Here is a 57,671-nt window from a genome sequence, read left to right on the forward strand (position 1 = left end):
TTTGTCCCTTTATCGGTCCGTGGAACATCTGCAGCATTTACTGCAATACAGCTTATTGAACGAACCGCAAAAGCACGCTGTATCCAGAATCCACAGAAACCACTTTCGTAGGCACATTCATAACGAGCTTTAGGATAGTTGGTTAAAAGAAAATTCCACAGTCCATCAACTGATGGAGGAGACTGGACAAAGCTTTTGAGATACTGTCTCCCCAGATACAGTGAAACTGTCCAGCTTTTAAGGTGCACATCGATGCCACAGCTTATCGTATGACCGCTAAAATCTAATTTTTCTGCTAAATTTGTCATGATCTTAGTTCTATTCTTTGTTTAAATTTAACATTTGTGGCTTGCTTAAGACCACTTGAACTAAGATCACTTTATTACATAGATACTGATGGAAGCGGCAGCCCCGAAGTATGAGGGCTACAGCGCACAGCAGGACTACAGCAAGCGAAACGCACTAAACGTCCATTTCCAAAAACCTTAATTGATGAACCAACATCACGACATTTAAGTATTAACTCAACTTCTTTATAACAAACTAATCAACCACCCGCCCTACGGGCTCCCCTACTGAATCAGGAGCGGAGTGAACCGACGCCAGAAAGGCAGAACTTAATTATCCAAAATCATAATGGCGCCAAATCTTACAGTAACCCACATGCTAAAACCGTCTATAAAACGTTATTTTAGGATATACAGGTTTTGGAAACCTGTAAGGTTTGACTAACTTAGCGGCCTAACCAAAAATTCATAAAATTTACTATACATGAAAGAAGTTGTAATTGTATCAGCTGTACGTACACCTATTGGCAGTTTTGGAGGCTCATTGGCTCAATTCTCTGCTACCCAGCTCGGAGGCTTCGCTATTAAGGCTGCTATTGAAAAAGCCGGCTTAAAACCCGAACAGATTCAGGAAATATACATGGGCAACGTTTTGTCGGCCAATTTAGGACAGGCACCTGCTACACAAGCCGCAAAATTTGCCGGCTTACCAGATTTACCTTCCACCACTATCAATAAAGTATGTGCTTCCGGCACCAAAGCCATTATGCTGGCCGCACAAAATATTGCAAACGGCGACAATGAAATTATTGTAGCAGGTGGCATGGAAAGCATGAGTAATGTTCCCTATTATCTGAACAAGGCAAGAAATGGCTATCGCCTGGGCCACGGACAGATTACAGATGGTTTGGTAAAAGATGGCCTTTGGGATGTATACAATGACTACCACATGGGCTCTGCAGCCGAACTTTGTGCTACTGAATGCCAAATCAGTCGCGAAGCGCAGGATAATTTTGCCATCGAATCGTACAAAAGGGCGCAAGCCGCACAGCGTTCGGGTAAATTTACAGATGAAATTGTGGCCATTGAGGTTAAAGACCGTAAAGGAGAAATTACCCTGGTGGATACAGACGATGAACCTACAGCGGTTAAATTTGATAAAATACCTTCACTGAAACCTGTTTTCAAAAAAGATGGAACAGTAACTGCTGCAAATGCCTCTACTTTAAACGATGGTGCAGCAGCATTGGTTTTGATGAGCGCGGACAAAGCAAAGGAACTGGGCTTAAATCCGTTAGCTAAAATTTTAGGTTATGCTGATGCACAACAAGCACCAGAATGGTTTACAACGGCGCCTTCAAAAGCAATTCCCTTAGCTTTACACAAAGCCAATGTAAATGTAAAAGATGTAGATTATTTTGAAATCAATGAAGCTTTCTCAGTAGTTTCCATTGCGAATAACCAACTATTAGAATTGAACGATAACCAGGTTAATGTTAATGGAGGTGCGGTTTCATTGGGTCATCCGCTGGGTGCATCGGGCGCCCGGATTGTAGTTACCTTACTTTCGGTATTGGCACAAAATAAAGGCAAAATCGGTGTGGCAGGAATCTGTAACGGTGGTGGGGGCGCAAGCGCAATCGTTATTGAGAAACTATAATTTTTGCAGCGTTTTTATGCATTTAATGATATGAAAGTGATCAGGTTTTGTATTCTTTTCATCTGCGGAACGCTAAGCCTGGGCTTAAATGCGCAGCAAACCCCGGGCGCATTAAACGTGTTTCAGGATAGCCTGATTAAAATATCGGCAAGGGTTACTGCTGCGCAAAGCGATGCCCAAAAACTAGAGACAAATGGCAGTTTTGTAAAAACACTGGTAGAGGCTTTAAAAATGCCTCATTCTTTTTCTTATCCTTTCGACTCACTTAAAAATGTATCGGTAATTCAATCACCCGATCAGGCTTTTAGGATTTTAAGTTGGTATGTGCTGCTCGAAAACGGTACGTACCGCTATTATGGTGCTGTGCAGATGAACACCAGGAGCGGACCGTTGAAACTTTATCCTTTGATTGATCAAACCGATAATATTAACGACCCTAATGGCGTTACCAACAACCAGAAATGGTTCGGCGCCAGGTATTATGAAATTATTCCGGTAACCAGCGGGAGCCGTTTGCCTTATTATGTGCTTTTGGGATGGAAAGGCAATACGCAGATGACTACAAAGAAAGTAATCGAAATTCTTGCTTTTGACAAAGACAAGCTCAGCTTTGGGGCGCCTGTTTTCGATGGCAAAGCGCTTAAAGGAAAAAACAGGGTCATATTTGAGTATGCCAAATCTAACGCCATGACCTTAAAAACAGATATGAAAGCCGGACTGATTGTTTTTGATCATCTGGCTTCATTTGATCCGGAAATTAAGGGAAAATTTGAGTATTATGGGTCGGATGGTACTTTTGATGGTTTCAAAATTATAGGCGGAAGACTAAAGCTGCAGGAGGATATCATGCTCAATAATGATCCGGATGAGAATGATGCACTTTATGCAGACCCAAAGAAAAATATTAAACCGATCAGGAAGTTTTGATTTTTAACAAATCATTTACCTTACTCCTCGTTCAAAAACTTGTGAGTTTGCCAATCGCTCACTATATTGCGCCCTGCTAAACTAACTTAAACAACACACAAATTCTGAATTCATAAACTAAAACCAACAAATGTTTTATGCAAGCATCTAATGAAACCATTAGTATAGACCATGATAAGGAACTCGACCTTCATTTAGAAAGTCAGGGCGTATCCAAAGAAAAACTATTTAGCCACCCTGTTGGCCTTTTTGTGCTCTTTTTCACCGAGATGTGGGAAAGATTTAGCTATTACGGCATGCGGGCCATATTGGTTCTTTTCCTGATTAGCGACCTGAGTAAAAACGGTTGGGGCTGGCCACGGCCAGAAGCTTTACAGCTTTATGCCATTTACACAGGTTTAGTATATTTTACTCCAATATTGGGTGGTTTAATTGCCGATAGATTTACAGGTTATAGAAAAGCTGTTATCATCGGCGCTTTTGTTATGACGCTCGGCCACGCAGCTATGGCACTTGAAGGTTTCAGCAATAACTTTTTCTATGCCGGCTTGCTATTATTGATTATAGGAAACGGATTTTTTAAACCAAATATCTCTTCCATTGTAGGGAAGCTTTATCCCCCTATCAGCGATAAAAAAGACAGTGCCTATGCCATTTTCTACATGGGTATTAACTCTGGAGCTTTCATCGGGATGTTAATGTGTGGTTACATTGGCGAAAAAGTTGGCTGGCACTACGGTTTCGGTCTTGCCGGTATTTTTATGCTCTTCGGTATGTTGCAATTTTACTTTGGACAAAAAATTTTCGGCGTAATAGGCGCTTCGGTAGATAGAGCAAAAGAAGTTGAAAAAGCAGACCCAACAGTAGAAGAAATTCCGAAAAAGGTAAGGAGCCAGCGTTTATGGGTTATTGCCATCTTATCTGTCTTTACCATTTTCTTCTGGATGGTATTCGAACAGGCCGGTGGTTCGATGACTATTTTCGCTAAAGATTATACGCTTAGAAATTTAACCGGCGGTGCAGCAACTACTTTTAAATGGGTAGACAGCGTTCTTACGATATTCCCATTGGTAGCCGTAACTTTTGTATTATTCTCATTAGCCAGAAAAATATTTAAAAAATATCCGGCAACCATTTTATTTACCTTATTAAGCTTTGCCATTATCTGGGTATTAGCCATCTGGAAAGTAAGTCGGGAACTGGGTTCGGTAAGCACCGAAGTACCTGCGTCATGGTTCAGCGTTCTTAACTCATTCTTTATTGTTTCTTTAGCGCCAATTGTTTCTAAAATCTGGGAAACTAAATTTAACCCAAGCGGTCCTGTAAAATTTGGTTTTGGTCTTATATTCGTAGGTATTGGTTTCGCAGGATTGGCTTACGGAGGTTCTGCTATCCCACAGGGAGCTACATCGGCGCAAGTAAGTCTGTTCTGGCTTGTATTCGCTTATTTCTTTCATACCGTTGGCGAACTTTGCATTTCTCCGGTTGGTTTATCTTACGTAAGTAAGCTTGCACCGTCTAATTTAGTAGGTTTAATGTTTGGTGTATTTTTCACCTGTACCGCCATCGGTAATTACCTTGCGGGTGCCACCGGATCGCTGATTGATAAAATCAGTTCGGCTTATTCCATCTCAACCTTCTTTTTAATCTTCACCATCATTCCTATTGTAGCAGGCTTTATTATGTTCGCCATAAGTCCATTGTTGCGTAAATGGATGCATGGAGTTCACTAATTTAAAAAACACTTTTACTCAAAAGCCCGATATTTGTCGGGCTTTTCATTTTTAAACCTATTTAATGGAAAAAATAGTTTCAATAGAAGAAATTCAAAATTTTAAAGGCAAATACCCAAAACAGCTCTGGCATTTATCATTAGTTGAAATGTGGGAGCGTTTCTGCTTTTATGGAATGCGTGGCGTATTGGCTTTCTTCATGGTAGAGCAACTGGGGTTAAGCGATCAGAAATCTAACCTGCAGTATGGAGCTATACAGGCTTTTGTTTATGCATTTACCTTTATAGGTGGGATTTTCGCCGATAAGATTTTAGGCTTTAAAAAATCATTGTTTTGGGGCGGTACTTTAATGATTATCGGGAACCTGATCCTGGCTTTCTCTCCACACGATCTGTTTTATGCAGGCATTACCTTATCTATTATAGGAACCGGTTTTTTCAAGCCCAACGTTTCATCAATGGTTGGCGAATTGTACCATGAGACAGACAATCGAAGAGATGCGGGCTATGGGCTTTTTTATGCCGGTATTAATGTTGGTGGCTTACTGGGCGGCGCCATGTGTATCTACCTTGGTAAATATTACAACTGGCATTTGTGTTTCTTATCGGCCGCATTGGTGATGATGTTTGGTTTAGGCACATTCATTTTTACTAAAAAACACCTCGGACCAATCGGTAGCTCTCCATTGCTGCACCTTAAAAAATCAAAACAGCAACTGTATGAAACAGCCGTTTATGTAGGTTCGGTATTGTGTATTCCATTGATTTACATCATGGTGAAAAATACCGATTTTACTGATTATTTTATGTACACGATCGGCATTATTGCCCTGGTATATTTCTTATACGAAACCCTTAAAATAAAAGATAAAAAAGCCCAGTATAAATTGTTGGCCGCTTTTGTATTCATCTTCTGTTACTTCATTTTTATGGCCATATCTGAGCAGAGCGGTGGTTCGCTTTCGTTATTTGCAAAGGATAACCTGGATCATAAAATCCTCTTCTTTAATATTGATCCTAATGTGGTAAACAATAGCGTTAACTCATTTTTTGTGATCGTTTTCAGTCCGGTTGTAGGTATTTTATGGCTCGGTCTGTATAAGCGTAAAATTGAACCCAATACGGTAGTGAAATTTGGATTGGGCTTCCTCCTGTTGGCTTTAAGTTTTTATGTCTTTTACGCCACCAGATTCTTTGCAAATACCCAGGGAATTAGCTCCCTAAACGTATTTACCTTCGCTTATTTATTATTGACACTAGGCGAACTCTGTTTGGGACCGATAGGGATGTCGATCATTACCAAATTATCGCCAAAGAAGATGTTCGGCATGATGATGGGACTTTGGTTTTTATCAAGTGCTTTCGGGCAGTTGGCTGCCGGTAAACTCGGTGCAGAAATGTCGAGTATTGAGAATGCAACATTAACCACTAAATTGATGGCTTATACAGAAGGTTATAAAACGCTGGCATTATATTCTTTAATCGCGGGTTTGGCATTGATTATTTTTTCGCAACTGGTTAAAAAGTTAATGCAGGAGGTGAGGTAAGAAGGACATCATTTCGAGCAGAGTGGAGAAATTTATTTGATAAATGATTGTCTATTGAGATATGTGGAGATTTGAAAATGAAGGGACAGTATTTCCTGGAGGACTGATGCCCCGCTCTTTGTTTTAAGTCCTCATACTTCGGCCTCCGGGCTTTACACGCCGATCGGGTTTAGAAACAATGGCTTAGCGAATAAAATCTAATCTGTGCCAGAGCGCTGAAATTAGCGGGAAACCATAGAGGCTAAAATATACGGGAAATAATGGTATTAAAATAAATCCTGAGACAAGTTCAGAATAACGATCGAGAGGTACAAATCACCTGAATTCATGAAAATTCATGATGATTTCATATTAAATATTTACTTTCGCACGTTAAAAGCTAAGAAACGGTAAACCAAACAAAGGCCAAAGCTTATTTTATTTAAAAACCACAACACACGTGTCAGATAGTTTAGTCATCATTCCCACCTACAACGAAAAGGAAAACATCGAAAAAATCATTAGAAAGGTTTTTTCTTTAACACAGCCTTTTCATGTTTTAATTATTGATGACGGTTCTCCTGATGGAACTGCTGAAATTGTAAAATCATTACAAAGGGAATACGAGGGGCACTTATTTATTGAAGAACGGGCAGGCAAACAAGGTTTAGGCACCGCATATATTTATGGCTTCAATTGGGCATTGCAACATGATTATGCCTATATTTTTGAAATGGACGCCGATTTTTCTCATAACCCTGAAGATTTACCGCGTTTACGCGAAGCCTGTGTAAACGGCGCAGATGTAGCCATTGGCTCGAGGTATGTTAAAGGTGTAAATGTAGTTAACTGGCCAATGGGCAGGGTTTTAATGTCGTATTTTGCTTCCATGTACGTACGTATCGTTACCCGGATCAACATTCAGGATGCTACTGCCGGTTTTAAATGTTACCGCAGGATTGTGCTCGAAACTATCCCGCTAAACAAGATTAAGTTTGTAGGTTACGCCTTCCAGATTGAAATGAAATTCACCGCCATTAAATTTGGCTTTAAGGTAGTTGAAGTTCCGATCATCTTTACCGATCGTACTGAAGGAACATCAAAAATGAGTACCCGCATTTTTAGGGAGGCTTTTTTAGGTGTAATCCAGATGAAAGTTTCGAGTTGGTTCAGGAACTATAGCAGGAAAGCTTAAGTTTGAAGCTGGAAGTTTGGAGTTTAGCACTAAATTCAGGACTTTCCTTTAGACTCCCGTATCATTGTCCCAAAATCCTGTCCTTTATCCATTGCCTTAACAGTCATTACTATTCTTTTGGTACGCGTAGCTTCTGTTTTAGCCTGGTTAATCCAATTGATATAATAGTTTTGGTGCGATTTAGGCTGTTTTAAAAAGTTTTGAATTAAATGTGCTTCTTCTGAAAGGCAGATTTCAAGATCTTCAGGCATTTCAATTTTAAAATCTTTATCTTCTTCCAAAGATAATTCTACAACTGCCCCGGCTTCTTTTTTAAGTTTTTTTCGTACATCGCTTTTTAAAGCTATAACAAAATCGCCCTCTCCCATTGGCAGAACTGCCATACCGTTAATCTCCAACTGATCTATTTTTCCCTTCACCCTGAAGCTCTTTTTACAGTTGGGTTTAATTCCGTTGGCTAAAGCAGCGGGGATAAATACATAACTCCAGCCCGTTTTTTCGCCCATGGTTTCGAAACGTTCTATTTCTGCTTTGAAATGGATCATGAGTCTAAATATAGAAATTCTATTGAAGAAAAACCATTAACGATACAATCGTTTACTATTACGCACGCGTTTGGAAACGCGCGCAAATAAAAAGATTCATTAGACTCCGCTTATCAGAATGAAAAGAAAATAAACAACCCAGTGAAATTGCTTTACTAAAAAGTCGGGACAAGCTTTCGTTCCTGCCCCGACAATGATCTCAATTAATAGTTTCCTGTAACACCAATCTCTAATCCCCTGAGTTCAGCCAGACCTCTTAATCGCCCTATGGCAGAATAACCCGGATTGCTTACTTTGGCCAGGTCATCCAACATCTGGTGCCCATGGTCTGGGCGGAAAGGGATGGCCTGATCGCGTATTGCGTTTTCTGCGGTGAGCGCTTTCATGATCTCGTACATATTTACATCGCCACCTAAATGATCGGCTTCGTAAAAACTGCCGTCTTCATCTTTTTTAACGTTACGCAAATGTGCAAAATATACCCTTTCTTTAACCGCATTGAAAATTTCCAAGGTATTATTCCCCATACCGGCACCTAAGGAACCTGTACAAAAACAAACACCATTAAAAGCCTGGTCCACTTCTTTAATAATGTAATTAAAATCTTCGAGTGTACTTGCTATTCTTGGTAAGCCTAAAATGGCATAAGGTGGATCATCCGGATGGATGGTCATTTTGATGCCTTCTTCGGTACAAACCCCGGCAATAGATGATAAGAAAAACTTCAGATTCTCTTTCAAACCCTGTGTTCCAATCGCTTTATACTCATTAATGCTGTTGCGCAGGGTTTCCAGTTCAATTTCTTTTTCGTTCGGGATGCCCATTAACACATTAATGCGGAGATCAACCAGCTCCTGTTCGGTCAAGCTGGCAAATTTAGCGGCAGCCCGATCTAAAACAGATTTTGAATAATCTGCCTCCGCCCCTTCGCGCTTTAAGATATAGAGATCAAAAATGGCCAGATCGATCCAGTTAAAATAAAGTGCCTTTGATCCATCGGTCATTTCGAGATCCAGCTGTGTACGTGTCCAATCTAATACCGGCATAAAATTATAACAAACGATCTTAATACCGCAGGCCGACAGGTTGCGCAAAGAACTTTTATAATTTTCGATATACTGCCCGGCATCGGCCCTTCGGGTTTTAATGGCTTCGTGTACGGGAACGCTTTCTACTACCGACCAGGTTAAACCTGCAGCCTCAATAATAGCTTTTCTTTCCCGGATATCTTCCAAAGGCCAAACTTCGCCATGCGGAATATGATGTAATGCTGTTACAATTCCTGTAGCACCTGCCTGTTTAACATCTTGCAGGCTAACCGGATCATTAGGGCCATACCAACGCCAGGTTTGTTCTAATTTTTTCATGATATATGATTACACTGATTTATATAATTGCACTGATGAGCTGATTTTAAAAATTTTTACGGTTAAATCCATCCTTAAACGCCGGAGAATGCGGTAAATCCACCATCTACTTTAATATTTTCACCGTTTACAAATTTAGCGGCGTCACTCAGCAGGTATACCAATGCTCCGATTAACTCTTCGGGTGCACCAAAGCGTTTAAATGGGGTTTTTGCAATAATGGCCTGCCCCCTTGCGGTTAAAGAACCATCATTATTGGTTAATAATGCCCTGTTCTGGTTGGTGATAAAAAAGCCAGGCACAATGGAATTTATCCTGATTTTATCCTGGTAACGGTTGGCCAGCTCAACAGCCATCCATTTGGTAAAACAGTCTATTGAAGTTTTGGCCAGTGAGTAACCCAATACGCGTGTAACGGCCTGATTAGCAGAAACCGATGAAATATTGACAATACTTCCTCCATTTTTTGCGATTTCTCTTCCGAAAATCTGCGTAGGCAAAATGGTTCCGAATAAATTGAGGTCAAATGCCTGTTTCAGGGCTGAAATATTAATATCAAAAATATCGCTTCCGGGCTGGATTACTGCCTCGGCAATATTACCACCTGCTGCATTCACCAATGCATCTATCCGCCCGTATGTTTTGATGATTGTTGTATTTGCATCTACCAGTTGCTGTTCATCCAGTACATCGGCAATAATATAAATCGCTTTACCGCCTGTATCAATTACCTCTGCTACCCTTTGTTTAGCCACCTCTTCGTTTCTCCCGATCACCACGATGGTGGCTCCGGCTGCGCACAAACCATTAACAAATGCTTCGCCCAAAATACCTGTAGCCCCGGTAACAACTACTACCTTATTTTCCAGTGAGAACAGGCCTCCAATTTCTTTTATCATCTTTAATGTCTTATAATCTTATATTCAATTCTGATCTATCTCTTCAATAATGCACAAGCATATATCAATCTTTCAAACAACCACCGCCGTGACTGGACTTTATTTTTTACTTCTAAGCAAAGCTTCCAGATAATAATAATCGGCATAATTGATCGGTACATCTATTTCGGATTTGGCCGGACGATGCCCCGTACTATGGGTTAAAATGAAACCATAATTTGAACCAATTTTACCCGTATATTTTGTTGTGAGTGAGTTTAAGATCTTATCGGCTGCCGCTTTATATTTTTTAGCGTGGACACTGTACGTTGCCAGCTCATAAAGTGCAGAAGCGGTAATGGAAGCAGCAGATGCATCTCTTGATGTTTCAGGGATTTTCGGATCATTGTAATCCCAATAAGGAATTCCGTCAACAGGGGTAATTTTATTGTTCAGGATAAAATCTGCAATCCCATCGGCCTGAGTTAAATAAACCCTATTTTTGGTTTCGCGATAACACATGGTATAACCATATAACGCCCATGCCTGTCCCCTGGCCCAGGCGGATTCGTTTGCATAACCCTGTGCCGTTACTTTCTGAAGCACTTTACCTGTCAGGGTATCGTAATCGATAACGTGGTAAGAACTAAAATTAGGTCTGAAATGGTTTTTTAAAGTGGTATTGGCATGCGTTACCGCAATTTTGTAAAAAGATGGATCGCCCGTTAACCTGGTGGCTTCGAACAAAAGTTCAAGGTTCATCATATTATCGATAATTACCGGATATTTCCATTTATCGCCATTATGATCCCAGGATTTGATCACGCCTGCGGTAGCATTAAACCTGGTTGATAAGGATTTTGCGGCCTGGATAATTACCGCCCTGTAAGCCGGATCGCCTGTTAAGCGGTAGCCATTACCAAACGGGCAATAGATCATGAAACCCAGATCGTGTGTTCCTTTGTTAAACTGCTCCGGCTTGATGTCTTCAGTATATTTTTTGGCCAATTGCAGCCATCTTTTATCCTTTGTATATTGATAGAAATACCAGAGTTCAGCCGGGAAAAATCCGCTGGTCCAGTCTCCGGATCCAACCATCTTAAACTGTCCGTTTTCTACCGTACGTGGCGAAACGAGATCAGGCCTGATGCGGCGTGCTGAATCTACATTTTTGATCAATACATTGGTTTGTTCTGCCGCCGATGCAAAGGCCTTGGCTACATTTAATTGCTGAGCCTTTACTACACTGAAAGACAGCATACTTAATGCGATTGTTATTAATTTCATCTTCATGTTACAACCAGATTAATAACTTAAGGATAGTAAAGGGCTGCCTACTGCTTCCATCGGTGTGCTTTGATCTCATTTTACCCTCCATGACTTTTTAAAACAGCCTGACACAATTTATTTATGTTACTATTTGTATTTAACCTGCATCTGATCATAAAAATCCTTCAGCACAAAAAATGCTTTCTTTTTCTGACCTGTTTCACTGATCAACCCTTTACGGTTCCAAAAATTCTGATAGATCGGGTGCTGTCTCCGTGGCGACCTGAAATCGGTTAAGATCCATGGCGTCATGCCGCGCAAGGCACCGATTTTGCTCAACATCGTTATCTGGTTTTTATATAAGGCCTCCTGGTATTCTTCACTCCAGCGGGTATTTTCATCGGCATGGAAACCAGCCAACGCGCCACCACCGAATTCTGAAATCACAACCGGCTTTTTATATTTGATATCGAAATTGTATTTGACAATTTCGGACGGGTTACCGCCAGAGTACCAGCCAGCATATTCATTAAAACTAACCAGATCTATTTTTTCGCCCAGAGGATCATTTAATACCATATTATTTCCTTCGCGGTGCACCTCTAAAGCAGCGGCAATCAAACGGGTATCATCCAATGCCCGGGCAGCTTCAGCCAAATTGCTCATAAAACTCAAACGGGCGTCGCTTAGCGGCGTTTCATTCCCGATCGACCAGACAATTACACTTGCCCTGTTTTTATCGCGTACAATTAAATCAGTCAGTTGCTTTTTGGCGTTAGCATAGGTTGCGGGGTTGGTCCAGCTGATGGTCCAGTAAACAGGCACTTCTGCCCAAACCAGTAAGCCCATTTCATCAGCAAGGCGGATCATCTCTTCATTATGCGGATAATGCGCCAATCGCACATAATTACAATTCAGGTCTTTAGCCCATTGCAACATCATACGCATATCTCCCTCTGAGCGCAAACGCCCGGCTAAAAGCGGATTCTCATCATGGAGTGATATCCCTCTTAAAAAAACAGATTTACCGTTCAGCAGGATGCTATCGCCGTTGACCTGAATGGTTCTGAAACCAATTTTATCATTGATATTTTCTTTATCACTTTTAATATTTACCTCATATAATTTCGGCGTTTCCGGCGACCATAAACTTAAATTGTTCCAGATAAATTCGTCAGCTATTTTACCTTCGCTATCCGTTTTATATTTCCTTTCAAGCTTAAGTTCGGGGATGGACAGCGTAATTTCCTGACCGGCGGTTGCATCAGCCAGTTTTGCCGAGAAATTTAACAGGTTATTATTTCCCTTTACCAACTGCAGTTTGTAGTCACTGATAAAATGCTCCGGAAATTCAGCTAAAAAAACATCGCGGGTAATGCCACCATAATTCCACCAATCGGTATTTACCGTTGGGATTTCATCCTGCCTGCGGATGTTATCGACCTTAAGTACAATGGAGTTTTCGCCAGTTTTTAAAGTATTGGTCACATCAAACTGGAACGGCGTAAAACCGCCTTTGTGCACGCCAAGTTTTTTCCCGTTAAGGTAAACATGTGCTTCGTAGTTTACCGCACCAAAGTAGACGAAATATTTTTTTCCTTTTTCAGGTTTTGCCTCAAACTTTCTGCGCAGCCAGATATTACCTTCGTAAAGTTCTAATTTTTCTGACTGCGAATTCCAATCGCCGGGAACGTTCATTTGTGGCGAATGGTCAAAATCATATTCAATCAGTTCTGATTTGTCTTTCTGCACTTTATCATCATAAAAACCTCCTGATCCACTTTTAGACTGATCAAAAGGATCATGACGATAATCGTAATAACCATTTTCGTAGGGATCTATAATATAATTCCATTTCCCATTAAGACTCTGTATTTTACGGCCCTTAATGTTCTGTATAGCCGTAACCTGACCGTAACTGAATGATGAAAGAAGCGAAAAGCAGATTAAAAATACGCTATAGGTTGTTTTTAGCATAACTTAAATTTTAATATGATTAATTGATCGTTTCAAAACTAACAATTAATTGCGGACGGTTTCGCTTCCGCTGGCCTAAATTTGAGCATTATTATGTTTTTGCCTGGTTGTATTGCGCTAACGAATTTAGAAAAGCTAAAGAGATTAATTGATTTCAAGTGAACCAAAACAGACTAAAAACAGATTGAAACCCTATTTCAAACGTTTGAAATAATGGCATTTTTTCTTAATTATGCATAGCGATCGGAAAAGATGATGAACAATACACCCATAACCCTGAAATTCTTGGCTGAAAAGTTAAAGATGTCAGTTTCTACAGTATCAAAAGCCCTTAATAATTACCCTACCATAAATGCATACACGAAGCAGCGTGTTCAGGAAATGGCCCGCGAGCTAAATTTTACGCCCAATAAATCTGCCATCAACTTAAAGGAAAAGAAATCACGTATTATTGGAGTAGTCCTGCCCAACCTTTTAGACCACTTTTTCACCAGAAGTATTGATGGCATAGAGCAAGTAGCAACACAAAATGGATACAATGTGATCATCAGTCAATCGCATGATGAGCTGGCAAAGGAGATACAATCGGCAAATATGCTGTTAAGGAGTCGTGTTGACGGTTTGATTGTAGCCATTTCGAAACAAACACAGGATTTTGCACACCTTAATCAGTTTGAACATATGGGCATTCCGGTAGTTTATTACACACGCAACCCGAGTTTTAATTTAAGCTGCCACAAGGTTTTGGGCAACACTTTTCAGGGTTGCTATGAGGCCACTAAATTTTTGATCGAGAGGGGGCATACCAAAATTGCTTACCTGGGCGGCCCAAAAATGACCAATTTTACACACGACCGTTTTAATGGCTATATTCACGCCTTAAAAGATAATGATGTCCCTTTTTCAGCAAAATTTGTTGCTTATACTGATTTTGACAAGGAAAATACCATTGCTGCAATTAAGAATTTATTTGCCGATCCAGACCATACGCCCACTGCACTTGTGGCTTTTAAAGAGCCTATTCTTTTTGATGCCATAAAATACCTGAAATCATCAAACCATCCTAACTTTGATAAAATCGAAAGCATAGGTTTTGGAAACAATGCATTTATCAATTACCTCGATTCGCCCCCTATCGCCTCGATTGAAGAGAACCCCGAATCGGTAGGTGAAAATGCAATTAAACTCCTGCTCCGGTTAATCACCAAGGAAATCGATATGAAAAACCATCAGAAGGTAATGGTGGACTGTAAGTTAGTGGTGCACGGGTAAGCGTTTGGTAAAAGGCATTCGGCGTTTTGTTCGCAGCTTCTGTGCTTTCTGTGCTGTCAGATGTTACCATCTGACTGGTGTTTTTGCTTTCTTTTACGCCTGATCTATTTATACAGTGTAAGATGGAAACATCTTACACCACTTAACCATACTAATTCAACGAAACTGCACTGCTATTCACTTGACTTCTGTGCCGCTCGTTATACACAAATGCTGCAACAATTAATAGCCCTGCAATTCCTTCAAAAGCAACCACCACCTGCGTACCGAAAAGATGAGCCAGATAACCCATCAACAAACTGCCAATTGGCAACACGCCCTGATATGCCATTATATAGTAACTCATTGTCCTTCCCCTCATGGTATCATCGGCATGGGTTTGCAAATAAGTGTTAATAGATGAATTTTGAGCCATCAAACCCAGAGCAGCTAAACTGGTACAAACTAATGCGAGAATAAGTGATGGTGATATGGCGAGTGCCACAACGGAAACAGCCAGCAAAACACCCGACAACATGACGATTTTCTGCAGATTCTGACCTGCTTTTAATGTAGCCATATAAATGGCCCCGAAGAACGCCCCAAATCCGGCAGCACTTTCGAACCAGCCAAATGTTGTAGCATTTCCGCTGAAAATATCTTTTGCAAAAACGGGTAACAAAGTAGTAAAAGGGATAACCAGTAAACTTGATGCAGCCATTGTTAATACCATGGCAGCCAGGTCTGGCGATGATTTAAGGTAATCATATCCTTTTTTAAGGTCAACCCAGATATTTTCCGTTGACTTTTGATGCTCGGTAAGTTTAAGCTTCATCATCACCATGCAAGCTAATACCGCGATAAAACTGATAAAATTGATTATAAAACAGATATCCTCTCCTAAGGTACTTAAAATCACTCCTGCCAGCGCCGGACCAATTAGCCTGGCCGCATTAAACATTGAAGAGTTGAGCGCAATGGCATTAGGCAAATCTTCTTTATCATCAATTAAATTTACCATTAACGATTGGCGTGCCGTCACATCAAAAGCATTTACCAGGCCCTGAACCAGTGAAAGTGCTGCAATCCAGAACATATCGTACACTTTAAACCAGATCATTAACGCCAGGGCGCCAGCCTGCAACATCAGAATTACCTGGGTAATCACCAATATTTTATATTTATTGTGCCTGTCTACATAACTTCCTGCATAGGGCGCCAACACCAGAGAAGGAATTAAACTTAAAAAAGTAATCAATCCCAATAAAAAAGCTGACCCTGTTAAACGGTAAACCAGCCAGCTAATGGCAACACGCTGCATCCATGTACCAATTAATGAAATGGCCTGACCTGTAAAAAACAGCCTGTAATTATAATGCCTTAACGAACGAAAAATACTCATGATTAAAATAGTAAAGTAACTTTACAAAAATACAAAACATGAAAACAATACTGAAGCCAAAAAATACAATTTTTATCATTTTAAAATCAAAAATTGAGCATTATAAAAAGCCACTACCATTTATGATTAAAAATAAAGCGCTATCTTTGTAAAGTATATTTACCAATAGAATGCCAACTCAAACACAAGAAATTGCTGCAAAGTTAAGAAGCACGGTTACCCGCTTAACCAGGGCGTTGCGCAAACAGAACGTAAGTTCAGAATTTAGCAATGCAGAAATATTAACCATGTCGCTATTGGAGCAACATGGCAAATTGCTTTCTACGGAGCTGGCTGACATGGAAAGGGTATCTAAACAGGCCGTTTCTCAGATCATCAACCGACTTTTCGATGCCAAATGTGTAGCACGATTCCCCAGCGAGGAAGATAAGCGAAAAGTTTTTATCGGATTAACCGAACTTGGTGAAAAACATCTTATTGCCACCCGAAAGATAAAAGAAGAGTGGCTGGTTCAGACCATGGAAAAAATCTTTTCTTCAGAAGAAATCAATTTGATACAGGCTTTCTTGCCATTACTTTCGCGACTGGTAGAACACAATGATGCAAAGGCATAGTTTTTCTTTTCCCGTTCGCTAAATAAGCCTTATCTTGCAACCTTAAATGGCACTGTATTTCACCTCAATTAATTCGGGCAGCAATGGCAATTGTTACTACATTGGTAATGATCATGAGGCTGTTTTGGTTGATATTGGCCTGACCTGCAAAGAGGTTGAAATCCGCATGAACCGTTTAGGGCTGTCTATAAGTAAAGTAAAAGCAATTTTTATCTCGCACGAGCATAGCGATCACATCAGGGGCTTAGCCGTTTTTGCTAAAAAATACAAACTCCCCGTTTACATTAGTACACTAACATTAAGAAACAGCAGGCTTCTGCTCGACGCGAACAACACCTTTTCCCTTAGTCACCAGCAACATATTCAGATCGGCAGTTTAAAGGTTGCTGCTTTTTCTAAATTCCACGATGCAGCCGATCCCTACAGCTTTACGGTTGAATGTAACGAAGTACGTGTTGGTGTTTTTACAGATATAGGCTCAGTATGCGATCGCCTGATTGCACATTTTAAAAATTGCCATGCCGCTTTTTTAGAGGCTAATTATGATGCACAAATGCTGGAAAACGGCAGTTATCCTTATTTTTTGAAGAGAAGGATTACAAACGGCCACGGCCACCTCAGCAATACGCAGGCTTTAGAACTGTTCATCAATCATAAAGCGCCGTACATGAGCCACTTATTATTGAGCCATTTATCAAAAGACAATAATGATGCAGCCCTTGTGGAAAAACTTTTCAAAAATGTAGCAGGCGATACTTTTATTAAGGTAGCTTCAAGACATGAAGAAACGGAGCTTTATTACGTTAGCAATAGCCAAAACACGCCGGAACCTTATTCTTTCGATCCAAGTCTGTACCAACCGGCACAGCTCAACCTGTTTTAGCATCTCAAGTCAAAAACAACTGCACTTTTTTATAAATGATTAGACGGCTTCGACTATCTGAGATAGTTAACCACTATTCAATAATAAGACACTAATAAATCGTCGATAAATTTATTTTTTTCAAAAACTTTTTATCCGGGCAGGCGTTATATATATACTTCATAAATAGTTTGTTTGGTTTATTTGGGGCTTATGGATTTAAGCCCCTTTCTTTTTTTAACCGGTCACATTCCGGACTAGCCATGGTTTCATGCTGAGTTTATTTTACAACTATAAATAGTGTTTTCAATTGCCTTGTAGCTACCTCGCGGTCAGCATTTTAATTGCAGCTAGGACCCTGAAATAAATCTGACAGTTATCGAATCAGGGTGACCATCAGCTTAAGCAAATATTCACCTAGAAGCTGCAAATACTAATTGAACTTAGGTTAATAAACAAAAAAAGGCAAAATGGCTATTTACCACTTTACCTTTTAATTATTTGTTGAGCGAAAGATCAAATCAATCTTTCACTTTTACATCATCCATTTTCCATCCTCTACAGATATTTGGTAATGGCTTCATCAGTAGGTTTTGTTTTTGAACGGAAACGGTGTACCAACTCACCTTTTTCGTTGATTAAGAACTTCTCAAAATTCCATTTGATATCGCCCTGCTCTTCGGTATTGGTCTGAGATGTTAAATATTTGAATAATGGACTGATATCATTGCCTTTAACGCTGCTTTTTTCGGCCAGCAAAAAGGAAACATTGTACTTTCCGGTACAAAATTCTTTAATTTCTGCATTGGTAGAAAATTCCTGACCGCCAAAGTTACCTGCAGGGAAACCGATTAGTACTACTTTTTTACCATATTGTTTCTGAAGTTTTTCTAAATCTTCATACTGCGGTGTGAAACCACATTTAGATGCAGTATTAACAATCAAGATTTTTTTGCCTTTAAATTTAGAAAGTTTAATTTCCTTGCCATCAATGGTTTTGAAGCTGAAATCGTAAACATTTTTTGGTGGCGACACCAATAAGTTTAATAGGATTAGAATAGTGCTGATCATCGTTTTTTTTAATTTAATATACGAATATAGCCACAAATAGTTTTTACAAGTGTGATTTGCATGTAAATTAATGTATCCGCTACCAATTATGTCGAATTCCTGTCACTATTGAGCTATTTTATTATCGAACATTATTAATAGTGTAGAAATGAAAGTGCGGGTGTTCTGTGTGGTAATTGGTCTTGCTACCGTTTATTTTCCCGCTGCGCAGAGGGCTGTTCCGCTATTATCAGACTAGCTAATAACAGGCTATTGATCTTTTGTAATCCAGTTCGGCACAAAGCTGATAAAACTGCAATATTAGTAAAGGCCATGCCACCTAAACCCCAGTGAAGCGGAAAACCTGGAGACAGGGGAATGGCGGTTGCGGATTTGAAGCAACAGGCGGGAGCAAGCCTTAGCTAACCACCACCAAAACTGCTTTTCAAAAAGAATTAAAATCAGATTAAAACCGACTGATAATCCTATATATTTTACCAACATTTAAGATTTTTTTTGTATTAAATTCTCATCGGGTTTGGATTTGTGCCCTAATTATAGCTTTATTTGCACAAAAACGTATTTCATGGCCAAAAATTTATTAATCGTCGAGTCACCCGCAAAAGCTAAAACTATTGAAGGCTATCTAGGTAAAGATTTCCTGGTGAAATCTAGCTATGGCCATATCCGTGATTTAGTTAAAGGTGATATGGCGATTGATATCAAGAATAATTTTGCCCAAACCTACGAGGTGCCTGCCGATAAGAAAAACGTGGTTTCTGAATTAAAAAAGCTAGCTAAAGAAGCCGAAATGGTATGGCTAGCATCCGATGAGGACCGCGAGGGAGAGGCCATTTCGTGGCACTTATTCGAAACTTTAGGCCTGAAAGTAGAGAAAACAAAACGTATCGTTTTTCATGAAATTACCAAACCGGCCATTTTAAAAGCAATTGATAGTCCGAGAGGAATTGATTATAACCTGGTAAACGCTCAACAGGCACGCCGTGTGTTAGATCGTTTAGTGGGTTTCGAACTTTCTCCTGTTCTATGGAAAAAAGTAAAACCATCACTTTCTGCAGGCCGTGTACAATCGGTAGCGGTACGTTTAATAGTAGATAGAGAGCGTGAAGTTTTAAACTTTAATGCTACGGCTGCCTATAAAATTACCGCTCAGTTCTCAACCGGAAAAGGAAAAGAAATGGTAAAGGCAGAACTTTCACAGCGTTTTGAAAATGAGGCTGAGGCAGAAAAGTTTCTTCAGGACTGTGTAAATGCTAAATTCGATATCACCAGTTTGGAAACAAGGCCTGCCAAACGCAATCCTGCAGCTCCATTTACCACTTCTACCCTACAGCAAGAGGCCTCCAGAAAATTAGGTTTTTCGGTAGCACGAACCATGCAGGTAGCGCAAAGATTATATGAGGCCGGTAAGATTACCTACATGAGAACAGATTCGGTCAACTTATCAGAAACTGCTGTTAATGCCGCTGCCGCCGAAATTAAATCAGCTTATGGCGAAAAATATCATCAGCCAAGGGTATATAAAACCAAATCTGCAGGTGCACAGGAAGCACACGAAGCCATCCGCCCTACTTATTTCGACAGACATACAGTAGATGGTGATATTTCAGAAAAGCGTTTGTACGATCTGATCTGGAAACGTTCTATTGCATCGCAGATGAGCGAAGCATTATTCGAAAAAACCACAGCCCAGATTACTGCATCAACCAGAAAAGAACACCTGGTAGCTGAGGGTGAAGTATTAAAGTTCGACGGCTTTTTAAAAGTTTACCTGGAATCTACGGACGATGATGAAAACGAAGAAAAAGAAGGTGGTGCCATTTTACCTCCTTTAGCAAAAGGGCAGGAATTATTTTTAAAAGAAATGCAGGCTACGGAGCGTTATTCCCGGCCGCCAGCCAGATATACTGAGGCCAGCTTGGTTAAAAAACTGGAAGAACTGGGCATTGGCCGTCCATCTACCTACGCTCCAACTATTTCTACGGTACAAAACCGTGGCTATGTAGTAAAAGAAGATAGAGATGGCAAAAAGCGCAATTTTACGGCTATTGTTTTAGCAGATGGAAAAGTAAAAAAAGAAATTAAATCAGAAATTACCGGCGCTGAGAAATCAAAACTCTTCCCAACTGATATTGGTGAAGTAGTAAACGATTTTTTAGTGGAGCATTTTAAAGGAATCGTCGACTTCAACTTCACCGCAAAGGTGGAGAAAGAATTTGATGAGATTGCACAGGGGTTACAGGAATGGACCAAAATGTTGCACTCATTTTACAACCCCTTTCATACCGAGGTAGAAACAACACTCGAAACTGCAGAACGTGCCACCGGCGAGCGATTGCTGGGGGTAGATCCGGCAAGTGGTAAAAATGTATATACCAAGGTTGGAAAATTTGGCCCTCTGGTTCAGATCGGCGAATTGGATGACGAGGAAAAGCCGCGATATGCCAGCTTAATGCGCACACAGTCTGTCGCAACCATTACTTTAGAGGAAGCCCTGGAACTGTTTAAACTTCCTTTCCAGCTCCCTGATTTTGAAGGCAAAGAGGTAATGGTTGGGGTTGGCCGTTTTGGTCCATACGTTAAATGGGGCGAAAGCTTTATTTCTCTTCCTAAAAACGAAGAACCCTTATCGGTAACTTATGAACGCGCGGTTGAAATTATCAAAGAAAAAATGGATGCCGATGCACCTATTGCTTTTTACGAAGGTTTAGGCGTAACAAAAGGAAAAGGCCGCTTTGGTCCCTTTATTAAATGGAACGATCTCTTTATCAATATCCCTGCAAAAGGATATGATTTCGATAATTTAAGCCAGGAGGATATCAATACCTTGATTAGCAAAAAAGTAGAAAAAGAGGCCAATAGGTACATCAAAACCTGGGATGCCGAAAAAATTTCTATTGAAAATGGCCGTTGGGGACCATTTATCCGTTTTGGTAAACAGATGCTTAAATTACGGAATAATGAGGCCACCAAGCAAAAATATACGCCGGAAGAACTGGCCGACATCGATTTGGAAACCGTTAAGAAAATGATTGTGGAGCAGGTGCCAAACGCTTTCGAAACGAAGAAAAAAGCACCGGCAAAGAAAAAAGCGGCACCGGCAAAAAAGGCAGTTGCAAAGAAAAAATAGGCCAGAATTAAATGATTTTAGGATGGTAGGATTCTCTCATCCAAAATAAATTATACAATTAAACAGTTAACCCAGTTGAAAGCAGATTTACCTGAAAATATAGTTGAAGATATTGCCATGGCCGTTGTTTTGATGGGTGAAACACCCGAAGTAAAAAACTGGACGGTTTATCTTGTTAATCTTAAAAACGAGCCCTTAACCAATGTATTGATCAGCTCTAAAGGTTATGGTGAAAAAGATGGCAAGCAGGTAAAAACCTCCGTGTTAAGACACTTTATTGGCGATATGGAAGCCAATTCTTTTGCAGGAGTAGAAGCCATTGATCCGGAAGTTTTTGGCTTAACCAACGAATATTGGTTAAGTTATTACATCGGCAGTACCATTTACGATAAAAAATTTATATTTCTGCCTGAAAGCATTATTGATTCTAATCTGATCAAAATACCTTTAGTGAATAAACCTGGAGTGATGATAAAATAGTTGAGAGTTTGGAGTTGAGAATTTGGAGTCCCTCTAAATAGTTTTAAAATAAAGTTGCCATTTCGGAGCTATTATCCACTTTATGGTATGGGGATGAAATTGGATACATCGAAATTTCAACAAAAACTAGAAGCTCACCACTGCAAACATTAAACAAAAAGGAATTTAACTATCTAAAAGGTTCTGCGCCTAAAACTAACAACTCCCAACTGAAAACTGCAAACTATCCTAAGGCATTTTAAATATCTAAGTCGTTCTGCGCCCAGAACTGAAAACTCCCAACTGACAACTGCAAACTATTTTAAGGTACCTTAACCGCCTGCCTTCCAAGCAGCTTCCATCCAGCCTTTTCCTTGCTCCAGATAAGGAGGATGTACAAATTTACGTTCCCTCTTATGCCCTTATCATTGGTTTGAGCCATTAATTTATGTCTTACCAATGCTGTATTTCCCTGGATAATTGTTTTAGGATCGCCCAGAACAATATCATCTAAAAAATCAGATTCACCGGAAAGCAGCGAATGCATAAACTCTTGCTTAGTTTGTACTTTTCCGCTTGAATGACCATAACTTAAATTATTAAGTAATAACTTATCTAAGCCTAAGCTATCCGGATGAATCATTAAGTCTATAAGTTGATCTACCGCTTTGTTAACTTCCTTTTCTGCATTTGTCTTCTGCGCAAAACAAAAAGTTGTAGAAATTAGTAAACACGAAAAAATAAAGAGTTTTTTGATCATACCTGGTCATTTAAAGTTGAAGTTGTAAACATATCCAAAAGCCTTTACACGAGCAACATATTCGTTATAATTTTCCACATTATTCTGTTTAACGTTGAATTTAGTTAATTTTCTGATGAAATATGGTTTTAACGGTCAAAATAGATTAATTACGGCATAGCAATTGCTCCAACCGCAAGATTATATCTCATGTATCTTAACGAATTTCATTTATGGAACAACCATCTACCTACCAATCGTCCTCAAAAAAGAAATTTATTTTTATTGGCTTGCTTGCTGTTTCGATAGCGTCAATTGTATTTATTTATTTCAATAAAAAAAAGAAAAGCAACGAAGAAAACCAGGCTTACGCAAAATACATCGAAGCCTACACTTCTGGTACCATCTCTAAAAAGAGTTTCATCCGCGTACACCTGGCAAATGCTGCAACGGGTATGCAGGATCTGGGAAAAGCAGACACAAGGGAGCTTTTCGACTTCTCACCATCCATCTCTGGAAAGACCTATTGGATAGACCCTCAAACCGTTGAGTTCAGACCTGATGAAAACCTTAAACCAGGCAAAAACTACGAAGCTACCTTTAAACTTTCAGAAGTTTCTGATACAGAAAAAGGTCTGGAAGATTTCGATTTCGAATTCAAAGTCATTACTCCAGGGCTAATCCTTTCTCAAAACGGATTGGTTTCTCAGAATAATACTTCTCTGGATTACATGAAACTCACCGGTGAAGTGGCCACTGCTGATGTGGAAGAAACCAGTAAAATAGAAAAAACACTCTCACTGGATTTTGATCAGAAATTAAAAATTAAATGGCAACATGATCCAGCTAAAAATAGTTCGAAATTCACCATTGATAGCATTAAAAAGATAGGTAACGACCAAACATTAAAAATAGAATGGGATGGTGATGCCATTGATGCAGATCAAAAAGGTGAAGTAGAAGTTCGCGTTCCGGCAATCAACAAATTCGAAATCCTGGACATGAAGGCTATCCAGGGTGAAGAGGATTATGCCCTGGTTCAGTTTTCTGAACCAATTGGGGTTGGTCAGGATTTAACCGGTATGATTACCCTGGGCAATTTGGGTGATTTGAGGTATACCATTGATGCGAGTCAGGTTAAAGTCTATGCTGCAGAAGAGCTGAAAGGCAATTATGCACTTAACGTAAACGCCGGGATTGAAAACATCAACGGGAAAAAATTGTCTGATGGCAAAATGGCGAGTCTTGTTTTTGAAGATAAATTGCCAGCGGTGACCATTGCGGGTGCCGGTACCATTTTGCCGAACTCCGGAAAGCTGGTTTTACCTTTTGAAGCGATTAATCTAAAAGCCGTTGATGTTACGGTGATTAAGATTTATGAAAATAATATCCCCCAGTTTTTCCAGACCAATAGTTATAAGGATGGTAACGAATTGCGACGGGTGGCTAAACCCATCCTGCAGAAAACGGTGCGTTTAGATGAAGACAAGGCACTTAACCTTCATAAAAAGAACCGTTTTACACTTGATCTGGATAAAATGATCCGTACGGAGCCCGGAGCTATGTACAGGGTTACCATTGCGTTCAGACAGGAGTATAATGCCTACAATTGTAAAGCCGGGGAAGATAAATCCGATGGTAGCGATGAAGAAAGCGAATACGGTGATTATGAAGGCTACGGTGAAAAAATTGATGAGGATGATGATTTCTGGCAGCGTTACAACAATTATTACCCGTCTGATTACCGGTGGAATGATAAAGATAATCCATGTACACCATCATTTTATACCAGCCAGCGCTGGGCGAGCAGAAACTTAATTGCTTCAAATATAGGTTTGGTGGCCAAACGTGGTAATGATAACAGCATGCTGATTGTAGCAACCGATTTATTAACAGCCAAACCATTAAGTGGTGTAAATCTTGAATTAATGGACTACCAGAAACAGATTATTTTCACCACCAAAACCGATGGTGATGGTTTTGCCAGGTTTGACCTGAAACGCCAGCCTTTTTTATTGATTGCCAAAAATGGTTCGGAACGTGGCTACCTTAAATTAGACGATGGCAGTTCGCTGCCTCTAAGCAGATTCGATGTGGGTGGTGATGTTGTTCAAAGCGGATTAAAGGGTTTCATTTATGGAGAACGCGGAGTCTGGCGACCAGGCGATAGTTTATTTATCTCCTTTGTTCTGGAAGATAAACTCAAAAAACTTCCCGCTAATTATCCGGTGACCATGGAATTTTACAACCCTAAAGGTCAGCTTTACAAAAGGTTGATTAATGGCAAGCCATTAAACGGGTTTTATACCTTTAAAACTGCTACAGAAAGTACTGCACCAACAGGAAACTGGATGGCCAAGGTAAAAGCGGGCGGCGCTACATTCACCAAAACTTTAAAAATTGAAACCATAATGCCAAACCGCTTGAAAATTGATTTCAATATTGGCAACAGAACATATTTAAGTGCAGGAACGTCAGCCGCTACCCTATCGGCCAAGTGGCTTTTTGGTGCTGTTGCACAAAACTTAAGAGCAAAGGTTGATGTAAACTTAAATACTACCGAAACCAAATTTAAAGGTTTTGATGGTTTTAGCTTTGATAATCCAACGGTTAACTTCGAATCGCAGGTAAAAACCATTTTCGAAGGCACTTTGAATCAAAACGGTACTGCTCAGGTCAACACCAACCTGAATGAGAATAACACCGCGCCTGGTGTGTTAAGGGCAAATTTTACCACAAAAATTTTCGAACCCGGCGGTAATTTCAGCATCGATAATTTTAGCATTCCTTATCATGTGTACAACAGTTACTTAGGTATCCGTACCGAAAAAGGCGACCGCCTAAGTGGTATGTTGGTTACAGGTAAAGATCATAAAGTGGAAATTGTTAATGTAAATACCGATGGAAAATTATTGACCGGAACCAAAACAGTTACCGTAGAATTATATAAAACCCAATGGCGCTGGTGGTGGGAACAGGATGACCAGTATACTTACGCCAACTTTACCCAAAATCAATACAATAAATTAGTTGAAAGTCACCAGGTAAACCTGTTTAACGGCAGGGGAAGCTGGAATTTACGCGTTGATGAACCGGAATGGGGCCGTTATCTGATTCTGGTACGCGATGTAAACGGCGGACATGTTACCGGAAAATCAGTTTATATTGATTGGCCGGGTTGGGCACAGCGAGAACAAGGCAGTAATCCAACAGAAGCCTCCATGTTATCGTTCACCGCTGATAAAGAAAAATTCACCGTTGGAGAGGATATTACTTTAACCATACCAACAGGTAAAAATGGAAAAGCGCTCATTTCAATTGAAAATGGAAGCCATGTGTTAAAAACGTTCTGGGTAGATACCAAAGCTGGCCAAACACAATTTAAATTTAAGGCAGAAAAAGAAATGGCACCTAACGTTTTTGCCAACATTACTTTATTGCAACCGCACGCACAAACGGTTAACGATTTACCGATCAGAATGTATGGCGCTATTCCAATTGCTATAGAAGATCCGCAAACGATTTTAAAACCGACCATTAAAATGGCCGATAAGATTAAACCGGAAACCGAAAATACCATTACTGTGGGCGAACAGAATGGCAAAGCCATGACCTATACCATTGCGCTGGTTGATGAAGGTTTGCTTGACTTAACCCGGTTTAAAACGCCTGATCCACATGGTGTGTTTTATGCCCGCGAAGGTTTAGGCGTTAAAACATGGGATTTATTCGACTATGTGCTTGGCGCCTGGGGTGGGAATTTAGAACGAATTTTAAGTATTGGCGGTGATGGAAGCATCAACAAAAATTTAAACCCGGCAAAAGCCAACCGTTTTAAAGCGGTGGTTAAATTTATGGGTCCATTTACGATTGGAAAAGGCGAAAGTAAAACCCACAAGTTTAAATTGCCACAATATATTGGCGCCGTAAGGGCTATGGTAGTTGCCGGACAGGATGCGGCATATGGTTTTGCAGAAAAATCAGTTCAGGTTAAAAAACCTTTAATGGTTTTGGCCACCCTGCCAAGGGTTATTGGCCCTGGAGAAAGTTTCACTTTACCGGTAACCGTATTTGCCACAGAGAAAAACCTCAAAAATGTATCGGTACAACTGCAGGCCAATAATTTAATTGTTCAGGGCAGTAACAAGCAACAACTTTACTACAAACAAACAGGTGAACAAATGGCCTATTTTGAGGTAAAAGCACCAAATACCGTGGGTATTGCCAAAGTGAAAGTAATCGCACAAAGCGGAGCCGAAAAAACAGTTTATGATGTGGAAATTGATATCAGAAATCCAAACCCATATGTAACCAATGTGGTTTCTGCAACCGTTCAGCCACATACCAAATGGGCAGTAAATTATTTACCAATAGGAATGACGGGTACCAATTCAGGTTCGCTGGAAGTATCCTCTATCCCGGCAATTAACCTGGGCAAAAGATTGAGTTACCTCATTCAATATCCACATGGCTGTATCGAGCAGACAACTTCGGGTATATTCCCTCAGTTATTCTTAGATCGATTAAGCCCATTGAACCAACAGCAGAAAGCTAAAACGGAAAAAAACATCAAAGCTGGAATAAATAGGCTTAAAGGTTTCCAAACGACTGACGGCGGTTTATCTTACTGGCCTGGCGAAGGTACATCGGATGAATGGGGAAGTAATTATGCCGGTCATTTTTTAATTGAAGCACAAAATGCCGGTTATACCCTACCCGTTGGTCTTTTAGATGAGTTATTGCGCTTTCAAAAATCAAAGGCTACAAACTGGGCGCCAAACAGCAATAATTTTTATGGTGGCGATTTATCGCAAGCATATCGTTTATATGTGCTGGCACTGGCTAAAAGACCAGAGATGGCAGCTATGAACCGTTTGAAAGCTTTCCAATATTTATCTGTAGCTGCGAAGTGGCGTTTGGCAGCGGCCTATAAACTAGCCGGGCAAAATGAGGTGGCTCAAAATATGATCAAAGGCCTGGATACATCCATTCAGCCCTATAAACAATTGGGAGGAACTTATGGCTCTGATGTGCGTGACGAAGCTATGATTTTAGAAACGTTGACGCTACTTAGTCAGAAAGCAAAAGCAGCAGGTTTATTGCAACCTTTAGCAGCCAAACTGGGTGAAAACACATGGTATAGCACACAAACAACTGCTTATAGTTTATTGGCTATCGCTAAATTCTGCGGATCCAACCAGTCGGCTAATAAGCTGCAATATCAATATGTATTGGATGGTAAGTCTGCACCTGTCAACGCTACGCAATATATCAATAGTACACCGGTAAGCTTTAAAGGAAATACGGCTTCGGTTACCAATAATGGAAATAATGTACTATTTGTACGTTTGGTTTTAGAAGGACAACCAGTTGCTGGTCAGAATAACTTTTTACCTAACCGTCCTGATGTTTTAGACATGAGCGTGAACTACAAACGTTTAAATGGAAAAGTTTTAGATCCCACTACCCTGAAACAAGGAACAGATTTTTATGCCGAAGTAACCATCAAAAATCCTGGCAGAATGGGTTATTACGAACAGATGGCATTAACACAGATTTTCCCTTCTGGATGGGAAATCATCAATACCCGTGTAAATGATAACCAAAGTATCCTGGCATCATCTCCTTTCACCTATCAGGACATTAGAGATGATCGTGTTTTCACTTATTTCAATGTAAGGGAAGGCGAAAGTTTGGTTTATAAGGTACTGCTTAATGCTTCTTACCTGGGTAAATACTATCTATCGGCCGTTCAATGTGAAGCGATGTATAACAATGATATTTCGGCTACTGAACCTGGCAAATGGGTGCAGGTGGTAAAATAGGCTTATTTTAAAAAGCCTCGGTTCGTGTCACCACGAACCGAAACTTTATCTATTTATTGCTTACATTTTTTCCTAAATAGAAATTTAACATCAATGGATAAATTATTTGAAGCAAGAAGAAAGAATTATATTGAAATCGGAAAAATTTATTTTTGGACGGCAACCATCAACAAATGGCAAAAACTATTAGAGAAGGATATCTTTAAACAGATTATATTAAATTCATTTGAATATTTAAGCAAATTGAATAAACTTGACATTTTCGCTTTCGTCATTATGCCTAATCATATACATGTAATTCTGCGGACTAAAGAGCTAAATGGAAAAGAAACCGTTCAAGGTTCTTTTTTAAAATATACAGCTCATGAGTTTAAAAAATTATTAAGTCCTAGTGAACTTGTTCATTATTACAGAAATGCGATTAATAAGAATTATGAATTTTGGCAGAGAGATTCGTTGGCTATACACCTATACACTCCAAAAGTTGCGTATCAAAAGCTAACTTATCTGCACAATAATCCTTGTACATCGCATTGGCAGTTGGCAACGGAGCCTGAAGAGTATTTATATTCCTCGGCATCTTTTTACGAAAAGAGTGAATTAAAGTATACTTTTTTGAAAGACTTGAGATTAGAATTTTAAAATTGAAAATGGTTCGTGATGACACGAACCATGGCAAAAAAACAAGCCTCGGTCCGTGTCTTCACGGACGGAAATTTATAAAAATTAAATGAACAAAATCCCAAAAGCTTTCCTCATTTCCGATCTCATCTGCTTTATACTGCTTTTGGCTTTCCTTTTTTCCTTGCCGTCAAAACTTTTCAAAACGCCTACCTCCTATGTTATCGAGGCCAGCAATGGGCATTTATTAAGTGCTGCAATCGCCAGCGACGGGCAGTGGCGTTTCCCTGTAGCAAATCGTGTTCCTGTAAAATTTAAGGATTGCATTATTGCTTTTGAAGATAAACGATTTTATAGCCATTTTGGGGTAGATGTATTGGCCATGAGCAGGGCCATGCGGCAAAACCTGCGGGCAAAAAGTGTGGTAAGTGGCGGCAGTACGCTAACCATGCAGGTTATCCGGTTATCGCGTAAACAAGACCGGACCATTTGGCAAAAATTATTGGAGGTCATTTTAGCTTTCCGTTTGGAAATGAGATATTCAAAAGAAGAAATTATAGGCCTGTATGCCGCTAACGCCCCTTTCGGGAGTAATGTTGTAGGTTTAGAAGCTGCCAGCTGGCGGTATTACGGCCGCGATGCCAAAACACTTTCATGGGGTGAGATGGCCACCTTGGCCGTTCTTCCCAACAGTCCCTCATTGGTTCATCCCGGTAAAAACTCAACCAGACTTGTCAAAAAAAGGAATGATCTGCTGGATAAGCTTGCCCGGTTAAAATATATCGATCAGGCTACCGCTAATTTATCTAAATTAGAGCCAGTGCCGGGCAAACCTATGCCCCTGCCCCAAAATGCGCCGCACCTATTAAACCGCTTTAAAGCAGAACGTGTTAACCTTAACATCCCAAATACCAGAATTACTTCTACCCTGGATGAAAACATACAGCTAAAAGTTAATGCCATATTAAAACGATATAACAACCGCTATAGGGCAAACGATATCAATAATATTTCTGCCTTGGTACTTGACGCCAAAACCGGCCAGGTGGTGAGTTATGTAGGTAATATATATCAACCAGAAAATACCGAGTTACAAAGCCATGTAGACATGATTAAGGCTCCTCGGAGCCCGGGTAGTACTTTAAAACCATTGCTATATGCCAGTATGCTTAATGATGGCTTTATACTACCGCATACCATAATTCCCGATATTCCTACTCAAATAGCCGGTTATTCGCCACAAAATTACGATCTGGGTTATGATGGCGCCATTGCTGCTGATAAAGCGCTGAGCCGCTCGTTAAATATTCCGGCTGTTAAAATGTTGCAGCAGTACAAGTATGAGCGTTTTTACGATAAATTAAAAAAACTGGGAATAGGCACCTTGAACCAGCCGGCAGATCATTATGGATTGTCGCTAATTTTAGGTGGCAGCGAAGTTACCATGTGGGATCTGGCCAACACCTATATGGGCATGGTACGTACACTAAACCATTTTAACACCTATAAAGGCCTTTACAATCCCGAAGATTATAAACAGGCCATTTACTTTAGCCATCAAACTAAAGAGGAAAAAGACTATCAGCGCAACTCGTTTTTAGATCACGGCGCCATATGGGCTACCTTTAATGCCATGGAAGAAGTAATGCGCCCTGGTGATGAAGGCTTATGGGAACAGTTTTCATCTTCGCAACGGGTAGCCTGGAAAACCGGTACAAGTTTTGGTTTCCGCGATGCCTGGGCCGTAGGCTTGACTCCAAATTACGTCGTATGCGTTTGGGTAGGTAACGCAGATGGTGAAGGCCGGCCAGGATTGGTGGGCATAGAAGCAGCTGCACCAGTGCTCTTTGATATTTTTAGATTGTTGCCTAATGGTAAATGGTTCGAAACACCGGTAACCAAACTCAAAAAACTTAACATATGTAGACAAAGCGGTTACAAAGCCGGAGAATATTGCACTGATGTAATTCAAGAACTTGTTCCGGTTGCCGGAGAAAAGACAGCCGTTTGTCCTTTTCACAAATTGGTTCATTTAGATCAAACAGGTACTTTCAGGGTTACCGACAATTGTGAAAGTACCACTCAGATGCAACACAAAAGCTGGTTCATTTTACCACCGGCTATGGAATACTATTACAAAATAAAAAATAGCGGTTATAAATCCCTCCCTCCTTTTAAAGCTGGTTGTGATCTTTCAGGTGGAAACAGTGTGATGGAAGTCATTTATCCTAAAAACAATGCAATTGTTTACATCCCATTGGAACTAGATGGAACCAGAGGTAAAATCGTAATTAATGCAGCGCACAGAAATCCAGGTGCTAAAATATACTGGCACATTGATGATGAATATATAAGTACCACCACTAATTTTCATCAATTGGCCATTAGTCCGCCGCCCGGTAAACATACCTTGACATTGGTTGATGAGAATGGCGAGCGACTGGTGCAGGCTTTTACGGTATTGGATAAGGAAAAGAAGTAAACGAAATTCGTTTGCATTTATGCCAGTGTATACAAGCAGATTGAAAATAAGAGATCCGCTGTTTACTCGGGAAGTAATCCAATCAATAATTTTTTGCGCACACCTCTCGCTCTAAACAACAAATTTAATGTACTAATGATTTAGGCTTTTAGGAAATGAACGTGATTGGTTCGTGGCAGCTTGCAGTCCCGCTATCGCTTATAGTCCTCGCTGCGCTCCGGGCTATTCCGCTTTATCGGGTTTAGCAACAAAGGTTTCTGCACCCTGCAACCCTACAAATAAAATACGCTTTAGCCATTTAGCCCCGGTTGCAGCGGCACCCTGCAGCAACGAGGTACGAGGCAGCGAAGCGTATAAGCGAAAAACGGGAACAAACATGGTGTTGAGTACAGGTTTTGCGCTTCAAATAATAAATTTAATGTATTAATGATTTAGGTTCTTCAGGAAATTAATGTTAAATGGTTCCTGGCGGCCTGCAGTCCCGCTATCGCTTATAGTCCTCTCCCGACGGAATGCCGGGATCCGGGCTATTCCGCTTTATCGGGTTTAAGAACAAGGGTTTCTTCACCCTGCAGCCCTACAAATAAAATACTGCTTTAGCCATTTAGCCCCGGTTGCAGCGGTACCCTACAGCAACGAGGTACGAGGCAGCGAAGCGTATAAGCGGAAAATGGGAACAAACATGGTGTTGAGTACAGGTTTTGCGCTTCGAATAATAAATTTAATGTATTAATGATTTAGGTTCTTCAGGAAATTAATGTTAAATGGTTCCTGGCGGCTTGCAGTCCCGCTATCGCTTATAGTCCACTCCCAACGGCATGCCGGGATCCGGGCTATTCCGCTTTATCGGGTTTAAGAACAAGGGGTTCTGCACCCTGCAACCCCACAAATGAAATACTGTTTTAGCCATTTAGCCCCGGTTGCAGCGGTACCCTGCAGCAACGAGGTACGAGGCCGCGAAGCGTATAAGCGGAAAACGGGAACAAACATGGTGTTGAGTACAGGTTTTGCGCTCCGAATAATAAATTTAATGTATTAATGATTTAGGTTCTTCAGGAAATTAATGTTAAATGGTTCTTGGCGGCCTACAGTCCCGCTATCGCTTATAGTCCTCGCTGCGCTCCGGGCTATTCCGCTTTATCGGGTTTAAAAATAAGGGGTTCTGCACCCTGCAGCCCCACAAATGAAATACTGCTTTAGCCATTTAGCCCCGGTTGCAGCGGTACCCTGCAGCAACGAGGTACGAGGCAGCGAAGCGTACAAGCAGAAAACGGGAACAAACATGGTGTTGAGTACAGGTTTTGCGCTTCAAATGCATAAATCATCTCTGAGATAACCAAAACAGATCCAAAAAATCGGAAAACAGCAAATGAGTTGCCTTAAAAAATACCAAATCCCTGCTTGCTACACTTCCGTTCTGGTAACTACCAACTGACGCGAAATTGTACCATACACCATTAAATACTGCGCAATCATATAAGTTGCCATAATTAATGCTCCGCTTTGTGGAATGGGCTGACTAAACTTGTTAACCGCCAAAATGCTATCAGAAAGCAAGAAAAACAATGCCGCATAAAAAATGAGCTTAAAGCTGAAAATGTTTACTTTACCATATCGATTGAAGGCCATAATGGCCATAACCGTGGCAATGATAGCATACATTAAAACGGGGAATTGCATGGGCCCCAGTTTAGGCTGCAGGTAGAAGAACAACCCTGAACAAAAGATGGCAAAAGCGCCTACAACCCATAAAAAATATGGCGTTTTGTGATTAGGGTTAGATTTATGATCAAGTGTAAATGCCCTGATGTAAAAAATGTGGCAAAATACAAAGGCGATTAATCCATAGATAAAAAAACTAGGTTTATCTTTTTGAAAAATCAGCAGCACATCGCCAAGCCAGGCAAAAATCAATCCTGCAAAAATCCGCTTGTGGAAACGTCCTTTTAAATTCGAGCCGACATAAAGCCACACTAAGAGCACCACTACTATTAACGGCTTGGTAAAATTGCGCAGCAGCATATCATTGGTATATTCTGCATATAACTGAATTATGAATACGAGAAAAAATATAAAAGAAAATAACTTGGTCTTCATCAACGCCGGGATTTGCCTTTTGCAAATTTAAAAACCAAATTACGGATATTAAGTGGATCGCCATAAAAATTACTTGATAACCCAACCGGCAATTTCAAAACAGTACCTACAAAGAACCAGAAAGCGGCCTGAAATACACAAGTCTAATTTGCCATACTTTCGGTTCTAATGAAACTACACACGAAATTAACGCAGCAGGATCCAAACCTATATTCTCTTGGGCAATTTGGAAAACGGGATAGATCATTTAGTGTAATCTATACTCATATAAAATGCTTCGTCAGGCATATTTGCTTAGCGATTTTCTTCATCAGCGTAAAAATATATTACTGTAATATTTATGCTTGTTTGGCATTAGTTATTGATATTTCGCAAACGCAACCTTACCTTTGGGTGGTCAATTTAATGTCTTATTACATTTGATTGTCCATTAAATCATCCCACCTATGAAAAAATTGTCTCTCCTTCTTTCGCTAACTGCGGTAGCATTTTATGCAAAAAGCCAAACGATGATACTAGCCAAAGATGTAGCTCAATATGTCGGAAAAAACGTTTCCATCTGCGATTCGGTGTACAGCGCAAAAGCCTTAGATAAATTAACCTTAATTAATTTGGGAGGTGCCTATCCAAAAGAGCTGATCACTATAGTGATCAATAAAGAAGATGAGCGTAAATTCCCTTCAGAACCTGCAAGCATGTTTATTGGAAATAATGTTTGTGTCACCGGAGTGGTTTCAGATTTTAAAGGCAAAAAACAGATTGTAGTTACCGATCCGAAACAGATTGTCGTAAAATAATCAATCGTCAGCTTGTGGTATGGCTGCCACTTTAGCAGCCTCTATATAAAGCATAACCTGGTTAACACAAGCATTTAAATGTTCGTTAACCTCATGTTCCCAAAACCGCATTACTGTATAACCTCTGGCGTTGAGCTGCTGATTTACATTTCGGTCGCGTCGTATATTTCGTTCAATCTTCGGAATCCAAAAACGCGAATTTGTTTTTATGGAGGCTTTCCTTTCATCCCATTTGTAACCATGCCAAAAATCACCATCAACGAATATGGCCAGTCTATATTTATTAATCACGATATCTGGCTTGCCGGGAATTTTCTTCGGATGAATCCTAAACCTCACATTTCTTACCCAAAGCGCTTTCCGAAGTTTTAACTCCGGCAAACTATTTTTTGCCTTAATTTTAGACATGTTCTGGCTTCGCTGTGTGGTGGTGTAAAAACCATCACTTTCTTCAAAGCGCGGAACTTTAATATCTTCTTCTTTATATGGTTTGGGCTCCATAATTAAGTTAACCCAAAGTACAGTGAATTGTTTAAAAACGGCGGTAAATGGAATAAACGGGAACAACCTAAGCACCTCCTCTTTTAAAGGAGGTGCACTTGGGCCGAAGCGTTAATACAAAAAGTATAATTTGAGTAAATTGTCGAAAAGTGAGCTTTTTCAGTTGGCAGAAAATAATCCTGCCAACCTCATAAGCATAGATATCCTTATTATCTGACCCGAAGATTGGAAATCATTTCAACACCTCCCAACTTGTTATACAGATAGGTGTATTTCCTTGATGAATAGTCTGATTTTCTTGATGAATATTTTAAGGTTTTTATTTTATTAAGTACAGAAACCGAATTTCCACAACCCTTACTTTTAAATTATAGCATTTTAAAAGCCGTAAATTTTGCAGCTATCAGCATAAAATCCATAGTTTTGGCCCTGATCAATTTATACCTATGCCATTAAAACGAAATACGCTAATTTTTATACTTGTCCTGTTAATTGCTGCTTTTGCCTGTTTAAGCTTCTTTATTGCAAAACATCCCATACTTGATTTTGACATTAAAACCTCCTTGCTTATTCAACAGTACCATGCCGACTGGTTAGATCAATTAATGCTGGCCATCAGCTTTTTTGGCGAACTCCCCTACTCATTACTATCTGTAGTTATCGTGGCAATTGTATTTTATCAACAACAATATAAACGGGAAGGAATATTCATTTCGACTGTTTTACTATCGGGACTAATTATTCTAGGTATAAAAAATATAATCAACCGTCCACGTCCAACTGCATTTTACGTGCGACTGGTTGAAGTGAACCGATTTCAAAGTTATCCCAGCGGCCATGTACTTTCTTACACACTCTTTTTTGGGTTTTTAATCATTTTGATGAATACGCTGAAAGATGTGCCGAAGCTAACCCGGAATATCGTAACCTACATTTCAGCCTTTTTAATGATCGGCATTGCACCATCCAGAATTTACCTGGGTGCACATTGGCTTACAGATACGCTAGGTGGTTTTCTGTTAGGCTTAATCTGCCTTTTCCCGCTTTGTTACTTCTATTTTAAAAAAGGATAGCGATTAAGCTTTTGCCTGCAGTTTTTCTTTCTTCCTTACCCTGCTTAAAGTTTCAATCCGCATGCCTAAATAGCTCGCCAGAAATTTTAGCGGAACTCTGGACTTTATCGCGGGAAAACCTGCTTGGAATTGTTTATACCTGATTTCAGCCGAAGGAATTCGTGATAAAACAGACCTTTCCTGCGAAGTATGATAATGTATAGCCAATAATTTTCTGGCCAAAATATTGGTTTCAGGAAATTTAACATACAGATCGTCGATAAAACGGTAAGGAAGTATAAGCAGTTCAGAATCTTCCAATGCCTGATATTGTTCCGGGTAGGTTGGCACGAGTGTCCCGGGATTTCTAATCTTCCCGATCATTTGATTTTCAGCTGTTAACCATGCGGTAATGTCCTTTCCTTCATCTAATATAAAAGCGCGTACCAATCCCTTAAGGATAAAGAACAAACAATCTCCGTTAATGTGGTTTAACTCAGGCAAAATCTCATTCTTCCGCACCACTATTTTAAATGTCTCTTTCTTTACCCGATCAATTATTTCTTTTCTTAATGGCTGCAGCTCATTTAAATATTTGATAAAAGCATCGCCCTCATCATAGGCATCGGTCATCATATCGATCATGGTTTTATAACATGTGCAAGTTATTATTTGAACACAGGATTTCCAAAGGATAAAAACGCGCCTGACTGTTAAAAATTATATTTAGGAATATATGGTCTTATCGGTTGATTGTGACACAGCTTCAGGCATTTATATTTTGGTTATTTGTTTTGACAAAGTATCTTTTAACTTAATAATAAAAATTATAATAATTTTGCCGCTATGATGAACGATAAACCCAAAGCTTTCCTTTTTGACCTCAACGGTACCATGATTAATGATATGGCTTTCCACAACAAAGCCTGGCACGATATTCTTACACATGATTTAGGTGCCAACATCAGTTTTGACGCTGTTAAGAAACAGATGTATGGCAAAAACCAGGATTTGCTGGAACGTGTTTTTGGCGTGGGCCATTTCACCCAGGAACAAATTGATCAGATTTCCATCGAAAAAGAACGCAGGTATCAGGCCGCGTATAGAGCGCATTTGGCGTTAATAACCGGTTTGGGCGATTTTTTGGAAAAAGCAAAACAATCAGGTATCCAGATGGCCATCGGTTCGGCAGCCATTCCTTTCAACATCAACTTTGTGCTCGATAACTTAAATATCCGTTCTTATTTTAAAGCAATAGTAAGTGCCGAAGATGTGGCGAACAGTAAACCAGATCCTGAAACCTTTACCAAAGGTGCTGAAATTTTGGGTGTGGCCGCTAACCAATGTATTGTTTTTGAAGATGCACCAAAAGGTGTTGAGGCGGCGCAAAATGCCGGAATGAAATGTGTTGTACTTACAACCATGCACACCAGAGCAGAATTTTCCGCCTATCATAACATTATTGCATTTATAGAAGATTATACTGACCCCGTGTTACAGGAACTTTTCTAAAACAATACGGCCCGAATTAGTCAGGCCGCACGTTTCATCATCATTTTCATTAAATCAGTCACCAGACAGATTATTTACTGAATTTGTATATAGAGCTTGTTTTATAAATCTGGCCTGGTTTTAAAACCGTTGACGGAAAAGCAGGTTGGTTGGGTGAATCTGGAAAGTGTTGTGTTTCCATGGCAATTGCCGTTCTAAAATCATCTTTAGCACCACTTTTAAAGGTATTTTTGCTTTGCATAAAATTTCCGCTATAGAATTGCAGACCTGGCTCCTGTGTATAAATGTCCATAATGATGCCCGACTGGTCTCCTTTTACCGTAGCCGCATGAAACATGCCCATAGCTTTGGTTTTATTAAGCACATAATTGTGATCATAACCTTTACCAAAAGTTAACTGCTCGTTTTTATCATTTATGCGTGCACCGATAGTTGTTGCAGTGGTAAAATCAAACGGTGTGCCTTTAACCTTTTCTATTTTCCCTGTCGGGATCAGGGTAGAATCAACAGGTGTATATTCATCCGCATAAATCTTCACCTCATGGTTTAAAATTTCTCCACTTCCATCCCCATTTAAATTAAAAAACGCGTGATTGGTTAAATTTACAACCGTAGTTTGATCGGTTTTAGCTTCATAATCCATCTTCAATTCATTTTCGTCTGTTAAGGTATAGGTCACTTTAACATCTAAATTACCTGGAAAATTTTCTTCTCCATCTTTTGACAGATAATGCAGTATCAACCTATTGGCTACAGGTTGACTTGCATCCCAAACAACATATTGAAAGCCTTTTTTGCCTCCGTGGAGGGTATTCTGTCCGTTATTGGTAAAAAGCGAATAGCTTTTGCCCTCCAGTGTAAATTTTCCTTTGGCTATACGGTTCCCGTAACGGCCAATGGTTGCACCAAAATAAGGCTCGGTTGATTTCTCGTAATCGCCAATGCTTTTAAAACCCACCACTACATCTACCACCTTCCCATCTTTATCTGGCACCGTTAAACTAACCAGGCGACCACCGTAATTGGTAAAAATGGCCTCTGCACCATTTTTATTTTTTAAAATGTACAAGGCAGTCTGTTTACCATCAATTTCTTTTTTAAAAGAATCGGCAACTAATTTTACAACTGCTAAAGGGGCCCTTTTCAAAGTATCTGCTGAAGAAGATTTTTCGGTTCCGGATTGGCAGGAAGCTAATCCGATTGCAGCCGTTACGCACAGGCCTGCTAATGATTTTAATTTCATAAATTGGAATACTTGGTTTAGATTTTTATTATAAATATATCGCTTAATTTTACAAATAAAACGATTTAGATGAATTAAAAGACAAATATTAGCACTATTAAAACGTAACGATACGATTTGTATAACACCCATTACAAAATGTAGAATAACAATTGGAAGATCGGAATTTCAATAAAGGATTCTGTTCATAATGATTTTACGCCTTGTAATTAAAGCGATCATCGTTTTGAATTTCGGTGAACAAGCTCCAACTTATTTGTTTCGCTTATGGTTACGTATGAAACTAAGAATATATTAACCAACAGCAGCTAAAATCCGTCAAAACTAATTATTATTGCAACAATCAAATGATAAGCATGAATCAAATTATTTCAACCGATCGCTACCACAAAATGCAATATCGCCGTTGCGGAAACAGTGGACTAAAATTACCGCTCATATCATTAGGCTTATGGCATAATTTCGGACATGTAAACGTTTTTGAAAACAGCAAAAACCTTATCTATACTGCTTTTAACAACGGAATCACGCATTTCGATTTAGCTAATAATTATGGTCCACCCCCTGGATCGGCTGAGGAAGTTTTCGGGAAAATACTGCACGAAAATTTTAAAGGCTATCGTGATGAAATGATTATTTCAAGTAAAGCCGGATATACCATGTGGGATGGTCCGTACGGCGACTGGGGTTCAAAAAAGTACCTGGTTTCCAGTTTAGATCAAAGCTTAAAACGAATGAAGCTGGACTATGTGGATATTTTTTACCACCATCGTCCAGATCCTGAAACACCATTAGAAGAAACGATGGGTGCTTTGAGTCTATTGGTGCAGCAGGGAAAAGCATTGTATGTGGGTATTTCGAATTATCAGGCTGAAGAAGCCGAAAAAGCAATCAGGATTTTAAAAGATAACGGTACGCCTTGTTTAATCCACCAACCCAAATATTCGATGTTTGAACGTTGGGTTGAAAATGGTTTACTTGATGTTTTATCGCAAAATGGTGTGGGTTGTATTCCATTTTCGCCATTGGCGCAAGGTTTACTTACCGATAAATATTTGCACGGGATCCCATCTGACTCAAGGGTAGCTACAAGCGGCATTTTCCTGAAAGAAAGCAACATCACGCCAGATAAATTGGCCGTAATTTCCAGATTAAATGATCTGGCTCAATCGCGTGGACAAAAGCTGGCGCATATGGCTTTATCGTGGATATTGAAAGATAATCGAATCACGACGGTACTCATTGGTGCAAGTAAACCGGAACAGATTACGGATTCAATTAAAGCATTGGATAATATCGTCTTTAGCGAAGCCGAACTCAAATTAATTGACGAGATTTTAGCTTAAAAATTCGTAAACAGCCATGATGCTTCATTCTATAGCGATCGGATGGAGCATCATGGAATCTATAAGTCTTAAAACTGTTGACGTTAAAAATCAGCCAAGCTGATCTTAAACGTATTGTATTGAGATGAGCATTCAATGATTGAAATAAGCATTAACCCAATTTCATCATTTGTTCTAAAACCAAATGAGATTAAATGGGTTTAAGAAATGAATCTATTACATTTCTTAATTTATGGCAAGAGCCAATAATTCTATTTATAGTGCCTTAGCAGCCAATTTATTAATCGCCGTAACCAAATTTATAGCTGGAGCGTTTACCAACAGCTCTTCAATGATTGCAGAAGGCATTCACTCAACGGTTGATACCAGTAACCAGCTTTTATTGCTTTATGGGCTAAAAAGAAGTGTAAAACCGCCAGATAAATCCCGCCCGTTTGGTTATGGGAAAGAGCTGTATTTCTGGTCGTTCATTGTATCCATTATGATTTTTGGTTTAGGCGGTGTCGTTTCAATTTCGCAAGGCATTGCACACATCCGCCGTCCGGAGGTTTTGGGCAATCCAACATGGAATTACGTGGTATTGGGTTTATCCTTTATTTTCGAAGGCACCTCACTAATCATTGCGATAAAAGAATTTAATAAAACGCGTAAAGGTTTACCCTGGTGGAAAGCGATCATTAAAAGTAAAGATCCATCTGGCTTTTTAGTGCTATTTGAGGATGGTGCCGCAGTTTTAGGATTGGTAATTGTTTTTATTTTCATGGTACTTAGCCATAATTTAAATTTACCATTTTTAGATGGACTGGCTTCGGTTTTAGTGGGCACACTTCTAATTTTTGTATCGTTTATACTCGCGAGAGAGAGCCGCAGTCTACTCATGGGCGAAGGTTTAACATCAGAAACGCAGCAGAAAATTAAAAAAATGGTTGAAAATGATCCGGATGTAATTACCGTAACCAGTGTTTTATCACAATATCAATCTCCAAAGGAAGTATTACTGGTACTCATTCTTACTTTCCATGCAGAATTAAACACCACCGATTTAACCAATGCTATCGACAGGTTGAGAGCTAAAATTAAAGCAGAATTAAATGTGGTTAAGTTTGTGATTATCCAGCCGCAGTCTGCTGATGTAACAGAAAATGATTTCAGTACTGATATTCATCTCGAATAACACAGTTAAATTGGCTAAGCAAATGAACTGGTGATTTTTAGCAGGCCAGGGAGAGATCTTTTAAGTATCTCCCCCCTCTTTATTCAGCACTGCTTTATAATTGATGCTAAATCACCTGCAAAACAATTTTTCCTCTCGTATGCCCTTGTTCACTTTCCATTTGCGCCTGTTTTGCACTCGTAAAAGGCAAAACTTTATCAATAATGGGTTTAACTTTTCCTGAATCTATCAAACCGGCTATTTCAGTCAGTTGTGCAGGAATGGACTGCGCCATAAAACCAATCAGGTGAACTTTTTTAACCTTGGCTTCGGCCACAAATTCCGGCATTAAAGTCGTAATTACGCGTCCGCCTTCTTTTAATATATTTAATGATTTGAGCTGCGTTTCTTTTCCAACTGTATCCAAAACAAGATCCACATCTTTTACCACAGACTCAAAATCCTCCATTTTATAATCTATCACTTCATCAACGCCCAAACGCTTCAAGAAGTCGGTATTAGTATCTGATGCGGTACCGATAACATAAGCACCTTTCCATTTTGCAAATTGTACAGCATACGTACCTACGCCACCAGCTGCAGCATGGATCAATACTTTTTGTCCGGATTTCAGCAAACCATGATCGAATAGACCCTGCCATGCGGTTAAGCCGGCCAAAGGCACAGCAGCTGCTTCGGTATGTCCTATACTCGTCGGTTTCAAACTGATGATATTGGCTTTTACTACGATGTATTCGGCATAGGCCCCATTTTTTGTTGGATCAGGTCTACCATATACTTCATCACCTTTTTTAAAGGCGCTTACTTTTTCTCCAATTTCCTCCACGGTACCGGAAACGTCCCAGCCCAATGTTAAAGGTAATTTTGCGGAAAATTTATCTTTACGTTGTCCTTCCCTGATTTTCCAATCAACCGGATTAACGCTGGTTGAATGCACTTTGATCAATACTTCGTCGGGAGCTGGTTGGGGGATTGGAATTTCGTCAATTGATAACACTTCCGGACCGCCATACTCATGGATTCTAACTGCTTTCATATTAGGATATTATTATTTGATATATACTGTTTTAATATTCACAAACTCATGGATACCAAACATGCTTAACTCTCGGCCGTAGCCAGACTGATTGATACCACCGAAAGGCAAAGCAACATCTGATTTTACGCCCTGGTTTACAAAACAGGAGCCTGCCGCCAGTTTATTACGCGCAATATCTTCTGCCAGTGCGTTGTTTTTAGTAAAAACAGCCGCCCCTAGTCCAAAATTGGTATCATTAGCAATATGGATGGCGTCATCGGCATCTTTTGCAGTAATGATGGCAGCTACCGGACCAAACAGTTCCTCATCATATGCCAGTACGCCTTTATTTACCTGGGTTAAAATAGTGGGTTGATAATAGGCATGGTGACCTGCAATAGACGGAATCTCGCCTCCCAGGATACATTTTGCCCCTTGTTCTATGCTTTTTAGTACTTGTTGATGCAGTTCATCGCGAAGTTCGGCCCTGGCCATTGGTCCAAGATCTGTTTCAGCCAATAGTGGATCGCCCGTTCTTTTGCTTTCCATTTCGCCTTTAAAAAGTTGCGTAAATTTTTCTGCTACTGATGCTTGTACAATGAAGCGTTTAGCGGCAATACAGCTTTGTCCGTTGTTGATCAACCTGGCTTCGGCACATATTTTTGCTGCCTCTTCCAAATCTGCATCTTCCAAAATAATATACGGATCGCTACCTCCAAGTTCCAGAACTGTTTTTTTAATCAGTTTGCCTGCCTGTTCCGCTACTTTTTTGCCTGCTTCGGTACTACCCGTTAATGTTACCGCCTTGATATATGGATTTTCAATTACTTTCGGGATGGCCTTACTGCTGCAGATCAGCGTTTTAAAAACGTGTTCCGGAAATCCTGCATCCTCAATTATCCTTTCTATTTCTAGCGCGCAGCCGGTAACACCCGATGAGTGTTTCAATACACCCGCATTGCCGGCCATTAAGGCGGGAGCAAGAAAGCGAAATACCTGCCAGAATGGGAAATTCCAGGGCATAATAGCCAGTACCACACCGATAGGTTGAAAGCTCACATAACTTTTGGACGCATCTGTTTCGATGAGCTGATCGGCTAAAAATCCGGATCCATTTTTAGCATAATATTCGCAAACGGCGGCACATTTAAGTATTTCGGACACACCGGCCTTTAATGGTTTGCCCATTTCTAAGGCCATCAGTCCGGCCAACTCATCCTTGCGCCCGGTTAAAAGTTTTGAAACCTGCAACAGTAATCCGGAACGGGTTTCGAAATCAGTTTCCTTATAGTTTAACCATGCCTGATGCGCCTGATCTATCTTCTGACCGATCGAATGATCAGTATCTTCCCGGTATTTTTTTATGATTTCCCCATTTATAGGGTTTATAGACGAAATGCTCATTTAATGATAACAAATGAGCATTTTAATTGTGTTGTTTATTTTAGATTAGTGGATTAAGAAGCAAGTGGAATACGGAAATGAAAGGTAGAACCTTTGCCATATTCACTTTCTGCCCAGATTTTAGCTTTATGCGAATTAATGATCTCAGCGCTCAGGTACAACCCTATTCCAAATCCCGAAATGGTTCTGGTCTGCTGGCTTGAAACACGATAAAACCGGTCAAAAAGTTTTTCCAGATCATGGGCCTGAATACCAATACCAAAGTCAGTTACCGATACATGAACATCATTGTCGCTGATCACCGATTTAACTAAAACCGTGCTGTTTAAATCTGAATATTTTACGGCATTGCTGATCAGATTTGAAATAACAGAACCAATTTTATCTTTATCGGCGTAAATTAATTTAGATGCCCCTGCTTCAAAATCGATTTGATTACCGGGATAAATTAACCTTAAGTCTTCTACCACATCCAAGGCTACCTTATCCAGGTCAAAATGCGATAAATTCAATTGGATTTCTCCCGATTCCAAACGCGATACATTTAAAAAAGAACTGATCAGGGTACTCATTTTGCGAATCTGCTTCTGAACCTTCGCCAATGTGTTTGTCACAAAAACATCTGCCAGGTTTTTACTCTGCATCAGTTGTACGTAAGCACTGATGGATGTTAAAGGTGTTTTCAGTTCATGGCTTACCATGCTGATAAAATCATTTTTTTGTTGTTCTTCCTTTATACTGATTAAAATCTGTTCCTGATCGAGTGCTTCACGCTGTAGTTCAGTTTCTTTAATGGCGTTTTCGGCTTTTACCATGTCGGTAACATCACTTGCCGTATGAAGAATACAATATGGAATTCCAGACTCATCTTTTATTGCCCGGTATTCGTAGCTATAATAAGCAGTTTGAAGCCTCCCATCCCTCATCGTTTCAGCCGGTATTGCGTTACCTTTATCGGTAACTCCTGTTAACATTACGTTTTTTAGCATATGGATAAAAGGCTGCCCCTTTAATTCGGGCACGGCATGTTCCAGTGGTTTACCGATAATAGACCGGTCTTTGCCCCAAAAATCAATCATGGCATCATTAGCCATTTCAATTACAATATCCGCTGATGTGTAGATAGCTGTTGCATCTTTTGATAAAGAAAGAACCTCTAAAAGCTGATCATTGCTTAAAACTTTTGAATATCTTTCCATTTATACTTTAAATTAAAACCGGGCTACGACAATATGTTGAATAAACCAATTGAACTAGTTATGATACAAGCCTAACTTCACAAATGTTTGGCTATTCTTCCAAATTGTTGATTTTAATAATCTTTCATTCCTTTTAATTCATATAACGGAGTTCAGCATTTCAATTAAGCTTATTTAGAATAAATAAAAATAATTTGATTTTGACCCGCAAAATTGTTTTCTTTGCGCCAAATAAGAATCAATCTAAATAAAATGAATAAAAATTTTACGTTTCTTTTAAATTTCATTGTCCTTTTTCTGGTTTTGACAGGAAATATCATGGCACAAGATAAAACAGGGTCAATTGCAGGTCTTATCAAAACCAGCGATGGCATCCCGGCAGGTTACATCAATGTTGGTTTGAAAAATACAGGTAAAACCACCCAAACTGACGAAAAAGGTAATTTCACGATCAAGAATGTTCCGTCTGGCACTTACATCATCAAGATATCTTCTGTAGGCATTTCTGCACAGGAAAGGTCAGTTGTGGTAACTAACGGTCAAACCGTAAATGCCGATTTTACCATAGCAGAATCATCTTCGCAATTAGATGAAGTAGCGGTTAATGGTTATAAAACTCCCAATAGAAAGCCGGTTAATTTAGGTAAAATTGCCATTGCGCCTATTGATCTTCCACAGGCTGTGCAAATTATAGGAAATCAGGTTATTACGGATCAGCAAGCAAATACCCTTGGTGATGTCATGAAAAATGTAAATGGCGTTGCTTTAGGTGCCAATCGCGGGGCCGTTGGCGAAAACTTCTATGCCAGGGGTTATAGCCTGGGCAGCAATAACATTTTTAAAAATGGCGCAAGAACAACTATTGGCGGCAGCCCGGAAGCGAGTACACTTGAATCAGTAGAAGTGTTAAAAGGTAGTGCTGCTTTACTTTATGGTGGTGTAACCGGTGGAGCCGTTGTAAATATGGTGACTAAAAAGCCTAAATTTGAAACTGGTGGTGAAATCAGTATGCGGACAGGTAGTTATGATCAATACAAGCCAATGATTGATTTTTACGGTCCGATATCCAAGAAACTAGCCTTTAGGGCAATCAGCACTTATGAAAATGCAGGAAGTTTTCGGGATAATGTAAAATCAAAACGTTTTTATGTTAATCCATCAATGTTATATCAGATAAGTGAGCAAACGGAAATTTTGATCCAGGGTGATTATTTGAAAAGTGATTTCACGCCCGATTTTGGTGTGGGATCGGTGAATAACCAGATTGTAGATTTTGGACGAAGTGCATTCATCAACACACCATGGGCTTACAATAAAACAAATACGGCTACTGCACAGGCCAATATCACCCATAAATTTAACAGCAACTGGAAGTTAAATGCCATTGGTTCCTTCCAATCTTACAATCGTAATTATTATGGATCTGACCGCATCCAAGCCAATACATCGGGTATTGCAGCGAGAAATCTTTCGAGAGCACTTAGTAAAGAATTTACTTATAACCAGCAAATTAATGTTAACGGGAGTTTCCATACGGGAAAGATTAAACATACCGTTTTATTTGGTGCAGATGCCGATCAATCCAGAGTAACCAGTAATGCCTTCGCTTATGGTAAAGATGCGAAGGGTGCCAATATCACAACCTTAAATTATGGCAATGTAAATGTATTTGATCCGGCCACCTATTATGGTTCAGGGGTAATGCCTGAAGCTTTTGCCATAACCAGCACACTTGCACCGATATACAGATATGGTGCTTTTGTTCAGGACTTGATCGAAGTAACTGAGCAATTTAAGGTTTTGGCAGGTCTACGTTATACAGACCAGAAAAATGCCAGTTCAAGGGCCTTGAATTTAGAAACCGGAATAACTACACCGGGCGCAACAAAGTTTGATGATGCTTTTTCTCCTAAATTAGGATTAATATACCAGCCTCTTAAAACTACATCGCTGTACATCAGCTATGCGGGCAACTTTATTACCAATACCGGTACCGACATTTATTTTGAGGCGCTTCCGCCATCATTGGTAGATCAATATGAGGCTGGTATAAAAAATGATCTATTCGGAGGTAGGTTATCGGCCAATCTAACTTATTACAAAATCAGGAACAACAACACTGCGCAAACCGCTATGTACGATCAAAATGGTAACCTTAACTCCAACACCAACCTCAAACAATTAAACGGAACTACCGTAAGTGACGGGCTTGAAATCGATTTAACAGGCGCTATCTTAACCGGTTTAAATTTCACGGCAGGATTTAGCTACAACTTTATGCGCTTTACCAACACGCCTGATGTTACCGGTATGATTGAAAATGTTCGCCTGGTGGGTACAACAAAAAACACGGCGAACGCAACCTTATTCTATACTTTCCAGGATGGAGCAATAAAAGGTTTAAAATTGGGTGCCTCTGCATTTTATACCGGCAAACGCAACGGCGGCTGGAACGATGCTAAAAATGCGACAACACTAAGGCTAATCCCGTTAAGCGCCTTTACCACATTTGATCTTTCTGCGGGGTACAGCTGGAAAAAGTTCTCGCTGCTTGCAAAAGTTTCTAACCTTACCAATGCACTGAATTATTTTGTGCACGAAAACTATAGTGTAAATCCCATTGCTCCGCGCCAATTTGCCACTACCTTGTCTTATAAATTTTAACGAAAAAGGGTTAAAGAAAGTCTAATCCAGATCCATCACTTCAAGCTCAGCGCAGGTGAGCTTGAAGTGATATTAATTTTTTTTATAATACAAATAGGTTGACGTTGAAAGCGTTCAACTTATTTTCTATAATAATCGCCCTAGGCACAAATGATCAATGGTTCTCTTTGCGCTCTCGCACAGCAGACAGGAAGTATCCAGCAAAAACTGATCACGTAATGCCAATAAAATTAAAGGATAATTAATATCGTGCCCGTTTTAGATAGTTTGAAATAATAGTGGTATTCACCATAGCGCTCCACCTTTTCAATTTCGCACACTTTGCCGGATTTGCCGTATTCATCTGATAAAAAATCCCCAATTCTAATGCTGTCCAGCTGGTTAATATCAAGTGATGCTCTTTTAATGAATTTTCCCTTATGTTCCATAATGATTGCGTATTTGCATACTTACGCAATCACAACCACTTTGGTTTTTTATACGGTAAAGTAAACGTAAATCGAAACTCCATCAAATTTATATTGATTTTACACTTTCTGATTCTGTGCTTAAGGACACCGGATTTGACGATCGTAATTACTTTGAAAAGAGCGATCTAGAGTCCGCTTACTCCACCACTAACCACCAGTTTCATGGCATCAGCTGCTGTCATTTTTAAATCAGTAACCTTATCACGCTGCACAATACACAGCTGACCAGCAAAGGAATAAGAGAGCGGAAAATAAACCGCCACTTCATTGGGTAAATCCAGTTTATGCAAATCGTTTTGTGTTAAAAAACCAATTTTTTTTAAACCGCCTTCTACCTCAACCAATACCGGGTGGTTAAATTTCTTCTCGTCGCCTACAAAGGCTTCGGTTAAATCTTTTATGGAAGAGTAGATGAAATTAAACAGCGGCAGGCGTTTCATCATCCGCTGAAACCAGTTGTACATGGGCTCGGTAACCAAATTGGTTACAAAAATGCCGGCCAGCAAAATAATCGTCAAAACGGTAAGCAAACCCAGGCCCGGAATATTCCTGCTTTCGCCGGTAAGTGGATTTACACCAAGCACATTTTTTACATTTAACCAGCTATCAACTGTGGTAACCGCCCAAACGACAATAAAAATACTCACCGCAATGGGTACCACAATTAATAAACCTTTAATCAGATAGTTTAATATGGCTTTCCCAACTCTATTCATGGTGTAAAATTAGTGTTTTTTTAGTTCATTTGTTCACTAGTCATTAGTTCATTGGTGCAGGGTATAAATGTGCGATCTATCATTAGACTATTACTTAGCCTATTTAACAGAAATTAATGTGTAAATATCCATTATGCAGTCTGCCATACTCATGACCAGGGAACATCCCCGACCAATTGTCGATTTGGCGTACTACATGACTGGTGAACTAAACCAATGCGTTATTCATAGAAATATACACGTTTAACCCGCTGCGAAATATTGGTCAGGATTTCGTAAGGAATGGTACCGATATCTTTAGCCAGCTGCATAATGGTATGCTCCTTATTGAAAACGATAGCTTCATCTCCGGGTTTCACCTCGATGTCTGTCACATCCAGCATGGTCATATCCATACAAATTGAGCCAATTGTAGGCACTAAATGGCCGTTGATGAGCATTTTGCCAACGCCATTGCCAAAATACCTGGTGTAGCCATCTGCGTAACCAATTTTTACGGTTGCAATTTTTCCCCCGTTTGCCATAACTCCCCTCCTTCCATAACCTACAGTTTCGCCCGGCGCCAACTGCTTCACTTGGGTAACGGTTGTTTTAAGCACCATTACCGTTTGCAAACCGCGGTTATTGGTTACCGCAGAATCAAAACCATACAAACCTATACCCAAACGTACCATATCCATTTGCGCATCAGGCCAGCGTGAGATGCCAGAAGTATTCGAGATATGTAATAATGGCTTATAACCTAAAATATTAACCAATTGAGTCGCTACGATTTTAAATACATCAATCTGGTGCTGGGTAAATCCATCATGTTCTGCAGCATCGCTAGCCACCAGGTGAGAGAAAATACTCTGTACTTTTAGCCTGGCCGAATCTTTTAGCAGGACGGCCAAGGCATCTATTTCAGCCTGATCGAAACCCAGACGGTGCATGCCACTATCTATTTTAAGGTGTATGGGATAATCAAAATCGTAATCAGATAAGGCATTCAAAAAACTATTCAGGATCTCTACGCTATAAATTTCAGGCTCCAGCCGGTGTTTAATAATGGCTTCAAAGGCAGATTCTTCCGGGCTCATCACCATAATAGGCAAAGTAATTCCGGCTTTACGCAAAGCAATGCCCTCATCGGCATAAGCTACCGCCAAATAATCTACTTTGTGGAACTGCAATAAATTGGCAATTTCAAAACTTCCGCTGCCATAAGAAAAGGCCTTAACCATTGCCATTATTTTAACGCCAGGCTTTATTTTAGACCGGTAAAACTGCAGGTTTCCCACCATGGCATTCAGATCGATCTCTAAAACGGTATCGTGTATTTTTTGGGTAAGTAATTTACTGATGCGCCCAAAATCAAAGCGCCTGGCCCCTTTTACCAGTATCGTTTCGTGGTTAAAATGTAAACCCGGAAAAGCTTCAACAAAAGCACTGGTATCCTCGAAAAAATGCGTTTCGAATGTAAACAGATTGGCATAACGGGCTATGTTCGCGCCGATGCCGATTAAACGGTTTATCTTTTTTTGCGATAGCAACCCGGCTATTTCGGTATACAAATCAAGATCATCTCGGCCAGTTTCGAATAATTCGGAAAGGATAACGGTTTTCTTAGGATGCTGGTTTTGCTGGTTTAAAAAATCGAGTGCGATGGCTAAAGAAGAAATATCAGCACTATACGAATCGTCTATAACGGAACATTGGTTGATGCCGTTTTTTAATTCCAGACGCATGCTTACGGGGCTCAGTTTCTCCAACCGCAGATCGGCCTGCTCCGGGGTATAACCCAAAGCCAATAATATTGCCCAGCAGATCATGCCATTTTCTATCGAAGCTTTATCTTTAAAGGGAAGAATACATTCAATCTCCCTGTTTTGATAAATGGCCCTTAAATAACATCTTCCCTCAATAGGTTCAACAGTAGTGATCTGCAGATCTGCCGCCTGTTTACTGCTCCAGCTAAACTGTTTTTTACCAGGCAGGTTTTTTATACCTATTTCACTAACATATTCCGGTGCGTAAATCAATAGTTCGGATGTTGAAAAGAGTTTCAGTTTTTCGGTAAGTTTTTCTTTTTTAGAACTGAATCCTTCAGCATGGGCCTCACCGATATTGGTTAAAATTCCAATTTCAGGACGGATTATTTCAGCTAAATGTTCCATCTCATTCACCGCAGAAATACCGGCCTCAAATATACCGAGGGTATGCTCAGCCTCAATCTGCCATACAGAAAGCGGTACTCCGATCTGCGAATTATAACTTTTGGGGCTTTTAACAATATTAAAGTCGGCTGCTAAAAGCTGATATAACCATTCTTTAACGATGGTTTTCCCGTTACTGCCCGTAATACCGATTGTTTTTAAATCAAATTGATTCCGGTGATATGCGCTTAATTTTTGTAGCGCCGCCAAGGCATCATTTACGAGTAAAAAATTACCATCTGGATATTCATGAATATATTTTGCTTCAGTAACTACAAAATTCCTGATTCCCTTTGCATAGGCATCTTTAATAAATTCGTGTCCGTTACGGTGTGAAGAAAGCGCAAAAAACATTGAACTTTCTGGCAGCAAAACCGAGCGACTGTCAATAACCAGGTAATGGATAATAAGCTCTCCATCAAACAATTTGGTATTGGCATTTAAAATTTCGGCTATTTTGGAAACCGTATATATGGGATTTTGCATGTTATTATATTCAGAAAAATAAGGTAATCGCTTTTATTTTTACGAATTTCAGTAATTAATTATGAAAAGCGGTAAAGAAGAAGCAGTAATATTAGATAAAAAGCAAGCTTTGGCCAAAGCCGAAAGTTTTTGTGTTTACCAGGAGCGCTCGCAAAAGGAGGTGCGCTATAAACTGGTTGAATGGGGCATTCGCGGCGATGAACTGGAAGAAATTATTACCGAGCTGATCATCAACAATTTTTTAAATGAAGAAAGGTTTGCCAAACATTATGCATCGGGTAAATTTAACATCAAACATTGGGGCCGGATTAAAATAAAGCAGGGTTTGAAATTGAAAGGTGTTCCCGATAAAATTTTACAAAAAGCAATTTACAGTATCGATGAAGATGATTATTTACAGACGATAGAAAAATTAGCAGTAAAAAAAGTACAAAGTTTGGGTGAAAGTGATCCATTTAAGCGGAAAAATAAGCTGATGAGCTACCTTCAGGCAAAAGGATTTGAAACTGATTTAATTTTACTTGTACTGAAAGCCAGCAATTTAAATTAAATATTAAATTTTTAATAAAAAATCCCTTGACAGATATATAAATCTGCCTATATTTGCATCACCAAAACGAAACAACAACATCAGTTTTGTAAATGCGAAAGTAGCTCAGTTGGTAGAGCACGACCTTGCCAAGGTCGGGGTCGCGAGTTCGAATCTCGTCTTTCGCTCCAAAATGCCTTCCTACCAGAAGGCATTTATTTTAAAGTTAACCAAGCCGATGGAGATCGGCAGCGGCTAATGCTCGGGTGGTGGAACTGGTAGACACGCAGGACTTAAAATCCTGTGCTTTCAAAGGCGTGCGGGTTCGATTCCCGCCCCGAGTACATCAAAAAAAATCGAATAAAAACCTTTCAGAAATGAAAGGTTTTTTTGTTTTAATCACTTTTGTAGTTGAATCCTAATGCTCAGCTGACGCGCATTACCGGAAATGCTATTGAGTTTCTGTATTGCTTTCTAAACCGCACATATAAAATTGTGGTGATACACGGATAAAGCAGTGCAAAGATCCATAGTTTGGTCATCACATTTTTGCTATAATGATAACCATCCATTGATAAACTGGCAATAAACATCCCGATCAGCAAAACCGGTGCACCTGAAAAGCTAAGCCATGAAAAAAAGGAACTATTCCTGATTTCCCGAATGAAATTTAAAAGAACCGTGAAAGAACAAATGACCGCTGCAGCCAGGTACAATAACGAAAAACCAATGTCTAAAACGATATCGGCAAAATAAAGAATAGTAGCCTCCAGGCCGTTACCCGAAGCTGATGAATTGATAATGGTAATGATGTAGGCTACATACAAAATGAAGCCTGCCAGTAAATCGATGATCCAATATTTTAAAATAAGTTTGGTCATTACTTCTGTAAATCAGTTTAAATTCAGTTAATCAAATGCAACCAGTTTATCCCCGGGAAGATCATATTCGTAAACCCGGCCCTTCTCTTCTTCGACATAAAGCCACTGAACAATATTGCTGCCGTTTGGTCCTATAGGTGCAATTCCAATTACCCTGTAGCGCTGACCGTTCCTTTCTGCCGATTCGATAGAATAAGTCAGCTCCTCCCGTTTTTTTATGGCCGCCCGCAGTAAAGAGTTTTTGGTTTGGGTGAGGTAATATTCTGTTAAGCGATAAACCTTGTCAAGGTATGATGAAGTAAATTCCTCTTCGGTAGACCAGGTATATTTTATTTTTTCACCATAGTTAGTTCTGAAGGCCGTTACCGGTCCGTCGGCCGTTTTCTTTACAGAGACCAGCAACCTGGCGGGCATTTCGGCCTCTTGATCTCCCGGAACGGTAACCGTACCGTCTTTCCAGGTAACATGTATCTTATCTCCACGATTCAGGTTTCTGGTGGTATCCGCTTCATTGATCAGCACAATGGTACTATCGCCTTTCTTTGCCAAAATCTGAAAATAATCACCATCATCCAGATATTCTACAAAAGTCATCCGGTCAATGTGTTCACCACGGTTATTTCGTTTTTGTCCGGCAAGCGGCTTTTGCAGCGCCGGGCTCACCTTTACCAAATCTTGCTTCTGTGCTGTTTTAGCATTACAGGCCAAAAGCCCGCATACTGCTATCATGAGGAATGCATCTATTCGTCTTTTCATTCGGCAACTAATCTGATGTGCTTTAATAAATAAGCCTGACATATCCAGCCGAAACCGGAAATACAAAGCTATCATTCAGCGCAATCCATAAACCAGAGTAAGTTAATAAAAGTTTTTACTATTCAATCGCGTTTATTCGGATGGTGAACCGCTGCTTTATCGTCAATAACCTTTATCTGCAAGCAATCAATATTTAAATTCCCGGGGCAATGTTATTCCAGCTATCACCACAAAAAATAAATTTCTTTGATTTTCATCCTTGCTGAAAAAAGTTAATATTGAATGGCATCAACAATAACAGGAACAACCACATATTTTTTTTTATTTTTTTAACTGATGGAATTTTTGTCGTCTGAGCTGATCAAGCCGCTTTTAACTAGCTGATAATCTTAAAATTTACAGAATTAAAATCAAAATTCAATCAACTGATTTTTGTGATATACGCCATAAAAAACCACTGGAAACACTGATTAAAGCAAAAAAAATTAAATTATTTTTTGACAGTGATATTTATATTTCTATATTTGCAACCCCAAAGGAACACAACATATGTGTTAATTTTGCGAAAGTAGCTCAGTTGGTAGAGCACGACCTTGCCAAGGTCGGGGTCGCGAGTTCGAATCTCGTCTTTCGCTCCAAATGCCTTCCTACCAGAAGGCATTTATTTTTAAGTTAACCAAGCCGATGGAGATCGGCAGCGGCTAATGCTCGGGTGGTGGAACTGGTAGACACGCAGGACTTAAAATCCTGTGCTTTCAAAGGCGTGCGGGTTCGATTCCCGCCCCGAGTACAACAAAAAAATCGAATAAAAACCTTTCAGAAGTGAAAGGTTTTTTGTTTTTCTATCCATCTCATTGCTACTGCATGTTCCCTATTGTCGGGAATTCTACACTACCTACACCAGAAGAAGCTATTCCTAGATCGCTATATTTTGGAAAAAGGTGAGAACAAAGTTGTTTATATTTAAACTTTGATTTGTACAATAAGGCTTATGCAAAGTAATCGCGGAAAAATACCGGTTAATCCAATGGAAGATACCTCCAGCCAGGGTATTGCTATGGACAGAAACGACTTTAAAAAGATCGACTTTATTACTACTGCCGAAAAAGAAACCGCGATCAGGGCACACCGGGATGAAGGTTATACCTTTCATATTCTCGAAAAAGGACAGGTAACCATAGAAATTGATTTCAAAACCTATAAAGTTATGGCTCCGGCCATCGTTTTCCTCCATCCGGATCAGGTACATTGTATGCACGATATTGATGATATCTCGGTATCTTCGATGTCCATCCAGAGTGAATGCCTGAACAGAACTTACCTCAACCTATTACAAGACCTCACTCCCACCGCGCCCCTCCCGCTAACTATAGAAACCTTTGAGATAATTTCAGAGCACTTTTCACTTAGTTTAAAACTTTACCGCAACAAACAGAATAGACTTTACCATTTGTTGGTAAAAGACAGCTGTAACGCTTTAACCGCTTTGTTGATAAACGCATTTTTAAGTCACAAAAAGGCTGAAGATTCTTATTCGCGATTCGACAGCGTGGCGATGTCTTTCAGGAAGTTACTGGAAGAAAAGTATGTGGTATTGAAACGGCCAAGCGAGTATGCAGCATTAATGCATATCTCTGTTCCCTATCTAAATGAATGCATTAAAAAAGCAACCGGCCTTTCCGTATCGCGGCTGATCCAGGACAGGGTGATCCTGGAGGCGAAAAGGCTTCTCTCCCATACCGATAAATCGGTAAAAGAAATTGCGTTTCATTTAGGTTATGCTGATTACCCATATTTCTCCAGGTTGTTTTCCAAAGCCACTGGCTACACGGTAATGGGTTTTAGAAATAAAAACATCGATTAGTCCAATACTTGCTTCGATCTATTCTTTCTTGCTGTCGATAAGTTGCAGAATTTCGCGCTGTATTTAAACTCCAAGAAAATGAAACGTAATAAAAATGTGCTGATATCCGGTGCAAGTTTTGCTGGTCTTACCACTGCCTATTGGATGCAACAGTCAGGCTATGATGTAACAGTTATCGAAATCGGGGCTTCGCTCAAAAAAGGCGGCACTCCCGTAGATATCAAGGCGGATACCATAGAGATCGTTAAGAGAATGGGAATTTTCGAACAGATTAAAGCCCAGCGGGTAGGTCCGGAAAAATGGGAATTTAAAAACGCTGCAAACCAAACGGGTTACAGTTTAATTTTAAAACACCCGGGTGAAGAATTTCCAGACACCGAATTTGAAATGGAGCGGGATACTTTGCTCGGGATGATATACAACCTGGTTAAAGATGATGTAAGGTTCATATTCAATAACAGTATCGAACGGTTAAACGAATCTGCTGATGAAATGGAAGTTACGTTTAGAGATGGTTCATCAGAAAAGTATGCGTATGTATTCGGCTGCGATGGCATACATTCAGTGGTTCGTAAAATCTGGTTTGGCCACGAATCGGAGTATTCGCATTTTTTAGGTCAGTATTTTTCAATTGCAGTGGTAGATAAATTATTGGTTGAAAACGGTACTTATCAAATGTATTCAGAAGCGAATAAGGGCGCAGCGCTTTATGCCCATAACAATAAGACAGATATCATTTTCACCTTCAGACCCGAAAAAGAACTCAGCTATGATTTCCGCAATCAGCAGCAATTGAAGGAAATTGTTTCTAATCAGATGAAAGGCATGAGCTGGCGGGCTGCTGAATTGGAAGCCGAACTATTGCAGGCATCTTCTTTCTATTTTGATAAATTTTGTCAGATCAAAATGCCCTCATGGACAAAAGGCAGGGTAGCACTTATAGGTGATGCAGGCTATTGTGCTTCCCCGGCCGCAGGTATGGGAGGCTCGCTGGCAATTATCGGTGCAACCGCACTTGCAGATGCATTTGCAAATGAGGGACACGACTTTCAAAAGGCTTTCAAAACTTACAATAAAAAATTCAGGCCTTTCATCGAACAGATTCAGAAAGAAGCCGTCGCTACCCTTGATAAACTATTACCCGCCACCGAACAGCAGGCACGCGATATATGGGAAAATGGAATTGCTTTTTAACACCAAAGATTTAATCTGGATCCACGATCGCAGTGGAGCACAATTAGGACAGATGAAAAAGATAAACTGCCCTGCTTGCAATTGATACGGGAAGTGGCTGTTTTCGCAGATTCCTGTTTAATTATTTTGGCTTACTAAATCCGGACGGCTATGCCAAGAAAGTATTTTTTCATCGCGTCTTTCTGAACTCCATAATTAACACCGCCATCAATTTTTACATCACGTGCGATTTCTACCTGGACCGCAGCATTAAAAAAACTTGAATAATGATGTTGTTTAAAATCGTAGGTAAAGTAAGTTTCAGCTATACCGGTAATGGTTTTCCCGATCTCGTGGCTAACTGTTAGCGACTGAAGGTATTCCACATGCTTTTGGTCGCCAGAATTATCTTTTAAATGATCAAGCTCCACCTGCGTGCCAACTTTCCAGTCTGATGGTAATTTAACCTGCATGGGCACAATAAGCCCCTCTTCAAGTTTGCTGTTACCAAATGCTGCTGTCGGCAATGTAACATAGGGCAGTAATGCCATTGAAAAATCGCCTTTATCATTCCCGATCAGATTTTGTTTAAGCCGGAGATTTATATCGCCGAATCCTTTACTATTCTCAACTTCTCCTGTTTCATTATTTCTTTCTTTTTGCCATGTGTAGGTTTCAATGCCCACCTGCAGGGATATGCTGCCGGTAAGACCCATTTTGAGGTTAGCCCTATCGATCATTACCGTTTTTTGTGAGGAGGATTCCGATCGCTCGC

General features: G+C 39.9%; 44 protein-coding genes, 4 tRNA genes and 1 pseudogene (1 of these 49 running past the window's edge). 26 read left to right on the plus strand and 23 right to left on the minus strand.

What is annotated here, in order from left to right; all coding sequences use genetic code 11:
• Nucleotides 1-308 (minus strand): annotated as a pseudogene (locus BM107_RS02595) (IS110 family transposase); the annotation flags it as partial.
• Between the two features lie 463 nt (nt 309-771).
• Between BM107_RS02595 and BM107_RS02600 the strand changes: the two are divergent.
• From BM107_RS02600 to BM107_RS02620, 5 genes are all read left to right on the plus strand, one after another.
• The gene (locus BM107_RS02600; RefSeq protein ID WP_090980008.1) at nt 772-1,947 is read left to right on the plus strand and encodes an acetyl-CoA C-acyltransferase; all 1,176 of its coding nucleotides are present in this window, start codon (nt 772-774) and stop codon (nt 1,945-1,947) included.
• A gap of 30 nt (nt 1,948-1,977) precedes the next feature.
• Nucleotides 1,978-2,874: a hypothetical protein gene (locus tag BM107_RS02605; RefSeq protein WP_090980010.1), complete on the plus strand. Its 897-nt coding sequence runs from the start codon at nt 1,978-1,980 to the stop codon at nt 2,872-2,874.
• Nucleotides 2,875-3,011: 137 nt separating this feature from the next.
• Nucleotides 3,012-4,607 (plus strand): peptide MFS transporter, encoded by a 1,596-nt coding sequence (locus BM107_RS02610; protein WP_090980012.1) that lies wholly within the window; start codon nt 3,012-3,014, stop codon nt 4,605-4,607.
• 64 nt (nt 4,608-4,671) lie between these two features.
• Nucleotides 4,672-6,153, plus strand: coding sequence for a peptide MFS transporter (locus BM107_RS02615; RefSeq protein WP_090980020.1), 1,482 nt, complete (start codon nt 4,672-4,674; stop codon nt 6,151-6,153).
• A 439-nt stretch (nt 6,154-6,592) separates the two neighbouring features.
• Nucleotides 6,593-7,327, plus strand: coding sequence for a polyprenol monophosphomannose synthase (locus BM107_RS02620; protein ID WP_090980022.1), 735 nt, complete (start codon nt 6,593-6,595; stop codon nt 7,325-7,327).
• A gap of 35 nt (nt 7,328-7,362) precedes the next feature.
• Here BM107_RS02620 and BM107_RS02625 read toward each other — a convergent pair whose 3' ends face one another.
• The 5 genes from BM107_RS02625 to BM107_RS02645 all read right to left on the minus strand — a co-directional run bounded on the left by BM107_RS02625 (nt 7,363) and on the right by BM107_RS02645 (nt 13,363).
• On the minus strand, nt 7,363-7,872 hold the full coding sequence (locus BM107_RS02625; protein WP_090980023.1) for a YdeI/OmpD-associated family protein: 510 nt from the start codon (nt 7,870-7,872) through the stop codon (nt 7,363-7,365).
• 203 nt (nt 7,873-8,075) lie between these two features.
• Nucleotides 8,076-9,239, minus strand: a complete 1,164-nt coding sequence (uxuA, locus tag BM107_RS02630) for a mannonate dehydratase (protein WP_090980024.1) — start codon at nt 9,237-9,239, stop codon at nt 8,076-8,078.
• 74 nt (nt 9,240-9,313) lie between these two features.
• Complete coding sequence (locus tag BM107_RS02635; protein WP_090980026.1) at nt 9,314-10,138, minus strand: SDR family oxidoreductase; 825 nt, start codon at nt 10,136-10,138, stop codon at nt 9,314-9,316.
• Nucleotides 10,139-10,237: 99 nt separating this feature from the next.
• Complete coding sequence (locus BM107_RS02640) at nt 10,238-11,410, minus strand: glycoside hydrolase family 88 protein (RefSeq protein WP_090980028.1); 1,173 nt, start codon at nt 11,408-11,410, stop codon at nt 10,238-10,240.
• A 123-nt stretch (nt 11,411-11,533) separates the two neighbouring features.
• A complete protein-coding gene (locus tag BM107_RS02645) occupies nt 11,534-13,363 on the minus strand; it encodes a glycoside hydrolase family 2 protein (RefSeq protein ID WP_167543437.1) in 1,830 nt (609 codons plus the stop codon).
• Between the two features lie 255 nt (nt 13,364-13,618).
• Here BM107_RS02645 and BM107_RS02650 point away from each other — a divergent pair, with 255 nt between their 5' ends.
• A complete protein-coding gene (locus BM107_RS02650) occupies nt 13,619-14,635 on the plus strand; it encodes a LacI family DNA-binding transcriptional regulator (protein WP_262987373.1) in 1,017 nt (338 codons plus the stop codon).
• Nucleotides 14,636-14,786: 151 nt separating this feature from the next.
• Here BM107_RS02650 and BM107_RS02655 read toward each other — a convergent pair whose 3' ends face one another.
• On the minus strand, nt 14,787-16,016 hold the full coding sequence (locus BM107_RS02655; RefSeq protein ID WP_090980032.1) for an MFS transporter: 1,230 nt from the start codon (nt 16,014-16,016) through the stop codon (nt 14,787-14,789).
• Nucleotides 16,017-16,186: 170 nt separating this feature from the next.
• Here BM107_RS02655 and BM107_RS02660 point away from each other — a divergent pair, with 170 nt between their 5' ends.
• The gene (locus BM107_RS02660; protein ID WP_090980036.1) at nt 16,187-16,630 is read left to right on the plus strand and encodes a MarR family winged helix-turn-helix transcriptional regulator; all 444 of its coding nucleotides are present in this window, start codon (nt 16,187-16,189) and stop codon (nt 16,628-16,630) included.
• Nucleotides 16,631-16,676: 46 nt separating this feature from the next.
• Nucleotides 16,677-17,513 (plus strand): MBL fold metallo-hydrolase, encoded by an 837-nt coding sequence (locus BM107_RS02665; RefSeq protein WP_090980038.1) that lies wholly within the window; start codon nt 16,677-16,679, stop codon nt 17,511-17,513.
• A gap of 537 nt (nt 17,514-18,050) precedes the next feature.
• Here BM107_RS02665 and BM107_RS02670 read toward each other — a convergent pair.
• Nucleotides 18,051-18,563: a glutathione peroxidase gene (locus BM107_RS02670; RefSeq protein ID WP_090980040.1), complete on the minus strand. Its 513-nt coding sequence runs from the start codon at nt 18,561-18,563 to the stop codon at nt 18,051-18,053.
• 565 nt (nt 18,564-19,128) lie between these two features.
• On the opposite strand from BM107_RS02670, the gene topA reads away from it, so the two are divergent.
• Complete coding sequence (gene topA, locus BM107_RS02675; RefSeq protein WP_090980042.1) at nt 19,129-21,693, plus strand: type I DNA topoisomerase; 2,565 nt, start codon at nt 19,129-19,131, stop codon at nt 21,691-21,693.
• 75 nt (nt 21,694-21,768) lie between these two features.
• Entirely contained in the window at nt 21,769-22,173 is a 405-nt protein-coding gene (locus tag BM107_RS02680) for a hypothetical protein (RefSeq protein WP_090980043.1), read from the plus strand.
• Between the two features lie 301 nt (nt 22,174-22,474).
• On the opposite strand, the gene BM107_RS02685 is transcribed toward BM107_RS02680, so the two are convergent.
• Complete coding sequence (locus BM107_RS02685; protein ID WP_090980045.1) at nt 22,475-22,912, minus strand: nuclear transport factor 2 family protein; 438 nt, start codon at nt 22,910-22,912, stop codon at nt 22,475-22,477.
• Between the two features lie 212 nt (nt 22,913-23,124).
• On the opposite strand from BM107_RS02685, the gene BM107_RS02690 reads away from it, so the two are divergent.
• The 3 genes from BM107_RS02690 (at nt 23,125) to pbpC (ending at nt 31,819) form a co-directional block, all read left to right on the plus strand.
• Nucleotides 23,125-28,716 carry an alpha-2-macroglobulin family protein gene (locus tag BM107_RS02690; protein WP_090980047.1) on the plus strand — a complete coding sequence of 1,864 codons (5,592 nt, stop codon included), beginning with the start codon at nt 23,125-23,127 and terminating at the stop codon, nt 28,714-28,716.
• Nucleotides 28,717-28,809: 93 nt separating this feature from the next.
• Nucleotides 28,810-29,358, plus strand: a complete 549-nt coding sequence (locus BM107_RS02695; RefSeq protein WP_208864319.1) for a transposase — start codon at nt 28,810-28,812, stop codon at nt 29,356-29,358.
• Between the two features lie 88 nt (nt 29,359-29,446).
• Nucleotides 29,447-31,819: a penicillin-binding protein 1C gene (gene pbpC / locus BM107_RS02700; protein ID WP_090980049.1), complete on the plus strand. Its 2,373-nt coding sequence runs from the start codon at nt 29,447-29,449 to the stop codon at nt 31,817-31,819.
• 222 nt (nt 31,820-32,041) lie between these two features.
• Here pbpC and BM107_RS24600 read toward each other — a convergent pair whose 3' ends face one another.
• Together BM107_RS24600 and BM107_RS02705 are read right to left on the minus strand one after the other, a co-directional pair.
• The gene (locus BM107_RS24600) at nt 32,042-32,197 is read right to left on the minus strand and encodes a hypothetical protein (RefSeq protein WP_159435184.1); all 156 of its coding nucleotides are present in this window, start codon (nt 32,195-32,197) and stop codon (nt 32,042-32,044) included.
• 1,026 nt (nt 32,198-33,223) lie between these two features.
• Complete coding sequence (locus BM107_RS02705) at nt 33,224-33,916, minus strand: lysoplasmalogenase (RefSeq protein ID WP_090980051.1); 693 nt, start codon at nt 33,914-33,916, stop codon at nt 33,224-33,226.
• Nucleotides 33,917-34,362: 446 nt separating this feature from the next.
• Between BM107_RS02705 and BM107_RS02710 the strand changes: the two genes are divergently transcribed.
• Entirely contained in the window at nt 34,363-34,713 is a 351-nt protein-coding gene (locus tag BM107_RS02710; protein WP_090980053.1) for a hypothetical protein, read from the plus strand.
• On the opposite strand, the gene BM107_RS02715 is transcribed toward BM107_RS02710, so the two are convergent.
• Nucleotides 34,714-35,214: a very short patch repair endonuclease gene (locus tag BM107_RS02715; RefSeq protein ID WP_090980055.1), complete on the minus strand. Its 501-nt coding sequence runs from the start codon at nt 35,212-35,214 to the stop codon at nt 34,714-34,716.
• Between the two features lie 446 nt (nt 35,215-35,660).
• Between BM107_RS02715 and BM107_RS02720 the strand changes: the two genes are divergently transcribed.
• On the plus strand, nt 35,661-36,287 hold the full coding sequence (locus tag BM107_RS02720) for a phosphatase PAP2 family protein (RefSeq protein WP_090980057.1): 627 nt from the start codon (nt 35,661-35,663) through the stop codon (nt 36,285-36,287).
• Between the two features lie 3 nt (nt 36,288-36,290).
• Here BM107_RS02720 and BM107_RS02725 read toward each other — a convergent pair whose 3' ends face one another.
• Nucleotides 36,291-36,911, minus strand: a complete 621-nt coding sequence (locus BM107_RS02725; RefSeq protein WP_090980059.1) for a Crp/Fnr family transcriptional regulator — start codon at nt 36,909-36,911, stop codon at nt 36,291-36,293.
• A 204-nt stretch (nt 36,912-37,115) separates the two neighbouring features.
• On the opposite strand from BM107_RS02725, the gene BM107_RS02730 reads away from it, so the two are divergent.
• Complete coding sequence (locus BM107_RS02730; RefSeq protein ID WP_090980061.1) at nt 37,116-37,778, plus strand: HAD family hydrolase; 663 nt, start codon at nt 37,116-37,118, stop codon at nt 37,776-37,778.
• Between the two features lie 70 nt (nt 37,779-37,848).
• Here BM107_RS02730 and BM107_RS02735 read toward each other — a convergent pair whose 3' ends face one another.
• Complete coding sequence (locus BM107_RS02735) at nt 37,849-39,021, minus strand: aldose epimerase family protein (protein ID WP_090980065.1); 1,173 nt, start codon at nt 39,019-39,021, stop codon at nt 37,849-37,851.
• 356 nt (nt 39,022-39,377) lie between these two features.
• Here BM107_RS02735 and mgrA point away from each other — a divergent pair, with 356 nt between their 5' ends.
• Both mgrA and BM107_RS02745 read left to right on the plus strand, forming a co-directional pair.
• Nucleotides 39,378-40,367, plus strand: coding sequence for an L-glyceraldehyde 3-phosphate reductase (mgrA, locus tag BM107_RS02740; protein WP_090980067.1), 990 nt, complete (start codon nt 39,378-39,380; stop codon nt 40,365-40,367).
• Nucleotides 40,368-40,599: 232 nt separating this feature from the next.
• Nucleotides 40,600-41,541 carry a cation diffusion facilitator family transporter gene (locus BM107_RS02745; RefSeq protein ID WP_090980069.1) on the plus strand — a complete coding sequence of 314 codons (942 nt, stop codon included), beginning with the start codon at nt 40,600-40,602 and terminating at the stop codon, nt 41,539-41,541.
• A gap of 106 nt (nt 41,542-41,647) precedes the next feature.
• Here BM107_RS02745 and BM107_RS02750 read toward each other — a convergent pair whose 3' ends face one another.
• The 3 genes from BM107_RS02750 to BM107_RS02760 are packed head-to-tail and all read right to left on the minus strand — an operon-like array spanning nt 41,648 to nt 45,162.
• Nucleotides 41,648-42,577, minus strand: coding sequence for an NADP-dependent oxidoreductase (locus BM107_RS02750; protein ID WP_090980071.1), 930 nt, complete (start codon nt 42,575-42,577; stop codon nt 41,648-41,650).
• A gap of 12 nt (nt 42,578-42,589) precedes the next feature.
• A complete protein-coding gene (locus BM107_RS02755; RefSeq protein WP_090980073.1) occupies nt 42,590-43,963 on the minus strand; it encodes an NAD-dependent succinate-semialdehyde dehydrogenase in 1,374 nt (457 codons plus the stop codon).
• Nucleotides 43,964-44,016: 53 nt separating this feature from the next.
• Nucleotides 44,017-45,162, minus strand: a complete 1,146-nt coding sequence (locus BM107_RS02760; protein ID WP_090980075.1) for a PAS domain-containing sensor histidine kinase — start codon at nt 45,160-45,162, stop codon at nt 44,017-44,019.
• A gap of 318 nt (nt 45,163-45,480) precedes the next feature.
• Here BM107_RS02760 and BM107_RS02765 point away from each other — a divergent pair, with 318 nt between their 5' ends.
• On the plus strand, nt 45,481-47,826 hold the full coding sequence (locus tag BM107_RS02765) for a TonB-dependent receptor (protein WP_244278712.1): 2,346 nt from the start codon (nt 45,481-45,483) through the stop codon (nt 47,824-47,826).
• 230 nt (nt 47,827-48,056) lie between these two features.
• Here the strand turns inward: BM107_RS02765 and BM107_RS02770 are convergent, their stop codons facing one another.
• The 3 genes from BM107_RS02770 to BM107_RS02780 all read right to left on the minus strand — a co-directional run bounded on the left by BM107_RS02770 (nt 48,057) and on the right by BM107_RS02780 (nt 51,693).
• Entirely contained in the window at nt 48,057-48,254 is a 198-nt protein-coding gene (locus tag BM107_RS02770) for a hypothetical protein (protein WP_090980079.1), read from the minus strand.
• A 167-nt stretch (nt 48,255-48,421) separates the two neighbouring features.
• Nucleotides 48,422-49,012 (minus strand): DUF502 domain-containing protein, encoded by a 591-nt coding sequence (locus BM107_RS02775; protein ID WP_090980081.1) that lies wholly within the window; start codon nt 49,010-49,012, stop codon nt 48,422-48,424.
• A 221-nt stretch (nt 49,013-49,233) separates the two neighbouring features.
• A complete protein-coding gene (locus BM107_RS02780) occupies nt 49,234-51,693 on the minus strand; it encodes a bifunctional UDP-N-acetylmuramoyl-tripeptide:D-alanyl-D-alanine ligase/alanine racemase (protein ID WP_090980083.1) in 2,460 nt (819 codons plus the stop codon).
• 61 nt (nt 51,694-51,754) lie between these two features.
• On the opposite strand from BM107_RS02780, the gene BM107_RS02785 reads away from it, so the two are divergent.
• From BM107_RS02785 to BM107_RS02795, 3 genes are all read left to right on the plus strand, one after another.
• The gene (locus BM107_RS02785; protein WP_090980085.1) at nt 51,755-52,243 is read left to right on the plus strand and encodes a regulatory protein RecX; all 489 of its coding nucleotides are present in this window, start codon (nt 51,755-51,757) and stop codon (nt 52,241-52,243) included.
• A gap of 94 nt (nt 52,244-52,337) precedes the next feature.
• A tRNA-Gly gene (locus BM107_RS02790) sits at nt 52,338-52,413 on the plus strand.
• 69 nt (nt 52,414-52,482) lie between these two features.
• Nucleotides 52,483-52,566 (plus strand) — tRNA-Leu (locus BM107_RS02795).
• An 81-nt stretch (nt 52,567-52,647) separates the two neighbouring features.
• Here the strand turns inward: BM107_RS02795 and BM107_RS02800 are convergent.
• On the minus strand, nt 52,648-53,103 hold the full coding sequence (locus BM107_RS02800; RefSeq protein WP_090980087.1) for a hypothetical protein: 456 nt from the start codon (nt 53,101-53,103) through the stop codon (nt 52,648-52,650).
• Nucleotides 53,104-53,130: 27 nt separating this feature from the next.
• Entirely contained in the window at nt 53,131-53,832 is a 702-nt protein-coding gene (locus BM107_RS02805) for a hypothetical protein (RefSeq protein ID WP_159435185.1), read from the minus strand.
• A 589-nt stretch (nt 53,833-54,421) separates the two neighbouring features.
• Between BM107_RS02805 and BM107_RS02810 the strand changes: the two genes are divergently transcribed.
• The 4 genes from BM107_RS02810 (at nt 54,422) to BM107_RS02825 (ending at nt 56,917) form a co-directional block, all read left to right on the plus strand.
• A tRNA-Gly gene (locus tag BM107_RS02810) sits at nt 54,422-54,497 on the plus strand.
• A gap of 68 nt (nt 54,498-54,565) precedes the next feature.
• A tRNA-Leu gene (locus tag BM107_RS02815) sits at nt 54,566-54,649 on the plus strand.
• 201 nt (nt 54,650-54,850) lie between these two features.
• Nucleotides 54,851-55,723 (plus strand): helix-turn-helix domain-containing protein, encoded by an 873-nt coding sequence (locus BM107_RS02820; protein ID WP_244278713.1) that lies wholly within the window; start codon nt 54,851-54,853, stop codon nt 55,721-55,723.
• A gap of 78 nt (nt 55,724-55,801) precedes the next feature.
• The gene (locus tag BM107_RS02825) at nt 55,802-56,917 is read left to right on the plus strand and encodes an FAD-dependent monooxygenase (RefSeq protein WP_090980090.1); all 1,116 of its coding nucleotides are present in this window, start codon (nt 55,802-55,804) and stop codon (nt 56,915-56,917) included.
• 134 nt (nt 56,918-57,051) lie between these two features.
• Here BM107_RS02825 and BM107_RS02830 read toward each other — a convergent pair whose 3' ends face one another.
• On the minus strand, nt 57,052-57,671 hold the 3' portion of the coding sequence (locus tag BM107_RS02830; RefSeq protein ID WP_090980093.1) for a transporter. The gene runs 214 nt beyond the window's last position; 620 of the gene's 834 nt are visible here — the last part of the coding sequence; its start codon lies off the right edge, out of view; its stop codon occupies nt 57,052-57,054.

It is taken from the genome of Pedobacter suwonensis (assembly GCF_900111825.1).
GTDB lineage: Bacteria > Bacteroidota > Bacteroidia > Sphingobacteriales > Sphingobacteriaceae > Pedobacter > Pedobacter suwonensis.

Excerpts from the sequence above, each read along its gene's own strand:
- BM107_RS02820 (WP_244278713.1), top strand. The coding sequence starts at position 54,851 with ATGCAAAGTAATCGCGGAAAAATACCGGTTAATCCAATGGAAGATACC.
- BM107_RS02750 (WP_090980071.1), bottom strand. The coding sequence starts at position 42,577 with ATGAAAGCAGTTAGAATCCATGAGTATGGCGGTCCGGAAGTGTTATCA.
- BM107_RS02685 (WP_090980045.1), bottom strand. The coding sequence starts at position 22,912 with ATGATCAAAAAACTCTTTATTTTTTCGTGTTTACTAATTTCTACAACT.
- BM107_RS02760 (WP_090980075.1), bottom strand. The coding sequence starts at position 45,162 with ATGGAAAGATATTCAAAAGTTTTAAGCAATGATCAGCTTTTAGAGGTT.
- BM107_RS02800 (WP_090980087.1), bottom strand. The coding sequence starts at position 53,103 with ATGACCAAACTTATTTTAAAATATTGGATCATCGATTTACTGGCAGGC.
- BM107_RS02625 (WP_090980023.1), bottom strand. The coding sequence starts at position 7,872 with ATGATCCATTTCAAAGCAGAAATAGAACGTTTCGAAACCATGGGCGAA.
- BM107_RS02735 (WP_090980065.1), bottom strand. The coding sequence starts at position 39,021 with ATGAAATTAAAATCATTAGCAGGCCTGTGCGTAACGGCTGCAATCGGA.
- pbpC (WP_090980049.1), top strand. The coding sequence starts at position 29,447 with ATGAACAAAATCCCAAAAGCTTTCCTCATTTCCGATCTCATCTGCTTT.
- BM107_RS02610 (WP_090980012.1), top strand. The coding sequence starts at position 3,012 with ATGCAAGCATCTAATGAAACCATTAGTATAGACCATGATAAGGAACTC.
- topA (WP_090980042.1), top strand. The coding sequence starts at position 19,129 with ATGGCCAAAAATTTATTAATCGTCGAGTCACCCGCAAAAGCTAAAACT.
- BM107_RS02825 (WP_090980090.1), top strand. The coding sequence starts at position 55,802 with ATGAAACGTAATAAAAATGTGCTGATATCCGGTGCAAGTTTTGCTGGT.
- BM107_RS02655 (WP_090980032.1), bottom strand. The coding sequence starts at position 16,016 with ATGAGTATTTTTCGTTCGTTAAGGCATTATAATTACAGGCTGTTTTTT.
- BM107_RS02745 (WP_090980069.1), top strand. The coding sequence starts at position 40,600 with ATGGCAAGAGCCAATAATTCTATTTATAGTGCCTTAGCAGCCAATTTA.
- BM107_RS02660 (WP_090980036.1), top strand. The coding sequence starts at position 16,187 with ATGCCAACTCAAACACAAGAAATTGCTGCAAAGTTAAGAAGCACGGTT.
- BM107_RS02605 (WP_090980010.1), top strand. The coding sequence starts at position 1,978 with ATGAAAGTGATCAGGTTTTGTATTCTTTTCATCTGCGGAACGCTAAGC.
- BM107_RS02695 (WP_208864319.1), top strand. The coding sequence starts at position 28,810 with ATGGATAAATTATTTGAAGCAAGAAGAAAGAATTATATTGAAATCGGA.
- uxuA (WP_090980024.1), bottom strand. The coding sequence starts at position 9,239 with ATGAAAAAATTAGAACAAACCTGGCGTTGGTATGGCCCTAATGATCCG.
- BM107_RS02635 (WP_090980026.1), bottom strand. The coding sequence starts at position 10,138 with ATGATAAAAGAAATTGGAGGCCTGTTCTCACTGGAAAATAAGGTAGTA.
- BM107_RS02775 (WP_090980081.1), bottom strand. The coding sequence starts at position 49,012 with ATGAATAGAGTTGGGAAAGCCATATTAAACTATCTGATTAAAGGTTTA.
- BM107_RS02640 (WP_090980028.1), bottom strand. The coding sequence starts at position 11,410 with ATGAAGATGAAATTAATAACAATCGCATTAAGTATGCTGTCTTTCAGT.
- BM107_RS02770 (WP_090980079.1), bottom strand. The coding sequence starts at position 48,254 with ATGGAACATAAGGGAAAATTCATTAAAAGAGCATCACTTGATATTAAC.
- BM107_RS02785 (WP_090980085.1), top strand. The coding sequence starts at position 51,755 with ATGAAAAGCGGTAAAGAAGAAGCAGTAATATTAGATAAAAAGCAAGCT.
- BM107_RS02720 (WP_090980057.1), top strand. The coding sequence starts at position 35,661 with ATGCCATTAAAACGAAATACGCTAATTTTTATACTTGTCCTGTTAATT.
- mgrA (WP_090980067.1), top strand. The coding sequence starts at position 39,378 with ATGAATCAAATTATTTCAACCGATCGCTACCACAAAATGCAATATCGC.
- BM107_RS02665 (WP_090980038.1), top strand. The coding sequence starts at position 16,677 with ATGGCACTGTATTTCACCTCAATTAATTCGGGCAGCAATGGCAATTGT.
- BM107_RS02615 (WP_090980020.1), top strand. The coding sequence starts at position 4,672 with ATGGAAAAAATAGTTTCAATAGAAGAAATTCAAAATTTTAAAGGCAAA.
- BM107_RS02670 (WP_090980040.1), bottom strand. The coding sequence starts at position 18,563 with ATGATCAGCACTATTCTAATCCTATTAAACTTATTGGTGTCGCCACCA.
- BM107_RS02705 (WP_090980051.1), bottom strand. The coding sequence starts at position 33,916 with ATGAAGACCAAGTTATTTTCTTTTATATTTTTTCTCGTATTCATAATT.
- BM107_RS02710 (WP_090980053.1), top strand. The coding sequence starts at position 34,363 with ATGAAAAAATTGTCTCTCCTTCTTTCGCTAACTGCGGTAGCATTTTAT.
- BM107_RS02690 (WP_090980047.1), top strand. The coding sequence starts at position 23,125 with ATGGAACAACCATCTACCTACCAATCGTCCTCAAAAAAGAAATTTATT.
- BM107_RS02755 (WP_090980073.1), bottom strand. The coding sequence starts at position 43,963 with ATGAGCATTTCGTCTATAAACCCTATAAATGGGGAAATCATAAAAAAA.
- BM107_RS02730 (WP_090980061.1), top strand. The coding sequence starts at position 37,116 with ATGAACGATAAACCCAAAGCTTTCCTTTTTGACCTCAACGGTACCATG.
- BM107_RS02805 (WP_159435185.1), bottom strand. The coding sequence starts at position 53,832 with ATGATAGCAGTATGCGGGCTTTTGGCCTGTAATGCTAAAACAGCACAG.
- BM107_RS02600 (WP_090980008.1), top strand. The coding sequence starts at position 772 with ATGAAAGAAGTTGTAATTGTATCAGCTGTACGTACACCTATTGGCAGT.
- BM107_RS24600 (WP_159435184.1), bottom strand. The coding sequence starts at position 32,197 with ATGTTTGTTCCCGTTTTTCGCTTATACGCTTCGCTGCCTCGTACCTCG.
- BM107_RS02715 (WP_090980055.1), bottom strand. The coding sequence starts at position 35,214 with ATGGAGCCCAAACCATATAAAGAAGAAGATATTAAAGTTCCGCGCTTT.
- BM107_RS02645 (WP_167543437.1), bottom strand. The coding sequence starts at position 13,363 with ATGCTAAAAACAACCTATAGCGTATTTTTAATCTGCTTTTCGCTTCTT.
- BM107_RS02765 (WP_244278712.1), top strand. The coding sequence starts at position 45,481 with ATGGCACAAGATAAAACAGGGTCAATTGCAGGTCTTATCAAAACCAGC.
- BM107_RS02780 (WP_090980083.1), bottom strand. The coding sequence starts at position 51,693 with ATGCAAAATCCCATATATACGGTTTCCAAAATAGCCGAAATTTTAAAT.
- BM107_RS02650 (WP_262987373.1), top strand. The coding sequence starts at position 13,619 with ATGAACAATACACCCATAACCCTGAAATTCTTGGCTGAAAAGTTAAAG.
- BM107_RS02725 (WP_090980059.1), bottom strand. The coding sequence starts at position 36,911 with ATGATCGATATGATGACCGATGCCTATGATGAGGGCGATGCTTTTATC.